At 65.0% G+C, this 55,986-nt stretch carries 50 protein-coding genes, 1 tRNA gene and 1 riboswitch (1 of these 52 only partly in view); of the genes, 27 read left to right on the top strand and 24 right to left on the bottom strand.

Going from position 1 to position 55,986, the window contains the following annotated elements; genetic code table 11:
- A protein-coding gene (locus LQV39_RS19865; RefSeq protein WP_230028039.1) for a chloride channel protein crosses the window boundary here: on the bottom strand, positions 1-1,129 show its 5' portion. Its footprint begins 632 nt before the window's first position; the window shows 1,129 of its 1,761 coding nt (coding positions 1-1,129); its start codon is at positions 1,127-1,129; its stop codon lies off the left edge, out of view.
- A 19-nt stretch (positions 1,130-1,148) separates the two neighbouring features.
- A complete protein-coding gene (locus LQV39_RS19860; RefSeq protein ID WP_230028379.1) occupies positions 1,149-1,493 on the bottom strand; it encodes a MarR family winged helix-turn-helix transcriptional regulator in 345 nt (114 codons plus the stop codon).
- 207 nt (positions 1,494-1,700) lie between these two features.
- Between LQV39_RS19860 and LQV39_RS19855 the strand changes: the two genes are divergently transcribed.
- The 4 genes from LQV39_RS19855 (at position 1,701) to LQV39_RS19840 (ending at position 4,540) form a co-directional block, all read left to right on the top strand.
- Positions 1,701-2,801 carry an HPP family protein gene (locus LQV39_RS19855; RefSeq protein ID WP_230028033.1) on the top strand — a complete coding sequence of 367 codons (1,101 nt, stop codon included), beginning with the start codon at positions 1,701-1,703 and terminating at the stop codon, positions 2,799-2,801.
- 136 nt (positions 2,802-2,937) lie between these two features.
- Complete coding sequence (locus LQV39_RS19850; RefSeq protein WP_230028027.1) at positions 2,938-3,621, top strand: RNA polymerase sigma factor; 684 nt, start codon at positions 2,938-2,940, stop codon at positions 3,619-3,621.
- A gap of 53 nt (positions 3,622-3,674) precedes the next feature.
- Complete coding sequence (locus tag LQV39_RS19845) at positions 3,675-4,190, top strand: DUF4142 domain-containing protein (protein WP_374199448.1); 516 nt, start codon at positions 3,675-3,677, stop codon at positions 4,188-4,190.
- Positions 4,187-4,540 carry a cupredoxin family copper-binding protein gene (locus tag LQV39_RS19840; protein ID WP_230028018.1) on the top strand — a complete coding sequence of 118 codons (354 nt, stop codon included), beginning with the start codon at positions 4,187-4,189 and terminating at the stop codon, positions 4,538-4,540. Before LQV39_RS19845 ends, LQV39_RS19840 begins: the two co-directional genes overlap by 4 nt.
- Here LQV39_RS19840 and LQV39_RS19835 read toward each other — a convergent pair.
- Positions 4,509-5,198 carry a UPF0149 family protein gene (locus tag LQV39_RS19835; protein WP_230028014.1) on the bottom strand — a complete coding sequence of 230 codons (690 nt, stop codon included), beginning with the start codon at positions 5,196-5,198 and terminating at the stop codon, positions 4,509-4,511. The two genes, LQV39_RS19840 and LQV39_RS19835, sit on opposite strands and share 32 nt — an antisense overlap.
- A gap of 141 nt (positions 5,199-5,339) precedes the next feature.
- A complete protein-coding gene (locus LQV39_RS19830) occupies positions 5,340-6,380 on the bottom strand; it encodes an alpha/beta hydrolase (protein WP_230028009.1) in 1,041 nt (346 codons plus the stop codon).
- A 223-nt stretch (positions 6,381-6,603) separates the two neighbouring features.
- Between LQV39_RS19830 and LQV39_RS19825 the strand changes: the two genes are divergently transcribed.
- From LQV39_RS19825 to LQV39_RS19815, 3 genes are all read left to right on the top strand, one after another.
- Positions 6,604-7,596, top strand: coding sequence for a serine/threonine protein kinase (locus LQV39_RS19825; protein ID WP_230028004.1), 993 nt, complete (start codon positions 6,604-6,606; stop codon positions 7,594-7,596).
- Positions 7,597-7,695: 99 nt separating this feature from the next.
- On the top strand, positions 7,696-10,047 hold the full coding sequence (locus tag LQV39_RS19820) for a hypothetical protein (protein WP_230027998.1): 2,352 nt from the start codon (positions 7,696-7,698) through the stop codon (positions 10,045-10,047).
- Between the two features lie 82 nt (positions 10,048-10,129).
- Positions 10,130-10,594 carry a GyrI-like domain-containing protein gene (locus tag LQV39_RS19815; protein WP_230027996.1) on the top strand — a complete coding sequence of 155 codons (465 nt, stop codon included), beginning with the start codon at positions 10,130-10,132 and terminating at the stop codon, positions 10,592-10,594.
- A gap of 9 nt (positions 10,595-10,603) precedes the next feature.
- On the opposite strand, the gene LQV39_RS19810 is transcribed toward LQV39_RS19815, so the two are convergent.
- The 4 genes from LQV39_RS19810 to LQV39_RS19795 all read right to left on the bottom strand — a co-directional run bounded on the left by LQV39_RS19810 (position 10,604) and on the right by LQV39_RS19795 (position 13,764).
- Entirely contained in the window at positions 10,604-11,578 is a 975-nt protein-coding gene (locus tag LQV39_RS19810) for a PHB depolymerase family esterase (protein ID WP_230027991.1), read from the bottom strand.
- A gap of 56 nt (positions 11,579-11,634) precedes the next feature.
- Positions 11,635-12,042: a hypothetical protein gene (locus LQV39_RS19805; protein ID WP_230027985.1), complete on the bottom strand. Its 408-nt coding sequence runs from the start codon at positions 12,040-12,042 to the stop codon at positions 11,635-11,637.
- 86 nt (positions 12,043-12,128) lie between these two features.
- On the bottom strand, positions 12,129-12,704 hold the full coding sequence (locus LQV39_RS19800; RefSeq protein ID WP_230027983.1) for a TerD family protein: 576 nt from the start codon (positions 12,702-12,704) through the stop codon (positions 12,129-12,131).
- Between the two features lie 19 nt (positions 12,705-12,723).
- Positions 12,724-13,764: a DUF475 domain-containing protein gene (locus tag LQV39_RS19795; RefSeq protein ID WP_230027979.1), complete on the bottom strand. Its 1,041-nt coding sequence runs from the start codon at positions 13,762-13,764 to the stop codon at positions 12,724-12,726.
- A 136-nt stretch (positions 13,765-13,900) separates the two neighbouring features.
- Here LQV39_RS19795 and LQV39_RS19790 point away from each other — a divergent pair, with 136 nt between their 5' ends.
- The 3 genes from LQV39_RS19790 (at position 13,901) to LQV39_RS19780 (ending at position 19,013) form a co-directional block, all read left to right on the top strand.
- The gene (locus LQV39_RS19790; protein ID WP_230027973.1) at positions 13,901-14,320 is read left to right on the top strand and encodes a divergent PAP2 family protein; all 420 of its coding nucleotides are present in this window, start codon (positions 13,901-13,903) and stop codon (positions 14,318-14,320) included.
- Between the two features lie 287 nt (positions 14,321-14,607).
- On the top strand, positions 14,608-15,795 hold the full coding sequence (locus LQV39_RS19785) for an efflux RND transporter periplasmic adaptor subunit (RefSeq protein WP_230027967.1): 1,188 nt from the start codon (positions 14,608-14,610) through the stop codon (positions 15,793-15,795).
- 11 nt (positions 15,796-15,806) lie between these two features.
- The gene (locus tag LQV39_RS19780; protein WP_230027960.1) at positions 15,807-19,013 is read left to right on the top strand and encodes an efflux RND transporter permease subunit; all 3,207 of its coding nucleotides are present in this window, start codon (positions 15,807-15,809) and stop codon (positions 19,011-19,013) included.
- Positions 19,014-19,180: 167 nt separating this feature from the next.
- Here the strand turns inward: LQV39_RS19780 and LQV39_RS19775 are convergent, their stop codons facing one another.
- From LQV39_RS19775 to LQV39_RS19765, 3 genes are all read right to left on the bottom strand, one after another.
- The gene (locus LQV39_RS19775) at positions 19,181-19,591 is read right to left on the bottom strand and encodes a hypothetical protein (protein WP_230027956.1); all 411 of its coding nucleotides are present in this window, start codon (positions 19,589-19,591) and stop codon (positions 19,181-19,183) included.
- 232 nt (positions 19,592-19,823) lie between these two features.
- Entirely contained in the window at positions 19,824-20,804 is a 981-nt protein-coding gene (locus tag LQV39_RS19770) for an NAD(P)H-hydrate dehydratase (RefSeq protein WP_230027954.1), read from the bottom strand.
- Positions 20,805-20,814: 10 nt separating this feature from the next.
- Positions 20,815-21,579: a histidine phosphatase family protein gene (locus LQV39_RS19765; RefSeq protein WP_230027948.1), complete on the bottom strand. Its 765-nt coding sequence runs from the start codon at positions 21,577-21,579 to the stop codon at positions 20,815-20,817.
- 209 nt (positions 21,580-21,788) lie between these two features.
- Between LQV39_RS19765 and LQV39_RS19760 the strand changes: the two genes are divergently transcribed.
- The gene (locus LQV39_RS19760; RefSeq protein ID WP_230027942.1) at positions 21,789-22,934 is read left to right on the top strand and encodes a DUF3466 family protein; all 1,146 of its coding nucleotides are present in this window, start codon (positions 21,789-21,791) and stop codon (positions 22,932-22,934) included.
- On the opposite strand, the gene LQV39_RS19755 is transcribed toward LQV39_RS19760, so the two are convergent.
- The gene (locus LQV39_RS19755) at positions 22,903-24,303 is read right to left on the bottom strand and encodes an L-cystine transporter (protein WP_230027937.1); all 1,401 of its coding nucleotides are present in this window, start codon (positions 24,301-24,303) and stop codon (positions 22,903-22,905) included. The two genes, LQV39_RS19760 and LQV39_RS19755, sit on opposite strands and share 32 nt — an antisense overlap.
- Positions 24,304-24,472: 169 nt before the next feature.
- On the opposite strand from LQV39_RS19755, the gene LQV39_RS19750 reads away from it, so the two are divergent.
- Together LQV39_RS19750 and pbpC are read left to right on the top strand one after the other, a co-directional pair.
- The gene (locus tag LQV39_RS19750) at positions 24,473-30,241 is read left to right on the top strand and encodes an alpha-2-macroglobulin (protein WP_230027931.1); all 5,769 of its coding nucleotides are present in this window, start codon (positions 24,473-24,475) and stop codon (positions 30,239-30,241) included.
- A complete protein-coding gene (pbpC, locus tag LQV39_RS19745; RefSeq protein ID WP_230027930.1) occupies positions 30,238-32,433 on the top strand; it encodes a penicillin-binding protein 1C in 2,196 nt (731 codons plus the stop codon). Before LQV39_RS19750 ends, pbpC begins: the two co-directional genes overlap by 4 nt.
- Here the strand turns inward: pbpC and LQV39_RS19740 are convergent.
- Positions 32,340-33,353, bottom strand: a complete 1,014-nt coding sequence (locus tag LQV39_RS19740) for a 5'-nucleotidase (RefSeq protein WP_230027925.1) — start codon at positions 33,351-33,353, stop codon at positions 32,340-32,342. The two genes, pbpC and LQV39_RS19740, sit on opposite strands and share 94 nt — an antisense overlap.
- 244 nt (positions 33,354-33,597) lie before the next feature.
- Here LQV39_RS19740 and LQV39_RS19735 point away from each other — a divergent pair, with 244 nt between their 5' ends.
- The 5 genes from LQV39_RS19735 to LQV39_RS19715 all read left to right on the top strand — a co-directional run bounded on the left by LQV39_RS19735 (position 33,598) and on the right by LQV39_RS19715 (position 40,244).
- Complete coding sequence (locus LQV39_RS19735; RefSeq protein WP_230027919.1) at positions 33,598-34,107, top strand: lytic transglycosylase domain-containing protein; 510 nt, start codon at positions 33,598-33,600, stop codon at positions 34,105-34,107.
- Positions 34,108-34,204: 97 nt separating this feature from the next.
- Positions 34,205-37,015, top strand: a complete 2,811-nt coding sequence (locus LQV39_RS19730; protein ID WP_230027913.1) for a type VI secretion system Vgr family protein — start codon at positions 34,205-34,207, stop codon at positions 37,013-37,015.
- 1 nt (position 37,016) lies between these two features.
- Positions 37,017-37,904 (top strand): DUF4123 domain-containing protein, encoded by an 888-nt coding sequence (locus LQV39_RS19725; protein ID WP_230027907.1) that lies wholly within the window; start codon positions 37,017-37,019, stop codon positions 37,902-37,904.
- Positions 37,901-38,413: a hypothetical protein gene (locus LQV39_RS19720; RefSeq protein WP_230027903.1), complete on the top strand. Its 513-nt coding sequence runs from the start codon at positions 37,901-37,903 to the stop codon at positions 38,411-38,413. Before LQV39_RS19725 ends, LQV39_RS19720 begins: the two co-directional genes overlap by 4 nt.
- Positions 38,403-40,244 carry a DUF2235 domain-containing protein gene (locus tag LQV39_RS19715; RefSeq protein WP_230027902.1) on the top strand — a complete coding sequence of 614 codons (1,842 nt, stop codon included), beginning with the start codon at positions 38,403-38,405 and terminating at the stop codon, positions 40,242-40,244. Before LQV39_RS19720 ends, LQV39_RS19715 begins: the two co-directional genes overlap by 11 nt.
- A 120-nt stretch (positions 40,245-40,364) precedes the next feature.
- Here the strand turns inward: LQV39_RS19715 and LQV39_RS19710 are convergent.
- From LQV39_RS19710 to LQV39_RS19670, 9 genes are all read right to left on the bottom strand, one after another.
- Positions 40,365-40,440: transfer RNA gene (locus LQV39_RS19710), tRNA-Lys, on the bottom strand.
- Positions 40,441-40,497: 57 nt separating this feature from the next.
- A complete protein-coding gene (gene ybgF / locus LQV39_RS19705; protein ID WP_230027897.1) occupies positions 40,498-41,259 on the bottom strand; it encodes a tol-pal system protein YbgF in 762 nt (253 codons plus the stop codon).
- Positions 41,260-41,372: 113 nt separating this feature from the next.
- Complete coding sequence (gene pal, locus LQV39_RS19700; RefSeq protein WP_230027894.1) at positions 41,373-41,900, bottom strand: peptidoglycan-associated lipoprotein Pal; 528 nt, start codon at positions 41,898-41,900, stop codon at positions 41,373-41,375.
- 25 nt (positions 41,901-41,925) lie between these two features.
- The gene (gene tolB / locus LQV39_RS19695) at positions 41,926-43,200 is read right to left on the bottom strand and encodes a Tol-Pal system beta propeller repeat protein TolB (protein WP_230027888.1); all 1,275 of its coding nucleotides are present in this window, start codon (positions 43,198-43,200) and stop codon (positions 41,926-41,928) included.
- Positions 43,201-43,231: 31 nt separating this feature from the next.
- Complete coding sequence (tolA, locus tag LQV39_RS19690) at positions 43,232-44,209, bottom strand: cell envelope integrity protein TolA (RefSeq protein ID WP_230027883.1); 978 nt, start codon at positions 44,207-44,209, stop codon at positions 43,232-43,234.
- Positions 44,209-44,637: a biopolymer transporter ExbD gene (locus LQV39_RS19685; protein ID WP_230027877.1), complete on the bottom strand. Its 429-nt coding sequence runs from the start codon at positions 44,635-44,637 to the stop codon at positions 44,209-44,211. The genes tolA and LQV39_RS19685 overlap by 1 nt, the downstream gene beginning before the upstream one ends.
- 19 nt (positions 44,638-44,656) lie before the next feature.
- Positions 44,657-45,340, bottom strand: coding sequence for a protein TolQ (gene tolQ, locus LQV39_RS19680; protein WP_230027871.1), 684 nt, complete (start codon positions 45,338-45,340; stop codon positions 44,657-44,659).
- A 21-nt stretch (positions 45,341-45,361) separates the two neighbouring features.
- A complete protein-coding gene (gene ybgC / locus LQV39_RS19675; protein ID WP_230027866.1) occupies positions 45,362-45,766 on the bottom strand; it encodes a tol-pal system-associated acyl-CoA thioesterase in 405 nt (134 codons plus the stop codon).
- Positions 45,767-45,929: 163 nt separating this feature from the next.
- Positions 45,930-46,676, bottom strand: coding sequence for an SDR family oxidoreductase (locus LQV39_RS19670; protein WP_230027865.1), 747 nt, complete (start codon positions 46,674-46,676; stop codon positions 45,930-45,932).
- A 104-nt stretch (positions 46,677-46,780) separates the two neighbouring features.
- Positions 46,781-46,878, top strand: a riboswitch (ZMP/ZTP riboswitch).
- 99 nt (positions 46,879-46,977) lie between these two features.
- On the opposite strand from LQV39_RS19670, the gene glyA reads away from it, so the two are divergent.
- The 9 genes from glyA to LQV39_RS19625 all read left to right on the top strand — a co-directional run bounded on the left by glyA (position 46,978) and on the right by LQV39_RS19625 (position 53,866).
- Positions 46,978-48,225: a serine hydroxymethyltransferase gene (gene glyA, locus LQV39_RS19665; RefSeq protein ID WP_230027863.1), complete on the top strand. Its 1,248-nt coding sequence runs from the start codon at positions 46,978-46,980 to the stop codon at positions 48,223-48,225.
- A 30-nt stretch (positions 48,226-48,255) separates the two neighbouring features.
- Positions 48,256-48,726, top strand: a complete 471-nt coding sequence (gene nrdR / locus LQV39_RS19660; protein WP_230027862.1) for a transcriptional regulator NrdR — start codon at positions 48,256-48,258, stop codon at positions 48,724-48,726.
- 95 nt (positions 48,727-48,821) lie between these two features.
- Positions 48,822-49,382, top strand: coding sequence for a type IV pilus modification protein PilV (gene pilV, locus LQV39_RS19655; RefSeq protein ID WP_230027851.1), 561 nt, complete (start codon positions 48,822-48,824; stop codon positions 49,380-49,382).
- Entirely contained in the window at positions 49,379-50,302 is a 924-nt protein-coding gene (locus LQV39_RS19650) for a PilW family protein (RefSeq protein WP_230027846.1), read from the top strand. Before pilV ends, LQV39_RS19650 begins: the two co-directional genes overlap by 4 nt.
- A complete protein-coding gene (locus tag LQV39_RS19645) occupies positions 50,299-51,045 on the top strand; it encodes a pilus assembly protein (protein WP_230027840.1) in 747 nt (248 codons plus the stop codon). Before LQV39_RS19650 ends, LQV39_RS19645 begins: the two co-directional genes overlap by 4 nt.
- A 3-nt stretch (positions 51,046-51,048) precedes the next feature.
- The gene (locus LQV39_RS19640; RefSeq protein WP_230027835.1) at positions 51,049-51,540 is read left to right on the top strand and encodes a type IV pilin protein; all 492 of its coding nucleotides are present in this window, start codon (positions 51,049-51,051) and stop codon (positions 51,538-51,540) included.
- Positions 51,537-52,106, top strand: coding sequence for a GspH/FimT family pseudopilin (locus tag LQV39_RS19635; RefSeq protein WP_230027832.1), 570 nt, complete (start codon positions 51,537-51,539; stop codon positions 52,104-52,106). Before LQV39_RS19640 ends, LQV39_RS19635 begins: the two co-directional genes overlap by 4 nt.
- A gap of 45 nt (positions 52,107-52,151) precedes the next feature.
- Positions 52,152-53,228 carry a bifunctional diaminohydroxyphosphoribosylaminopyrimidine deaminase/5-amino-6-(5-phosphoribosylamino)uracil reductase RibD gene (ribD, locus tag LQV39_RS19630; protein ID WP_374199451.1) on the top strand — a complete coding sequence of 359 codons (1,077 nt, stop codon included), beginning with the start codon at positions 52,152-52,154 and terminating at the stop codon, positions 53,226-53,228.
- Positions 53,229-53,230: 2 nt separating this feature from the next.
- Positions 53,231-53,866, top strand: coding sequence for a riboflavin synthase (locus tag LQV39_RS19625; protein WP_230027828.1), 636 nt, complete (start codon positions 53,231-53,233; stop codon positions 53,864-53,866).
- Between the two features lie 262 nt (positions 53,867-54,128).
- Here the strand turns inward: LQV39_RS19625 and LQV39_RS19620 are convergent, their stop codons facing one another.
- Positions 54,129-54,725, bottom strand: a complete 597-nt coding sequence (locus tag LQV39_RS19620; RefSeq protein ID WP_230027827.1) for a hypothetical protein — start codon at positions 54,723-54,725, stop codon at positions 54,129-54,131.
- A 4-nt stretch (positions 54,726-54,729) separates the two neighbouring features.
- A complete protein-coding gene (locus LQV39_RS19615; RefSeq protein WP_230027826.1) occupies positions 54,730-55,308 on the bottom strand; it encodes a ComF family protein in 579 nt (192 codons plus the stop codon).
- Between the last annotated feature and the right edge of the window lie 678 nt (positions 55,309-55,986).

The raw sequence follows: 55,986 nt of genomic DNA, 5'->3' as shown, positions 1-55,986 counted from the left end.
CGCCCAGGGTTGCGGCCATGAACACCAGCGGCCACAGGGCCGGCTCGGCGCCGGGCAGGAAAGGAGCAAGCAGGGAGCCGAGGCCGGCGCCCAGCATCAGCAGCGGCGCCAGCACCCCGCCCGAGGTGCCGGAGGCCAGCGCGATCAGCCAGATCACGAACTTCACGGCCAGCAGGGCCAGCACCGCGCTCATCGCCAGGTGGTTATGCAGCAGGTCGCCGATCACGTCGTAGCCCACGCCCAGCGCGCGCGGCTGGAAATAGCCGCCGATGCCGACCGCCAGCGCGCCCAGCGCCGGCCACCACATCCAGTGGATCGGCAGTTTGTGGAACCAGTCTTCGGCGCGGTAGAGCATGGTCGACATGGTCCACGACAGCGCGCCGCACAGCACGCCGGCCACGACGCAGGACAGCAGGGCGATCGGCGCCACCGGCAGGGTCTGCAGCGGGAACAGCGGTCCCGCTTCCATCGCCAGCGGGCGCAGGAAACCGGCCACCGCGCAGGCCACGGCCACCGGCAGCAGGCTGCGCGGACGCAGTTCGAACAGCAGCAGCTCGACCGCCATCAGCACCGCCGCCACCGGGGTGCCGAACACCGCCGTCATGCCGGAGACGGCGCCGGCCACCAGCAGCGACTTGCGCTCGCCGCCGGTCAGGTGGAAGTGCTGGGCGATCAGCGAGCCGATCGCGCCGCCGGTCATGATGATCGGGCCTTCGGCGCCGAAGGGGCCGCCGCTGCCGATCGCGATGCCGGAGGCCAGCGGCTTCAGCACCGCGACCTTGGGCGACATCGCGCTGTTCTTGAACATGATCGCCTCGATCGCTTCCGGGATGCCGTGGCCGCGGATCTGCTCGGTGCCGTAGCGGGCGATCAGGCCGATGATGATGCCGCCGATCACGGGCACGGCGATCACCCAGGCGCCCAGCGTGTGGTTGGCGGGCGAGAGGTCGGCGATCGAGAAGCGCTGGTAGAAGAACAGGTCGGTGAAGAAGCGGATCAGGAGCAGCAGCACGTGGGCGGCCAGCACGGCAAGGCCGCCGATGACGGCGGCGATCGCAGCGATGAGCAGCAGCCGCAGGTCGCCGGAAAAGTCGCGGCGTTCGGGTAAATGGTGATGGGGTACGGACATTTTGGGTTTCGTGACTCAGTCAGGGCAGGTTGGGAATCGTGAATACGCCTTGCAGGGCGCGCAGTTCGGCGCGGTGGACTTCGGCCAGGCGCGTGAGGATGTCTTCGCCGGCAGGCAGCAGGTGCACTTCGACGCGGCGCCGGTCATCCAGGTTGGCGCGGCGCTCGACCAGGCCGGCTTCCTCGCAGCGTGTCACCAGCGCGACCACGCCGTGCTGCTTGGCCTGCAGGCGCTCGGCCAGCTCGCCGATGGTCGCCCACTCGCGGCCCTGGAAGCCCTTGATGTGCAGGAGCAGCAGGTATTGCAGGGGCGTGATGCCTTCCGCCTGCACGGCGTTTTCCGAGAAGTGCTCGTAGCGGCGCATCTGGTAGCGGAATTCGGAGAGGGCGGCGAAATCGGACTTGGCTAGGGGCTTCACAAAAGAGGGCACTGAGGCGGGTCGTGGCAGAGAGAAGCCGAATAATATATCATATCGTGATGTATTTTTTGAAGAAGTCTCATCTTGGATCACGCATTGAACTGGTTGCGCGCCTTCGTCCCGCAACGTAATACCGTCCCGCGTCACGAAAGAATGCGTTCCGTGGCAGGCGCCTTGATCGGCCTGCTCCTCACCGCCGGTCTCAGCATGCACTTGCTCGGCACGGCGACCCTGCCGCTGGCCCTGGTGGCGCCGATGGGCGCCTCGGCCGTGCTGCTGTTCTGCGTGCCGGCCAGCCCGCTGGCCCAGCCCTGGTCGGTCATCGGCGGCAATACCATCTCGGCCCTGGTCGGCATCGCCTGCGCCAAGGCGATCGGCAATCCGCTGCTGGCGGCGCCGCTGGCCGGTTCCCTGGCGATCCTGGTGATGTTCCTGCTGCGCTGCCTGCACCCGCCCAGCGGCGCGGTGGCGCTGACGACGGTGCTGGGCGGCCCGGCCGTGCACGCCGCCGGCTTCGGTTTCGCCTTCGTGCCGGTGTGCCTGAACTCGGCCCTGATCGTGCTGGTGGCGCTGGTCTTCAATAACCTGACCGGGCGCCGCTATCCGCACACCCAGCAGTCGATGCTGAAGAACGTGCACGCCACCCGCGACCCGGTGCCGACCGCGCGCATCGGCTTCACCAAGGAAGACCTGGACGCGGCGCTGGCGCGCTACGGCCAGGTGCTGGACATCAGCCGCGACGACCTGGAAGAGATCCTGCTGGAGACCGAAGCCCAGGCCTACGGGCGCCGCTTCGGGGTCATCACCTGCGGCGCCATCATGTCGAAGGATGCGGTGACGGTGCGTCCCGGCATGCCGCTGGCGGAAGCCTGGACCCTGCTGCGCCGCCACGCCCTGCACGCGCTGCCGGTGCTGGACAAGGCCGGCCATGTGGTCGGCGTGGTCGGCCAGAACGATTTCCTGCACCACCTGGGCCTGGACGACTACCAGACCCTGGGCGAACGCCTGCGCGGCGTGGTCGGCCACCTGTTCGGCCTGCGCGGCGACAGGCCTGCAAAAGTGGTCGACATCATGCACCGCCACGTCCAGACCGTGGCCGCCGACGACCCGATCGCGGAACTGGTGCCCCTGATGAGCAACCGCGGCCTGCACCACATCCCGGTGGTGGACGCCCGCGGCATCTTCGCCGGCGTGGTCAGCCACTCGGACCTGCTGGCGGCGCTGTTCGAGGGCAAACTGATGGAACCTGCGTAACATCAAACCGGGGTCAGACCCCGAATTTTGGCAATATCTCGAAAAATATTTCCAAAAATCGGGGTCTGACCCCGAATTTTGGAAACGTCCGGCGGGCAAGGTGCATCTAATTGGCTCGAACAATGAGGAGACCACCATGCAGGCTGCACTTGAGAACGAAACGGACGCCGCCCTCCGCCAGCGCGTGGTGGACGGCGAGCAGGCGGCTTTTGCCGATTTGATGCGGCGCTATAACCGCCGGCTCTACCGCGTGGCGCGCAGCATTTTGCGCGACGATGCCGAGGCCGAAGATGCGCTGCAGGAGGCTTATATCCAGGCCTACCGCGCCTTGCCGGGCTTTCGCGGCGAGTCCTCGCTGGCCACCTGGCTGACCCGTATCGTGATGAATGCCGCCCTGATGCGGCGCCGCAGCGCCGGCCGCATGGCCGAGGTCATCGAACTCGGCGCCGAGCCGCTGCTGGACGGCCTGGCGGCGATGCGCGAACCCGGACATGGCGATGCCGCGGACCAGCCGGAGCAGGCCTTCCAGCGCACCCAGGCGCGCGGCCTGATCGAAGCGAAGATCGACGGCCTGCCGGAAGTCTTTCGCACCGTGTTCATCCTGCGCGCCGTCGAGGAGCTCAGCGTCGAGGAAACCGCCAAGGTGCTGGGCATCCCCGACGCCACGGTGCGCAGCCGCTACTTCCGCGCGCGCGGCATGCTGCGCGAGGCGCTGGCGCGCGAGCTCGATGTCGCGCTCGAAGATGCTTTCGGCTTCGACGGCGAGCGTTGCAGCCGGATCGTCGCGAAAGTGATGGAGAGGCTCCGGGAACGCGAATAGGGTTTGCTGCATCGAATGGCACGCTTCACCTCTCAAACCGAATGGAGACTGCCATGAACAAGACCAAGATCCTGCTCGCCCTGCTGGCCGCGGCAAGCCTGAGCACCGCCCACGCCGCCAATCCCAACGATGCGCAGATCGCCGCCATCGTCGTCGCTGCCAACACGGTCGACATCGACGCCGGCAAGCTGGCCGAATCGAAGACCAAGAACAAGGAGGTGCGCGCCTTCGCCCAGCGCATGGTGACCGACCACTCGGCCGTCAACCAGCAGGCGGTGGCGCTGGTGACGAAGCTGCACGTGACGCCGGAAGAAAACGACACCAGCAAATCGCTGACCCAGGGCGGCGTGGCGGCCCGCGACAAGCTGAAAGGACTGTCCGGCGCCGCCTTCGACAAGGCCTACGTCGACAACGAGGTGAGCTACCACCAGGCCGTGCTGGATGCGATCGACAAGACCCTGATCCCGAGCGCCTCCAACGCCGAGCTGAAAGCCTTGCTGACGAAGGTAAGGCCGGCGATCGCGGCCCACCTCGAGCACGCGAAGCACATGCAGGCGCAGATGAAATGAGACTGCTGGCGCTAGGCGTATGCCTGATCGCCGCCGCGCAAAACGCCGGCGCGGCCGATCACCGCGTGATCATCCAGGACATGGCCTTCTCGCCGAAGGTGCTCATGGTAAAACCGGGCGACACCATCACCTGGGTGAACAAGGACATGTTCGTCCACAACGTCACCGCGGCCGCGGCGGGCATCAAGTCGGGCGAGCTGAAACCGGGACAGAGCTGGCGCCAGGTGCTGCGCCAGGGGGAGAGTTTCGACTACCTCTGCACCCTGCACCCGGTAATGATGGGCAGGGTGGAGGTCAAGGAAGATACCAAGGCAGAAATCAGGCCTGCTCGGCGCCGCAGCACTTCTTGAACTTCTTGCCGCTGCCGCAGGGGCAGTCGTCGTTGCGGCCGACCTTCGGCTGCTCGTGGCGCACGGTTTCGACCGCGGCCTTGCGGCGCGGCAGCCAGAAACGGTGGATGGCGGGCAGATTGGCTTCGATGTCCAGCGCCAGCTTGTGGGCCAGGCGCGGGTCCTCGACTTCAGGCAGCTCGCTTTCCTCGATCTCGTCGGCGCCCAGCAGGTAGATCGGGCGCATCATGGCGCCGGCTTCGGAGTCCCAGATTTCGTCCCAGGAGCCGGGACGCAGGTCCATGCCTTCCCAGAAGCCCCAGCACCAGGCTTCGGCGTCGATCAGGCTCTCGCCGTCGACTTCATGCTCGACGTAGAGCGGCTCGAATTCCTTGGGCGCGACCTCGAAGGTGATCAGCACTTCGTTCATGAAGCGCATGATCAGGTTGACGATGCGCTGCTCTTCCTTCGGGTTTTTCCACTTGGGCGCGGCGCCTTCTTCGCCCCAGACGCGCGGCAGCCACTCGGCCGGCATGATGGATTCCGGGCCGATCGCGATCGCAGTCAGGTAGCCGTGCAGGGTATCCATCGTCATCGCGCCTTCCGGGCTGCGTTCGGACAGCAGGAAGTTGTCGAGATCGTCGAATTCTTTGTCGCTGAGGGGCTGTTCGAGTTGCATGGTGGTTCAGGTGTTCCGTTCATTGAAGGCGCCAGTGTAACGCCTGCGCCCCCGATCCGGCATAAAAAAGCGCGCAGGCGGCCGGTCAGGGCCATCTGCGCGCAAACGGAAAACCTGTGAGTGTCGCTGCGTGCTTTTCTATCAATGCCCGGCGTCGAAGGCCTTCTTCAGGGCGTCGGCCGCATACTGCTCGGCATCCTTGGCCTTCGGCACCACCGCGCCCATGCCGAAGAATTCATGGGTCACGCCGCTGTATTCCTTGTAGTCGACTTTCACGCCGTCCTTCTTGAGCTTGTCGGCATAGGCCTTGCCTTCGCTGAGCAGCGGGTCGATCTCGGCGGCGACGATGGTGGCCGGCGGCAGGCCTTTCAGGGAAGACGCCTTCATCGGCAGCGCATACGGGCTCGAAGGATCGCCGCCGTAGTGCTTGAAGAACCAGGCCATCATCGCCTTGTTGAGCGGCTTGGCATTCGCGTTGCGCTGGTAGGAGGCGTTGTTCATGTCGTTGTCGACCACCGGATAGACCAGCAGCTGGTGCACCGGCATCTGCGCCTTTTTATCGCGCGCCATCATCGACACCACGGTGGCCAGGTTGCCGCCCGCCGATTCGCCGCCGACCGCCACGCGCGCCGGGTCGCCGTTGAATTCCTTCGCATGCCGAGTGGTCCAGATGTAGGCCGCGTAGGCGTCGTTCGGCGCGGTCGGGAACTTGTGCTCCGGCGCGCGGCGGTAGTCGACCGAGACCATGATCGCCTTGGCCATTTTCGCCAGCGCGCGGGGCGAGGCCTCGTAGACCTTGGTGTCGGCGATGACGAAGCCGCCGCCGTGGTAGTAGACCATCACCGGGAAGGGGCCCTTGCCCTCGGGCGTGAAGATGTGGACCGGCACGCTGCCGCCCTCGACCGGCACCGTCATGTCCTTGACCGTCACGCCCGGTTCCGGCGCCGTGCTCTTCTTCTCGTCCGCCAGCACCTTCCTGACCGCGTCGGCCGGCGTCGGCTGCTTGCGCGCTTCTTCGGGGCTCAGGGTCTCGATCGGCTTGCCGTTCAGCGATTCGAGGGCGTCCAGCACCTTCTGCATGTGGGCTTCGGCCTTGGGCGGCTGGGCGGCGTCCTGGGCCATGGCGGCGTTGCAGGCGAGGGCGGCGGCGAGCGCGGTCAGGGTGAGGGTGGTCCTGGTCATTGTTTTTCTCCGTATAAGTTGAGGCCTCAATGACACCCGGCGCCAGGCGATTTCTCGGTACGTCCACGCACATTGCGACCATAATCCTTGTCAAAATCGGCAAATTCATTTTCATATCGATTCCGTAGCGAAAAAATATGGCCTTTTGAAACAGGCTCATGCATAAATTCAGCAAAGTTGGACGGAGGGTGCGCCCGCCTGCCGCCGGCCTTACAATGGCGGCATGGAAGATCAAACGGCAACACATCCTTTTTCACGTCTCGATCCGCTGATGGTGCTGGACGCGGTCGACAGCGTGGGCCTGCGCGGCGACGGCCGCCTGCTGGCCCTGAACAGCTACGAAAACCGGGTCTACCGGGTCGGCCGCGAAGAGGGCCAGCCGGTGGTGGTCAAGTTCTACCGCCCCGCGCGCTGGAGCGACGCCGCCATCCTCGAGGAACACGCCTTTACCGAAGAGCTGGCGCGGGCCGAGGTGCCGGTGGTGCCGGCCGAGGTGCTGGACGGGCGCACGCTGCACGCATTCGGCGGCTTTCGCTTTGCTGTCTTCCCCAGCCGCGGCGGGCGCGCGCCCGAGCTGTCCGACCCGAAAGTGCTGGAGTGGACCGGGCGCTTCATAGGCCGCATCCACGCGGTCGGCGCTTTGCAGGCTTTCGAACAGCGTCCTGCGCTGAACCTCGATACCTTCGGCCGCGCGCCGCGCGCCTGGCTGCTGGGCCACGGGTTCATCCCGCACGAACTGCTGACCGCCTATGCCAGCGTGCTCGACCAGGCGCTGGATGGCGTCGCCCGCTGTTTCGACCGCGCCGGCGATGTGCCGCTGCTGCGCCTGCACGGCGATTGCCACGCGGGCAACGTGCTGTGGACTGGCGACGGCCCGCACTTCGTCGACTTCGACGACAGCCGCATGGGCCCGGCCGTGCAGGACCTGTGGATGCTGCTCTCGGGCGAGCGCCAGGAAATGGTGCGCCAGATGGGCGACGTGCTGGCCGGATACGAGGACTTCTGCGAATTCGACCCGCGCCAGCTCCATCTGGTCGAAGCATTAAGGACGCTGCGCCTGATCCACTATTCGGCCTGGCTGGCGATGCGCTGGGACGACCCGGCTTTTCCGGCGGCATTCCCCTGGTTCAATACCCAGCGTTACTGGCAGGACCGTATCCTGGAGCTCAGGGAACAAGTGGCCTTAATGGATGAGCCGCCCCTGTGGCCGGTTTGATCTCCTGAATTGGCAGGCAATCGCCGCTGTGTTCGGCGTGACAGGTTTTTCAGCTGTGACGCATAATCACGCTAAGCCCTAGTCCGCCCTCGAAAAGCCATGACCGACCATCCCGACCACAACGACGACGCCGATTTCACCATCGACCTGATGCCCGCCTCCCACGAGCACGCGGCGCCGGGCGTGGAGCCGCAGCGCGAGCACCTCGAGCAGCGTGCAATCAAGGAAGGCATCGCCCGGGTCGAGGCCGAGGCCAAGGCGGCGGTGGCGGCCGAGAACCGGGCCCATGCCGAGGCGCGCGCCCGCAGCCTGGCCGAGGAACGCGCGGCGATCGACGCCGAAGCCGCGGCCGCCGCGCTGGCGAATGCCCAGGCGTCGGAGGAGGCGATCGAGGCCAACCGCGACCGCATCGATACCCTGCGCGCCGCCGCCAGGGCCGCGGCCGAGCGCCTGGAAGCGATGCGCCAGGAAACCGCCGAGCTGCGCGCACGCGTGGAAGCCGACACCCACATCCGCCTGGCCGCCGAGTCGCGCGCGCGCGCCCAGGAAGAGGCGCGCCGCCGTGCCGAAGAGCAGGCCAGAGCCGATGCCCAACTGGCGGAACACGCCGCACGCCAGGCCGATGAGCTGGCGCAGCACTCCGAGCAGGCGCGCCTGCAGGCAGCCGAGCGGGTCGCCGCCGTGCACGCGGCGCGCGAGGAAGTCAGCCACAGCGCCAGCGCCGACGCAAGAGTTGCGATCCTGGCCCGCGAACGCGAGCGCGCCGAGAAGGCCGCGCGACTGACCGCCGAAAAGCTGGCCGAAGCCGAAGCCGAGGCGCTCGAACTGGCGCTGCAGCGCGAGCGCGCCGACCAGGTCGCGCTGGCCTCCAGCTTTGCGCGTGCCGCCGCCGAAGCCAGGGCACTGGAAGAGGCGCGGGCGCTGGCCCACATCGAGCAGGAACGCGAAGCGATCGCCCTGGCCCAGGCCGAGTACGAACGCACCGCCGCGCAATCGCTGCGCATGCGCCTGCAGACCGAGAAGGAATTGCGCGACGCCGCCGTCCACCGCGAGCGCGGGGAAGCGCGGGCCGCGGACGCGCTCGAGGCGCGGCGTGAAGCCGAAGCCCGGATCCTGGCCGCCACCGAAGCCCGCATCGAAGCCGACCGCAAGCTGCGCGAAGTGGCGCTGGCCCGCGCCCAGGCCGAGGAAGAGGAAGCCGCCCAGGCCCAGGCCCGCCTGGACGCGGAGCGCCTCGCCGCCGAGCAGGCGCGCCTGCGCCTGAATGCCGACCGCCAGGCGGCGGAAGCGGCGGCACTGGAAGCCGAGCAGCAGCAGCGCGAACGGGTATTGGCCGAAGAACGCGCGGCCCAGTCGGCCGCCGCGGCCCAGGCGAAAGCCGCCGAGAACGCCGCCGAGCAGGCGCGCCTCGCCCATGAGGCAGAACAGGCGGAACTGCAGCGCGAAGCCGCGCGTCTGGCCGAGCGCCGTGCCCAGGAAGCCGAAGCGCTGGCCGCCGCCGAGCGCGAGCGCATGCACGTGGAGCGCGAAGCGCTTGCCGCGCTGGAGCAGCGCCAGGAGGCCGAGCGCGCACTGGCCGCCGCCGCCGAGGCCAGGATCGCCGCCGAGCAGGAACAGGAAGCGCTGCTGCGCGCCCAGGCCGGACACGAACAGCGCAGCCTGGCCGCGCAGCAGGCGGCGGTCGAGGCCCAGCGCCAGGCCGTCATGGATGCGGCGCGCCAGGTCGAGCATGAGCAGGCGATCGCCGCCGCGCAGCAGCACGAGGCTCTTGATGCCGCCCAGCGCGCCGAAGCCGCCGCCGCGCAAGCCGCCGCACTGGCGCGCGCGCAGGCGGAACGCGCCGAACACGAAGCCCGCCGGCAGGCGCTGGCCGAAGAATTGCTGGCGGCCGAGCAGGCGGGCGCCGACGCCGCCCGCGAAGCCCTGCTTCTGCTCGAGCAGAAGCTGTCGGCCCAGCGCCAGCAGGCCGCGCTCGATGCCCGCGCCAGCGAGGCCGCCGCGGCGCGCATCGCCTCCGAGCACGCGGCCGTCGCCGCCGCCGAAGCGCGTGCCAAGGCCGAGGAAGAACGCGCCGAGCTGGCGAAGATGCGCGAACTGGCCGAGCAGGCCGCGGCCCAGACGGCCGTCGACAAGCGCGAAGCCCAGCGCGCGCTGCTGGAACACGCCCAGCAGGCCGCCGACATGCAACGCAAGTCCTTGCAGGCCACCCAGGAAATGATGGAAGCCAAGCGCCGCCTGGTGGAACTGGAAGCCGGCCGCCAGGAAGAGCAGGTGGCGGAACTGGGCGCGCTGCGCGAACAGGTCGACGCCCTGCAGGCCGAGGCCAAGCAGCGCGCCGAATCGGCCGACCTGGCGCGCGAAGTACTGGGACGCTTCTCGCAGCTGCCTTCGGCGCAGCAGGCGGCGGCGCGGCTGGCCGAAGCGGTGGCCAGGCAGCGCGGCGAAAGCTGAGCACCCTGTAGGATCTTCCAGTTGGGGCGCCCGCGCGGCGCGCCTAGAATGCGTTCATCGCATTCATGAGGAGCAGTCGGAAATGAAGGTCGCCATCGTCACGCTGCCGCCGGTGCGCATCGCCACCATGCGCAAGACCGGGCCCTACGGACCGGAGATCGGCCGCTTCTGGATGGAGACTTTCCGCCCCTGGCTGCGGGAACAGGGCCTGTTGGGCGAAGCCACCTATGGCATCGGCCACGACGACCCGTCCGTCACGCTGGCGCAGGACTGCCGCTACGATGCGGGCGTCGAGGTGGGTGCGGATTTCAGGGCGCCGGCCGGCGTCTTCGTGACCCTGCTGCCGGGCGGCGTCCATGCGGTGGCCGCTTTCTCGGGCCAGGCCTGGGAAGTGCCGGGGGCCTGGCAATGGCTGCTGCAGGCATGGCTGCCGGCCAGCGGCCAGTCCGCCGACTTCACGCGGCCCTGCACCGAATACTATCCCCGCAACTGGCGCGCCGAGGCCGACGGCAGCTTCGCCTGCGAATTGCGCTTGCCGCTGGCGTAAGCAAACGACTTAGCGCACGCCCGTCGTCCGCTTGTCCTTGAAGAAGTTCCAGGCCTCTTCGGCCGTGTCGACGTCGTGGTTCATGTTGCCGACCAGCTTGCGCAGGATCCACGGCAGTTCCTCGGCCTTGGAGGCGTGCGTGTGGCCGCCGCCGTCGATGCGCATGAACTCGACCTGCACACGGGCCGGGTCGCTGCCCCAGACATAGCGCGTGGCCGAGGTCGGGTCCGAGGATTGCAGGTGCGGCAGGCGGAAGCGCATCGGCGCTTCCGGCAGGCCGGCGGCGCGGCGCCATACGGCCACCGATTCGTCGGCGCTGACGCCGCTGCCGCGGTCGCGCAGCAGCCAGTGCCCGACCTTGCCGCCGTAATAGGGCGCGATCTCGTCGGCGGTGCCGTGCGAGACGAACACGGAGATCGGATACACCGGCGCCTTGCAGCGGCTCTGCATCGGCATCAGCGCGCTCTGCACGCCGATCGCTGCCAGCTTCGGCCCCAGTTCGATGCCCAGCCGGTAGACCATGCCGCCGCCGTTCGAGCTGCCGAACACGTAGATGCGCTCCGGATCGGCGCCCAGTTCGCTGACGGCGGTGTCGATCAGGGCGGCGAGGAAGCCGACGTCGTCGCTGGTGGCATTGCTGGCGGCGTCCGCACGGCAATCGTTCCAGGCCTGCTTGCCGTCGGCGCCCTTGATGCCGTCGGGCGCGATCAGCATCACGCGCTCGCGTTCGGCGAGGCGGATCCAGTCCTGGGATTTGTACAAGCCGAAGGATTCGAGGCCGACCATGAAGGCGGCCGAGGCGCCATGGCCATGCAGCAGGATCACGGTGGGACGGTTGCTGCGCGCCAGCCGGTCCGGTTCCACCACGAGGTAGTGGCGCCGGCCTTCGGGACGCAGCAGCGTGTAGTCGACGATGGTAGAGGCCTGGGCGGCGCTCATCGCACCGCACATCGCCAGCAGTAATCCCGCAGCCCGCCCTCTCATGGCATCACCTGATATGAAAAAGTATCGATAACCCGGCTATTGATTCTTTTTGCGTATCAAGTGCCCGGATTCGGCGCGACCGGGTTGTTGCCGCCGACCACGGCTTTCTCGACGAAATAGCTGGTCTCGCCAAAGCAGCTGGTCGGCAGGCCGATGTGCTGGGCGTAGCTGAGCTGTACGCGCTGGCCCATGGCGGCCTGCAGCTGCTTTACGACGGCTTCGTCACGGACAGTGAAGGCGAAGCGCTCGGGAATCGCGCCCGGCATGCTCGACAGCAGGATCTCGCCTTCCCAGGTCTTGCACAGCCAGCCCTTGCGCGACAGCTTCTGCAGGTAGCCGGCGCGTTCGCCCTCGGAATACGACCAGTGCAGCACGAGCGCCGTGTACAGCGCGAACAGCACGATCGCGGCGACGATGACGGAGGCAATCAGGACACTGGCGCGGCGTGGAATAGTCGAAGGCATGGGGTAGGGGCGTGAGTGAAGTCGCGCCCATTCTGCCGATGCGCGCGCGGATTGTCAAAACCTCATGAACGGCAGCGGTTCGCCGACTATACGTTGACGCCGAATGAGCGCGCCAGCGGACCCAGGCCGCCGTTGTAGCCCTGGCCGACGGCGCGGAACTTCCATTCGCTGCCGTAGCGGTAGAGTTCGCCGAAGATCATCGCCGTCTCGGTCGAGCTGTCCTCGGACAGGTCGTAGCGCGCGATCTCGCGCTCACCGTCCGCATTCAGGCAGCGGATGAAGGCGCGCGCCACCTGGCCGAAGTTCTGGCGGCGCTGGTCGGCTTCGTGGATGGTGACGGCGAAGGCAATCTTCTCGACGTCGGCCGGCACCCGCGACAGTTCGACCAGCAGGCGCTCGTCGTCGCCTTCGCCCTGGCCGGTGCGGTTGTCGCCGGTGTGCTTGAGCGAGCCGTCGCTCGACTGCAGGTTGTTGTAGAAGATGAAGTCGGCATCGCCGCGCACCTTGCCGTCGCCGCGCAGCATGAAGGCGCTGCCGTCGAGGTCGAAGGTGGCGCCGTCGCTGGCGCGTGGGTCCCAGCCCAGGCCGATGATGACCTTTTTCAGGCTCGGGTCTTCCTTGGACAGATTGACGTTGCCGCCTTTTTGCAGACTGATCGCCATGATGTTCCTTTCTTTTTGATTAGGTGCTGGTTTCGAGCTGTTCGCGGCGCTTGTGGCGCACCGAGGACCACAGCGACACCAGGATGAAGGCGATGCCGGACAGGCCCGTGAACCATTCCGGGATCTCGTATTCGACGCTGGCGAACATGATCAGGGCCAGGATGCCGATCGCGTAGTGGGCGCCATGCTCGAGATAGACGAACTCGTCCAGCGTGCCCTTGTGCACCAGGAACACCGTCAGCGAGCGCACGAACATCGCGCCGATGGCCAGCCCCAGCATGATGATGACGACGTCGTTGGTGATGGCGAAGGCGCCGATCACGCCGTCGAAGCTGAACGAGGCGTCCAGTATCTCGAGGTAGAGGAAGCCGCCGATGCTGCCCTGCGAGATCAGCTTGCCGACCGCCGGATCGTGTTCCTCCTCTTCGAGCAGGCCGCTGATCCAGTCCACGCCCACGTAGACGATCACGCCGACCACGCCGGCGATCAGCACCGGCAGCTTTTGCGGCTCGGGCATCAGGCTCATGCAGCCGAACACGGCGACCAGGGTCAGCAGGATCGCCAGGCCTTCGCTGCCCAACTCGCCGACCTTTTCTTCGATCCAGCCCAGCCAGTGGAGTTCCTTTTCCTCGTCGAAGAGGAAGTTGAGGAAGACCAGCAGCAGGAAGGCGCCGCCGAAAGCCGCCACCTCGGCGTGCTGGGCGGTCAGCTGGCGCGCGTACTCGTCCGGCGTGTTCACGGCCATGTGCCAGACGTCGACCAGGCCGAGCCCGGTCGCCACCGACACGATCAGCAGCGGGAACACCAGGCGCATGCCGAACACGGCCACCAGGATGCCCACCGTGAGGAAGAGCTTGCGCCAGAATTCGTTCCAGTTGCGCAGCACGGTCGCGTTGACCACCGCGTTGTCGAAGGACAGCGACACTTCAAGCACGCCGAGTACCGCCGCGATCCACAGGGCCTGTACCAGCCCGCCGGCGCCGCCGTGGCTGTAACCCCACCAGGCGGCCAGCGCCAGCAAGACCACCGTCACTGCGAAAGACAGCTTGAAATGTTGCATTGAATTCTCCTTATATTTTGCGTTGTCTTATAAACCACACTGATCGGGATAATACTTGTTTCCATGTATGGCAGGCGCATCGCTTCTGCGATAATGCTGCCCGGCATTACGTTTGTAATAACACACTGGAACTCTCATGGACTTCACTTACCTGCTGACCCCGCTGCTGACCTGGCTGGTGGTCGGCCCGATCAAATTCCTGATCAACAGTGCGCGCCAGCGCGCCTGGGCCTTCAACCTGGTCGGCAACGGCGGCTTCCCGAGCAACCACAGCGCCACCGTCACCAGCATGGCGACCCTGATCGCGCTGCGCGAGGGCATCAGCCATCCGGCCTTCGGTGTTGCAGTGACTTTGTGCTTCATCGTCATGATCGACGCCAACAGCCTGCGCCAGCACGTCGGCCGCCAGGCCGCCGCCATCAATCGCCTGTCGGAGGGCAGGGATGGCTTTCGCAAGCTGCGCGAGCGCATGGGGCATACCCTGGTCGAGATCGGCGGGGGCATCGTTACCGGTATTCTGATGGGTAACCTGGTCTACCATCTGTTCGTGAAGTAAGACTGCAATTCAACTTGGCGCAAGAGAGCCGGGGGCTCTCTTGCGCCTTCGCGGGGCGACGGTTGGGGCTCTGTCCGCACTGTCCGCACTGTCCGCCAACTGTCCGCATCCGGACGCGTTTCACCCCCGCTCAACTGCAGTTCATCGCCAAAAAACGCAGTTCATCCCTCGAAAACCACGCTCTGACTATCCTCGATTGACTGTCATGACTGGCTCACCGATACTGCGCGCTGGCTTTTTATATTCTTATATTTACAGGTAGCGAGTCCACTCGGGAGAACCACGAAATGCTGCGCAAAACCCTACTCGTCCTTGCCATTGCTTCGGCGCTTGCCGCCTGCGGCAAAAGTGACAAGGAACCCGCCAAGCCGGCCACTGCGACTGCGCAGGCTGATGCCAAGAAAGATGGCAAGCCCGTCCAGCTGCTGGTGCAGCCGGAAGACGTGCTGACGGTGCAGAGCAATGCGCTCGCTTCGGGTCCCGTGATCACCGGCTCGATCCAGCCGGAACGCAAGGCCGACCTGCGCGCCGAAGTCTCGGCCGTGGTCCTGCAGGTGCTGAAGGAGAACGGCGAGCCGGTCAAGCGCGGCGACGTGCTGGTCAAGCTCGACGAGACCTCGATCCGCGACAGCCTGATGTCGGCCGAAGCCTCGGCGCGCGCCGCCGAGCAGGCCCTCGACCAGTCGAACCGCGCCCTGGACCGCCTCAAGACCCTGCGCTCGTCCGGCATGGCCTCGGCCCAGGCCCTGGACGACGCCGAAGTGCGCCGCAATACCGCCCAGAGCGAAGTCTCGGCCGCGCGTGCGCGCCTGGTGGCCGCGCGCCAGCAGGTTGGCCGCACCGTGGTGCGCGCGCCCTTCGACGGCATCGTCTCCGACCGCAAGGTTTCGGCAGGCGACACCGCCGCCGTCGGCAAGGAGCTGCTGAAGGTCATCGATCCGACCTCGATGCGCTATGAAGGCCGCGTCTCGGCCGACAAGATCAGCACCGTCAAGGTGGGCCAGAAGGTCACCTATCACATCAACGGCTATGGCGACCGCCAGTTCACCGGCGTGGTCAAGCGCATCGACCCGGCCGCGAACGAAGTGACGCGCCAGGTCGAAGTACTGGTCGGCCTGACCGGCGAGCAGCCGCGCGTGTCCGGCCTGTACGCCGAAGGCCGCATCGACGCCGAGAGCTCCTCGGTCCTGATGGTGCCCGAGAGCGCGCTGGTGAAGTCCGGCGACCATACCTACGCCTGGAAAATCGGCGCCGGCGGCAAGTCGCTGGTCAAGGCCGACCTGGCGATCGGCGCGCGCGACCAGCGCAGCGGCGCCTACGAAGTCAAATCCGGCCTTGCCGCCGGCGACCTGGTGCTGCGCGCACCGAATTCGAGCCTGAAGGATGGCCAGGCGGTTGTCATGGCCGCACCCAAGGCCCAGGCCCAGGCCCAGTCGCTGGCCAGCGTCGGCAATCCTGGCGCCCAGGGTAAATAAGGAAATACGCCATGTTCCTTTCCAACTTTAGCGTCAAGAAGCCGATCGCCACGATCGTGCTGATCGTGATGATGATGTGCCTGGGCTTGCTCGCGCTCAAGAAGCTGCGGGTCAACGAGAGTCCCGACGTCGAGATGCCGGCGATCATGCTCATGATCCCGTATCCGGGCGCGTCGCCCGAGACGGTGGAGCGCGAAATCGTCAACCGCCTCGAGAAATCGATGCAGAGCATTCCCGGCGTGCACGAGATGAACGCCACCGCCAACGAGGGCTCGGCCCAGTTCTGGATCGAGTTCGAGTTCGACCGCAACATCATCGAAGCTTCGGACGACATCCGCAACGCGATCGCTGCGGTGCGCTACAAGCTGCCGATCGAGATGCGCGAGCCCATCCTGCGGCGCTTCGACCCCTCGGCCCAGCCCATCATGAACGTGGCGCTGTCGTCCAGCACCCAGAGCAAGGCCGAGATCTCGCGCCTGGCCGAGGACGTGCTGGCGGACCGCTTCCGCAGTATCGACGGCGTGTCCACCGTGACCGTCAACGGTTCGCTCAAGCGTGAACTGTCGGTCCTGCTGCGCGCCGACAAGCTGCGTGAATTCAATGTGTCGGTCGGCGACGTCACCAGCGCGCTGCAGCGCCAGAACACCAATGCCCCGGTCGGCAAGGTGCGCGGCGTGCTCGACGAAAAGAGCATCCGCCTGGTGGGCCGCATCGAGCATCCGGACGACTTCCAGCAGGTGGTGGTCAAGCGCAACGGCGAGCAGATCGTGCGCCTGAACCAGGTGGCCGAGATCAAGGACGGCTTCGCCGACATCGACGGCCTGTCCATCCGCAGCGGCAACGACAACGTCGGCATCCAGATCGCCCGCACCCGCGACGGCTCCACCGTGACGGTGGCGGAAAAGGTGCGCACGATGGTCGACGAGATCCAGAAAGACCTGCCGAAAGGCACCCGCATCGAAATCGTGCGCGACGGCGGCAAGAACGCACAGAACAGCCTGAACAACGTGATCGAATCGCTGGTGCTGGGCGCGGTGCTGACCATCTTCGTGGTGTACGCCTTCCTGAACTCCTGGCGTTCGACCCTGATCACCGCGCTGTCGCTGCCGACCTCGGTGCTGGCGGCCTTCATCGCGGTCTGGCTGTGCGGCTTCACGCTGAACTTCATGACCCTGCTCGGCCTGTCGCTGGCGATCGGCGTGCTGATCGACGATGCGATCGTGGTGCGCGAAAACATCGTGCGCCACATGGAAAACGGCCAGGACCGGCGCACCGCGGCGCTCGAAGGCACCGCCGAGATCGGCATGGCGGTGGCCTCGACCACCTTCTCGATCATGGCCGTGTTCATTCCGGTGGCCTTCATGCCGGGCATGTCCGGCGAATGGTTCCGTCCGTTCGCGCTGACCGTGACGGCCTCGGTGGCGGTGTCGCTGTTCATCTCCTTCACCCTCGACCCGATGCTGTCGGCCTTCTGGGGCGACCCGCCGGGCTACCACCACGCGCCGAAGAAAGGCCTGTCGAAGGCGCTGGCGAAGTTCAACGTCTGGTTCGACCACCAGGCCGACCGCTACGGCCGCGTGATCGCCTGGGCGCTGCACCACCGCAAGTCGATGGCCCTGATCGCGGTCGCCAGCTTCGTCGGCGCGATCGCCCTGCACATGAAATTCGGCGGCTCGTCCTTCCTGCCGAAATCGGACCAGCAGAACATCGCCATCGACGTGCGCACGCCGCCGTCCTCGTCGGTCGAGTATGCGCGCCTGAAGATGGAGAAAGCGGCCGAGATCGCCCGCGGCATCAAGGAAACCAAGGAAACCAACGACTACATCGGCGCCAGCGGCGGCCGCGTGTACGTCGACATCGGCAAGCGCACCGAGCGCACCCGCACCGCCGCCGAAATCGCGGCCGACCTGCGCGAGCGCCTCAAGCCCCTGGTCGGCGCCGAGTTCGTGGTCCAGGACGACCTGAACAACGGCGGCGGCAAGCCGGTGCGCGTCGAGTTCACCGGTCCGGATTCGCGCAAGCTGATGGAACTGACCACGGCCTACATGGAGAAGCTGCGCCAGGTGCCGGGCGCGGTCGACGTCGGCCTGTCGCAGCAGGATCCGAAGGACGAGCTGCAGATCGTGCTCGACCGCGGCCTGGCGAACTCGATGGGCATCTCGGTGGGCGACGCCGCCAGCGCGCTGCGCGTGGCCTTTGCCGGCATCGAAGTCGGCGACTGGGTCGACCCGACCGGCGAAACCCGCGACGTGGCCGTGCGCCTGCATCCGGACGACCGGGTGGCGACCGAGAACATCGAGCGCCTGCCGATCGCCGTCACCGGCAGCAACATGCTGGTGCCGCTGGACCAGATCGCGACGATCACCATGGGCAAGGGCCCGTCGACCATCGAGCACAAGGACGGCAAGCGCATCATCGCCGTGTCCGCCAACGTGCAGGGCCGCTCGAACGGTGAAGTCACCGCCGACGCCATGAAACTGGCCAAGAGCATGGACTTCCCGCCGGGCTATGGCCTGCAGCTGGGCGGCATGGGCCAGGACCAGCAGGAACTGTTCACCCAGATGGTGATCGCGCTGCTGTCCGGTATCGGCCTGATGTACCTGATCCTGGTGATGCAGTTCGGCTCCTTCACGGCGCCGGGCGGCGTGATGCTGTCGCTGCCGCTGTCGCTGATCGGCGTGGTCGTGGCCCTGTTGCTGAGCAACTCGACGATCAACCTGATGAGCCTGATCGGCATCATCATGCTGATGGGCCTGGTGGCGAAGAACGCGATCCTGCTGCTGGATGCGGCGCGTAGCCGTGAAGCCGAAGGCATGGACCGCGAGGAAGCGCTGATGGAAGCCGGCCGCGCCCGTCTGCGTCCGATCCTGATGACGACCTTCGCGCTGATCGCCGGCATGCTGCCGGTGGCGATGGGCCTGGGCGAGGGCGGCGAGTTCTACCGTCCGCTGGCGATCGCCATCATCGGCGGCACCATCACCTCGACCATGCTGACCCTGCTGGTCGTGCCGACCTTCTACGACAGCATCGAGATCGCGAAGGACCGCATGGGCGCCAAGTTCCGCCGCCGTGTGGTGCGCTTCACGGCGCTGCCGGCCTTCGTGATGACTTTCGTGGAAGCGATCCTGACCATCGTGATGGTGCGCTTCGTGTTCCGCCTGATCGTCAAGGCAGGCCGCTTCGCCATCGGCCGCCGCGAGGGAACTGCGGCCGCTTAGGGGTCAGAGTCCGGTGTTTCAGTTGGGGCTCTGACCCCGGTGGTCAGCCACAGTCCCAGCTGAATATGAAACTGCAAAAGGAAAGGCCTGCTCGCGCAGGCCTTTTTTTTTCGCCGTTGCAAAGGACCCGTTCCAGGCCCTTTGCGGAGGCGACGCTCAACTGCCAATCAATGGCCGGTGCCGGTGCCGGTGGCAGGCGTGGTGCCGGTGCCGGTGGTGCCGGTGCCGGTCGTGCCCGTACCAGTGGCGCCAGTGCCGGTGCCGGTGCTGTCGACCGGCGGCGTGGTGCCGGTACCGGTGGTACCGGTGCCGGTTGCGCCGGTGCCGGTATCGCCCATCGTGCCGGTTGCGCCCGTGGTGCCGGTGCCGGTGGTGCCGGTGGTGCCGGTACCGGTGGCGGTGTCACCCGCTGCGCCGGTGCTGCCGGTGCCGCTGGTGCCCGAGGTGCTGCTCGGCGCGGTGGCCGACGTGTCACCGGTGCCGGTCGTGCTGGTGGTGTCGTTTTTCTTGCAAGCCGCCAGGCTTGCCATCAGGGCTGCGGCAAACAGAATCTTCGATGCGTTGTTAAGAGCTTTCATTTGTTTTACTCCTCGTTCACGTCTACTTTTTTTGCCGCCGTCTCCAGGTGAGGCGCTGGAGGGTCGACGACGCCAGGTTAGTTCCAACAGGACCTTTCGGCCCATCAAGGAACCATCGGGGAGCCGACGCAGAACGCGGCCCCATTGTGGTGTACGAATTCGACTCCGGTAGACCTGACATGGTGCTTCCCAGTTCCCGAATTGCACACCTCTATAATTGAGAGCCGAACCATCAGCGTTCCACCCTCATTCCACCAGCGAAACTGCCGGATGGTCTAGTCGCCGCGTCGGCGGTATCGCCGGCGGCTTGTTCGAGCAGTGCGGGGACCTCGTCCGACAGTTCCCGCGCCAGGTAGCCGAGTTTGCCGAGCCGCGCCGCGAGGCGTTCGCCGGCGCGCGCATGCAGCACCACGCCCCAGCCCGCGGCCTGGGCCAGTCCGGCGCCGCGCGCCGCCAGCCCGGCGATGATGCCGGCCAGGACGTCGCCCGAGCCGGAGGTGGCCAGCCCGACGTTGCCGCCTTCGTGCTGCCAGCGTTCGCCGTCCGGGGTGGCGATCACGGTGCGCGCGCCCTTCAGCGCCACCACCGCGTTCCAGCGCTGCGCCATGTCCAGGGCCAGGCGGTCGTCGCCGGCGGAAATTTCTTCTTTCGCGATGCCGGTCAGGTGCGCCATCTCGCCCGCGTGCGGCGTCACCAGTACTGGAACGTCGAAGCGGAAGGGTGGGTTGACGCCGGCCGGCGGATGCAGGATCGCGCCCATCGCGTTGGCGTCGAGCATGATGCTGGTGTCGGTGCCGTGCAGGCGCGGCAGCAGCGCATGCACCAGGCGCGCCGTGGCTTCCTCGTCCTGCATGCCGGGGCCGATCAGGACCGCGTTGATGCGGTCGGCCAGCGGATCGAGCGCGGCCACCGCTTCGACCGTGAAGCCGCCGGCTTCGTTCTCGGCCAGGCCCAGCACGCGCGACTCGGGTATCGCCAGCGCAACCAGCTGGGCCACGCTGTTGCCGGTGGCGACCGTCAGCTTGCCGGCGCCGGCGCGCAGGGCGGCGACGGCGGCCAGGATGACGGCGCCCGGCATCTCGCGCGAGCCGCCGAGGATCAGCACGTGGCCGCGCTCTTCCTTGTCGGCATCGTTGGAGGGGATGGGCAGCGGCCAGCTGCGCAGCATGCTTGCATCGAGGTCACGCGGACGGGCGTTGGTTTGCAGCGTCATGAAGTGCGCCTCAAGCCTTCGCCGCCGCCGGCACATCCTTGCCGGTGGTGACGGGGGTGCCCGTTGCTTCGAGCGGCGCGACGAAATTGAGCAGCCGCGGCGCCAGCTTGCCGCGCTTGCCCAGCGAGGGGTCGAAGGCGTAGGAGGTGACCGAGCAGTTCGGCACGTCGCCCAGGCGGTCCTGTTCGAGGATCGTGGCTTCGTCCATGCGCTCGATCAGGTAGCGGAAGCAGTTGACGATGACCTGGTGGCCGACGATCAGCACGCGCTCGCGGCAGTATTCGCGGGTGAGCGTGTCCAGCACGCTGCGCAGGCGCAGGATGACGTCGCACCAGCTCTCGCCGCCGGGCGGGCGGAAATAGAACTTGCCGACGTGGCGGCGCTGTTCGTACAGGTCGGGAAACTGATCGGCGATGCCGCGCACGGTCAGGCGGTCGAGGATGCCGAATTCCTTTTCGCGCAGGCGCTCGTCGGCGTGCACCGCCAGCAGTTCTTCGCGGTCGAGGCGCTCCATCAGGAACCTGGCGGTCTGGACGGCGCGCACATAGGGCGAATACAGCACGACGTTCGGCCGGGTGTGCTCGGGCAGGGCGGCGAACCAGGCGCCCAGCGCCTGCGACTGCTGCATGCCGAGCTCGGACAGGGGTACGTCGACGTCGCGCTCGGCAATATCCACACGCAATCCGGCGGCAGCTTCGGCGGCATCGCGCGCAACATTGCCGGCACTTTGTCCGTGCCGGACCAGCCAGATTTCCTGAGGCCACTTTTGGTCCATCACCAACCTGTTTGTGATTTTGACATGACATGATCATAGACGGATTCGGCAAGACGTCTGCGCACGATTCCGGCTGAAAACGAAAGCGGGCAGCGAGCGAAAAAGGGCGTGTAGGAATGCGCCTCATCCGAAGCTTCGCTGAGCGGGCTCATGCCGCACGCATCGGCCCCAATCCATACTCCGCCATCCATTCACCAGGCGGAGGCCCCATGCGTCGTACCCGATTTCTACAGTCCCTGATTGCCGCCGCGGCGCTGGCGGCGCCCTTGCTGGCATCGGCCGATCCGCGCTATGCCGTCACCGTCGTCGCCGGCGCCGGCAGCCAGGCGAACGACCTGAACAACGCCGGCCAGGTGGTCGGCTGGCTGCAGGCGGGGGACGCCTACCACGGCTTCGTTTATTCCAGCGGCCTGCTGACCGACATCGGCACCCTCGGCGGGCGCGACAGCAACGCGATGGCGATCAACGACCTCGGCCAGGTGGTGGGCAATTCCAGCATCGACGCCAACGGCGGCAGCTACGGCTTCCTGTACAGCGGCGGCAGCATGAGCGCGCTTGGCGGCGGTACATATATGCAGGCCTACGGCATCAACAACGGCGGCGCCATCGTCGGCTCGATGTTCGTGAGCATGCCGGACGACGTCTACCGTCATGGCTATATGCTGTCCGGCGGCACGCTCACCGATCTCGGCACCTTGCCCTACAGCGACGGCAGCGTCGGCATCGCCATCAACAGCCATGGCGACATCGTCGGCGCCGCCGCCAGCACCATCCACGGCGCGCCCAACTATCCGGAAGATCCCTTCGTCTGGCACGAAGGCACGATGACCGGCCTGGGCAACCTGGGCGGGCCCTGGGGCGCGGCGGTGTCGATCAACGACCTCGGGCAGGTGGTGGGTTACCTGGGCGTCGATTCGCTGCCGGGCAATCCCGGCGAGCTGTATCCGAGAGCCGCATTCCTGTATGTGAACGGCGAGATGCACGTGATCGGCGAGCTGTTGCCGGGCGAGAGCAGCTTCGCCAGCGACATCAACAACCTCGGCCAGGTGGTCGGCAGCAGCCGCGGGGCCAGCTTCGATTCCTATGCCTTCCTGTTCGAAAACGGCGAAATGATCGACCTCAACACCCTGATCGATCCAGCATCGGGCTGGACCATCACGGGCGCGAACGCCATCAACGACGTGCAGCAGATCGCGGCGAACGCCTGCCGCGCGGGGGTGTGCCAGGCGGTGCGCCTGGACCTGGTGTCGGCCGTGCCCGAGCCGCCGGTGTTCGCCTTGCTGGCGGCCGGCCTGGCCCTGGGCCTGGCACGGGGGAAGGGGCTCAGGCTACCTGTTCGTCGCCGTCGAGGTTGAGGGCGGCGTCGCTGTTGAAGACGCGCATGTCGGTTTCGCCGAGCACGCGGCTGGTGAGGGTGCCGGCCGTGATGGAGCCGCTCACGTTGAGGGCGGTGCGGCCCATGTCGATCAGCGGTTCGATCGAGATCAGCAGGCCGGCCAGCGCCACCGGCAGGTTCATCGCCGACAGCACGATCAGGGCGGCGAAGGTGGCGCCGCCGCCGACCCCGGCCACGCCCACCGAGCCGATGGTGACGATGCCGATCAGCGGCAGCAGGAAAGCGCTGGTGAACGGGTCGATGCCGACGGTCGGGGCGATCATCACCGCCAGCATGGCCGGGTAGATGCCGGCGCAGCCGTTCTGGCCCATCATCGAGCCGAAGGAGGCGGCGAAGTTGGCGATGCCTTCCGGCGTGCCGAGGCGCGCGGTCTGGGTCTGCACGTTCATCGGGATGCTGCCGGCCGAGGTGCGCGAGGTGAAGGCGAAGGCCAGCACCGGGAAGATCTTTTTCACGTAGCGCACCGGATTCAGGCCGATGCCGGACACGATCAGCAGATGCACGCAGAACATCAGGATCAGCGCGCTGTACGAGGCCGCCACGAAGTTGATCAGCTTGAGGATGTCCTGCATGCTGGAGCTGTCCAGCACCTGGACGATCAGGGCGAACACGCCGATCGGCGTCAGGCGCAGCACCAGGGTCACCATGCGCATCACGATCACGTGGGCCACGTGCACGAAGCGGGCAAAGGATTCGAACACATCCGCGTGCTTGGCGGCGATGCCCGTTGCCGAGACCCCGATGAAGATCGAGAACAGCACCACGGCGATGGTCGAGGTCTTGCGCGCGCCCGTCATGTCGAGGAAGGGATTTTCCGGGATGAAGGACAGGATGGTGTTCGGCAGCGACAGCTGCTGGGCGGCCGCCAGCTTGCCTTCGAGGTAGGCGCCGCGCGCGACTTCGGCCGCGCTCGAGGTGAGGCCGACCGCGGTCAGGCCGTAGAGCTTGGCCATCAGGATGCCGATCGCGGCGGCGATCGCCGTGGTGACCATCAGGGTGCCGATCGTGAGCGCGCTGATCTTGCCCAGCGAAGAGGCGTCGCGCAGCTTGAGGATGGCCTGGATGATCGAAACCATGATCAGCGGGATGATGATCATCTGCAGCAGCTTGACGTAGCCGCTGCCGACCACGTCGAGCCAGGCATTGGTCTGGGCGATGACGGGAGAGTTGAGCCCGTAAGCCAACTGGATGCCGGCGCCGACCAGCACGCCGAGGCCGAGGCCGGTGAACACGCGCTTGGTGAAGGAAGCGTGGCGCTGCTGCATGACGAACAGCAGGGCGCAGACGGCGATGGCGATGGCCAGGTTCAGGATCAGTGGGAGGCTCATATGCGTACCGGAAATATAACTGACGCATTTTATAGTGATTCATGCATAGCGTGCATGGTCCGCCTGCTTTTGCCGACCCGATTGCTGTCCTCTTGTAAATGTTGTTGACAGTGCTATTCAATCTTGCAAGACTCGGCTGGCTTCGGACGGGAGAGACGAGATGCGTGGCATGAGCTTGCTGAAAGTGTTGGTCCTTGTATTGACGATGAGCTGCTGCACCGGCGCATTGGCGCAAAGCCCGCCGCCCGCGCGCACGGCCATCGAACTATTCACGCCCGAAGGCGCGGTCCGCGAGGTGCGCCAGGCCACCGCCCGCTTCAGCGCGGCGATGGTGCCCTTCGGCGACCTGCGCGCGCCCGCGCCGATCGAGGTCGATTGCCCGGTCCCCGGCGCCGGGCGCTGGGTCGACGAGCGCACCTGGGTCTACGACTTCGAGCGCGACCTCCCGGGCGCGGTGCGCTGCCGCTTCCAGCTGCGCAAGGACTTGCGCGACCTGGCCGGCCAGCCCATCGAGGGCAAGCGCGAATTCCTGCTGGCGACCGGCGGCCCCGCGGTGCTGCAGAGCCAGCCCTACGATGGCAGCGGCGCCATCGACGAGCGCCAGGCCTTCGTGCTGGCCTTGTCGGCGCCGGCCACGCCGGCCTCCGTCAGCGCGCATGCCTGGTGCCAGGCCGACGGCATCGCCGAAAAAATCGGAGTCCGCATCCTCGGCGGCGAAGCGCGCGAGCAGGCGCTGTTCGCCAGCCGCTGGATGCTGCAGCGGACCCTGCATGGCGACGACATGCGCGAACTCGGCAAACCCTACACGCTGGCGCATCTGCGGGCCGACGACAAGGCCGGCAAGCTGGACCGCTTCCTGGTGCTGCAATGCCAGCGCACGCTGCCCGCCGATACCAAGGTGGCGCTGGCCTGGGGCGCAGGCATTGCCGCCGCCAATGGCGCCGCCACCACCACCGACCAGATGCTCGGCTATAAGACGCGGCCCGATTTCAGCGCCAGGCTGAGCTGCGAGCGGGTCAGCGCGCGCGCCTCGTGCATTCCCTTCCTGCCGATGCGCGTGAACTTCAGCGCGCCCATCGCCGTGGCGGACGCGCGTGCGATCTATCTGGAAGAAGCGGGCGGCAAGCGCCATCCGGCCGCGCTGGGCAAGGAGGCGGACAGGACGAACACCGTCGGCACGGTCAGCCTGCCCGGGCCTTTCCCGCAACACGCGAGCCTGACCCTGCACCTGCCGGCCGGCCTGAAGGACGATGCCGGGCGTCCGCTGGTGAACGCCGCGCGTTTCCCGCTGCCGGTGCGCACCGGCGAGGCGCCGCCGCTGGTCAAGTTCGCGGCGCCCTTCGGCATCCTCGAAGCGCAGGGCGACCGCATGCTGCCGGTCACGGTGCGCAATGTCGAAGCGAAGCTGGCCGGCACCATGCGCAGCAGCGGCGCGGCGCTGCAGCTCAAGGCCGGACGCGAGAAGGACATCATCGAATGGCTGCACAAACTGTCCGGGCCCTGGGGCGGCTGGACGCCCTCGCAGCCGTCCGGCAAGCAGCTGGAAGCCTCCGTGTTCGCCGGCGCCGCTGCCAGGAAGGAGACGCTGCAGCGCTTCACCCTGCCCAAGCCGAACGGACGGCGCGCCTTCGAGGTCATCGGCATTCCGCTGCGCGAGCCCGGTTTCTATGTGGTGGAGCTGGAGAGCCCGCGCCTGGGCGCCGCGCTGAATCCGAAAGGGCGTACCGCCTGGGTGCGCAGCGCGGCCCTGGTGACCAACCTGGCGGCCCACTTCAAGCTGGGCGCGCAGTCCTCGCTGGTGTGGGTGACTTCGCTGGACAAGGGCAGGCCGGTGGCCGGCGCCCGGGTCGAAGTGCGCGATTGCGCGGCGCGGCTGCTGTGGAGCGGCGTCAGCGACGCCCAGGGCATCGCCCGCATCCGCAAGGAGCTGCCGCCCTCGCGCTGCAAGGGACAGGACAATTACTTCATCACGGCGCGCAGCGGCGATGACTTCACGTTTACCCTGTCCGACTGGCACGACGGCATCGAGAACTGGCGCTTCAACCTGCCGACCGGCGGGCGCTTCGAAGACAGCCGCATCGCCGCCACCGTGTTCGACCGCAGCCTGCTGCGCGCCGGCGAAACCGTCCATATGAAGCATTTCATGCGCCGCCAGACGATGGCCGGCTTTGCCATGGTGCAGGCCGGCGACAAGGCGCCGGACCCAGGCCAGGCATGGCGCAACCGCGCGGCGGATGGCGATGCGGGCGCCGAAAAATCCGCGCTGCCGGCCAAGGCCTTCCTGGTCCACCAGGGCAGCGGCGAGAAGACGGAGCTTGCCCTGGCCTGGGATGCGAACGGCGCCGCCCAGGGCGAGTGGAAGATCCCGCAGGATGCCAAGCTGGGCGTGTACGAGGTGCTGGTCGGCGGCCTGCTGTCCGGCTCCTTCCGCGTCGAGCAGTTCCGCGTGCCGACCATGAAGGCGGTATTGAAGGCGCCGCTCGATGCCCAGGTGGCGCCGGCCAGCGTCAGCTTCGATGCGCAGGTCGGCTATCTATCCGGCGGCCCGGCCGGCCGGGCCCCGGTCAAGCTGCGCAGCGTGGTGCAGGATACCGGCGTCCAGTTCCCCGGCTACGAAGAGTTCAGCCTCGGGCTGGGCGACGTCAAGGAAGGCGTGGTGGCGCAGGGCAGCGTGGGCGGCGATGAGGACGAGGGCGAAGGCGCCGCGCCGGAAAGCGGGGAAGAGGGTAACCAGCTGGAAGCCGCCCGTACCCAGTCCCTGAACCTGGACCGTGCCGGCGGCGCGCGCATCGCGGTCGACAGGCTGCCCGCGCTCGACAAGCCGAAAAGCCTGCTGGCCGAGCTCTCTTACCAGGATGCGAACGGCGAGACCTCGACGGTGGCGGCGCGTGTGGCGCTGTGGCCGTCCGCCTATGTGGTCGGGCTGAAGCCGGAGGGCTGGCTCTTGAAGAAGGACGCCGTGAAATTCCAGGCCCTCGTGCTGGACGTGGCCGGCAAGCCGGTGGCAGGCGTGCCGGTCGGCGTCGATTTCTTCGTGCGCCAGACCACCTCGCACCGGCGGCGCCTGGTCGGCGGCTTCTACGGCTATGAGCACAGCAGCGAGATCAAGCGCCTTGGCGAGGCTTGCAGCGGCGTCACCGATGCGCGCGGCCTGCTGCTGTGCGAGGTCAAGGCGCCGGCCGAGGGTGACCTGATCCTGCGCGCCCGCGCCAGCGACGTCCAGGGACGGGTCGCGGCGACCCAGCGCGAGGTCTGGATCGGCGGCGATCAGGAACAGTGGTTCGCGGCCGGCGACCATGACCGCATCGACCTGCTGCCGGCGCAAAAGCGCTACGAAGCCGGCGACACCGCGACCCTGCAGGTGCGCAGCCCCTTCCGCCATGCCACCGTGCTGGTGACGGTCGAGCGCGAGGGCATCCTCGACAGCTATGTGCGGCGCCTGTCCGGCCGCGAGCAGGTGGTGCGCATTCCGATCAAGGCCAGCTATGCGCCCAACGTGTTCGTGTCCGCCTTCGTCGTGCGCGGACGCGTGGCGGGCGTGCAGCCGACCGCGCTGGTCGACCTGGGCAAGCCGGCCTACAAGCTGGGGATCGCGCCGATCAAGGTCGGCTGGGCGCCGCACGAACTGAAGGTGCAGGTCAGCACGGAACGCCAAGTGTATACAGTCCGCGAGCAGGCCGCCGTGAAAATCAGGGTCGAAGGGCCGGGCGGCCGCAAGCTGCCGGCAGGGACCGAAGTGGCGCTGGCGGCGGTCGACGCCGGCCTGCTGGAGCTGATGCCCAACACCAGCTGGAACCTGCTGGAGACCATGATGCGCGAGCGGAACCTGCAGGTGCAGACCGCGACCGCGCAGATGCAGGTGATCGGCAAGCGCCACTTCGGCCGCAAGGCCTTCCCGCATGGCGGCGGCGGCGGGCGCAGCGCCACGCGCGAACTGTTCGAGACCCTGCTGCTGTGGAAGGGCAAGGTGACGCTGGACGCGAACGGCGAGGCCAGCGTGCAGGTGCCGCTCAACGACACCTTGGGCAGTTTCAGGATCGTCGCCGTGGCTGCCGGCGGCGCGGGCCTGTTCGGCACCGGCAGCGCCGACATCCGCACCACCCAGGACCTGATGCTGCTGTCCGGCCTTCCGGCCAGCGTGCGCGAGGGCGACGCTTTCCGCGCCGGCTTCACGGTCCGTAACGCCTCCCAGCGCGAACTGGCGGTGCGCCTGAGCGCCAGCATGGCCGCCGACGGCGCAAGGGGGCAGGCATTGGCGCCACTTAGCGTGACTTTGGCGCCAGGCGAGTCACGAGAGATCGGCTGGACGGTGCAGGCGCCGGTGGGCGTCAAGACCCTGCAGTGGGAAGTCGAGGGCGCAGCAGGCGAGGGCGCGCAGGACCGCATGCGCATCCGCCAGCAAGTCAGCCCCGCCGTGCCGGTGCGCACCCTGCAGGCCACGCTGATCCAGCTGGACGGCGAAAAGACCCTGCCTGTGCAGCGCCCGGGCGACGCGCTGCCGGGCCGCGGCGGCATCCAGACCACGCTCACGGCGCGCATCGGCGGCGACCTGCCCGGCGTGCGCGACTACATGCAGGCCTATCCCTACACCTGCTTCGAGCAGCGCACTTCGCGTTCGGTGGCCTTGCGCGACAAGGCGCTGTGGGAGTCCACCGTGGCGACCCTGCCGGCCCACCTCGACGCTGACGGCCTGGTCAAGTATTTCGCGACCATGGACCAGGGCAGCGATGTCCTGACCGCCTACGTGCTGTCGCTGACGAGCGAAGCGGGCTACGAAATCCCGGAAGACCTGAAGCAGCGCATGGAAGCCGGGCTCACCTCCTTCGTGCAGGGCAGGATCGCGCGTCCGCCGCTGCTGGCCAGCGGCGAACTCACGGTGCGCAAGCTGTCCGCGCTGGAGGCCTTGTCGCGCAGCGGGCAGGTGGCGCCGGCGATGCTGGAATCGATCACGGTCCAGCCGAATCTGTGGCCGACCTCCGCGGTCCTCGACTGGTACCAGATCCTGATGCGCGCCCAGGATTTACCGGAGCGCGAGCGGCAGCTCGCCCAGGCGCGCCAGGTGCTGCGTGCGCGCATGAACCTGCAGGGCACGACCATGGGCTTCTCGACCGAGCGCAGCGACGAATGGTGGTGGCTGATGGCGTCCACGGATGCGAATGCCAACCGCCTGCTGCTGGCGGCGATGGGCGACCCGTTCTGGCAGGCCGATATCGGCCGCCTGGCGCGCGGCGCGCTGGGGCGCCAGCAGCATGGGCGCTGGCAGACGACCACCGCCAACGCCTGGGGCGTGGTGGCGCTGGACGCCTTCTCGCGCAAGTACGAGGCCGAGAAGGTACAAGGCAAGGCGCAGCTGACGCTGGGCGGCGCTTCCTGGACCGGCACTGTGCCGGCTACGGTGCTGCAGGCCTGGCCGGAAGGGCAGGCGACCCTGAAGCTGCGTCAGCTGGGCAGCGGCAAGCCCTGGGCCACGGTGCGCAGCCTGGCGGCGATCCCTTTGAAGGCGCCGCTGTCCTCGGGCTACCGCATCACCCGCAGCATCACGCCGGTCGAGCAGAAGAGCAAGGGCCAGTGGTCGCGCGGCGACGTCTACCGCGTGCGTCTCGACATCGACGCCCAGGCCGACATGACCTGGGTCGTGGTCGACGATCCGATCCCGGCCGGCGCCAGCATCCTCGGCACGGGCCTCGGACGCGACAGCCAGATCGCCGCTTCGGGCGAGCGTGCGCGCGGCTGGGTGTGGCCGGCCTTCCAGGAACGCAGCCAGTCGGCTTTCCGTTCCTATTACGAGTTCGTCCCGAAGGGCAGCTTCAGCGTCGAGTACACGGTGCGCCTGAATAACGAAGGCCGCTTCAGCATGCCGGTGACGCGGGTCGAGGCGATGTACAACCCGGAGATGTTCGGCGAAGTGCCGAATGCGACTATCCTGGTGGGGCCTTGAAAACGCTGATTGCCCTGCTGTTTGCCGCGGTTCTCGCGGCGCCGGCGGTGGCCGCGGTGCCGACGCCGGCCCAGGTCAAAGCGGCCTGGCAGCCATCGGAGGCCCAGCTGCTCGACCGCCACGGCCAGCCGCTGGAGAGCGTGCGCATCGACATGGCGGCGCGGCGCCAGCCTTGGGTGGGCTTGGCCGACATGTCGCCCAGCCTGGGCCGCGCGGTGATGCAGGCCGAGGACCAGCGCTTCATGGAGCATGGCGGCATCGACCTGAAGGCGGTCGGGCAGGCGGCCTGGGACAACCTGTTCCGCGTGCGCGGCAGCCAGGCGCGCCTGCGCGGCGCCTCGACCATCACGATGCAGCTGGCCGGCCTGCTCGACCCGGCGCTGGCTTCGCGTGCGGCGGGCCGCAGCTGGCGCCAGAAGTGGGACCAGGCCCTGGCCGCGCGCGAGCTGGAGGCCGGCTGGAGCAAGCAGCAGATCCTGGAAGCCTACCTGAACCTGGCCAGCTTCCGCGGCGAGCTGCAGGGCGTGGGCGCGGCCTCGCGCGGCCTGTTCGGCAAGGCGCCGTCCAGCCTGGACCTCGGCGAATCGGCGATCCTGGCCAGCCTGCTGCGGGCGCCGGGCGCCCCCGTGCGTGAAGTCGCGCGGCGCGCCTGTGCGCTGGCGGCGGAGCTGAAGGCTGCATCGTCCTGCGCGACCATCGAATGGCAGGTCGAGGTGGCCTTGAGCCGCCAGGGCGCAGCCTTCCGGCAGCCCCCGGCCCAGGTCGCGCGCCTGCTGCTGGACGGCGGCAAAGGGCAGCGCGAGGTCCGCTCCACCATCGACGGCCAGCTGCAACGCTTCGCCGCCATGACCCTGCGCCGCCACCTGGCCGAGCTGGCCGGGCGCAATGTCGGCGATGGCGCTGTCGTCGTGCTGGACAACGACAGCGGCGAGATCCTGGCCTATGTCGCCAACACCGGCGCCGGCGAGGTCGATGGCGTAGCCGCGCTGCGCCAGGCCGGCTCGACCCTGAAACCCTTCCTGTACGAGCTGGCGATCGAGCGCGGCCTGCTGCACGCAGCCTCACTGCTGGACGATACTCCAGTCGATATCCCGACCGTCGGCGGCCTGTACGTCCCGCAGAACTACGACCGTCGCTACCACGAGGTGGCGAGCGTGCGCACCAGCCTGGCCGGCTCGCTGAACATCCCGGCGGTGCGGACCTTGATGCTGACGGGGCTGGAGCGCTTCCACGAACGCCTGCGCGAAGTCGGCCTGTCCAGCCTGACCGAGGCGGCGGACTTCTACGGCTACTCGCTGGCCCTCGGCTCGGCCGACGTCAGCCTGCTCGAACTGACCAACGCTTATCGGACGCTGGCGAATGGCGGTCTTCAAGGGAGCGTCACGCTGCGTGCGCGCGCACCGGAACGCAAGCGCCGGGTGCTCGATGAAAAGGGCGCCTTCATTGTCGGCGACATCCTGTCCGACCGCGGCGCCCGCAGCGTCACCTTCGGCCTGCGCAACGAACTGGCCACCAGCTTCTGGAGCGCGGTGAAGACCGGCACCAGCAAGGACATGCGCGACAACTGGTGCGTGGGCTGGTCGAACCGCTACACGGTCGGGGTCTGGGTCGGCAACTTCGACGGTGGGCCGATGTGGGACGTCTCCGGCGTCTCGGGCGCGGCGCCGGTGTGGCGCGACCTGATGGACTACCTGCACCGCGACAGTCCCAGCCGCGCGCCGTCCGCGCCGCCCGGCCTGGTGCGGCAGATGGTCGCCTTCACACCGGCCGTCGAAGCGCCGCGCAGCGAGTGGTTCGTGCGCGGCAGCGAGACCGCGTCGGTGGAACTGCTGGCGCCGTCCCAGCGCCAGCCGAAGATCGTTTACCCGGCCGACTCCAGCCTGATCGCGCTCGATCCCGACATCCCGGAACGGCTGCAGCGCGTGCGCTTCCTGGCCCAGGGCGGGCGCGAGCTGATGTGGGTGCTGGACGGCGAGGAAATGGGCGAGGCCGCGGTGGAGGGCGGCTGGGCGCCGGTGCCGGGCAAGCATGAACTGCAGCTGGTGGGACAGGACGGGCGCGCGGTGGCGAGCGCCCGTTTCGAGGTGCGCGGCGGCGCTCAGGTGGTCTCGACTTTTTCGACCAGCAGCGGCGGATCGTCGGCCAAATCGACGCCGGAAATCGGCGAGAACAGCGGCGAATCCGAGCGGTAGGGCACGCGGCCGGAAGGCACGTGCTTGGCGGCCGGATCGAGGTGCAGGTCCTGGTCGTCGAAGAAGATGTGGGCGCGGAAGGCCTTCACCACCTTCGACTTCGGCACCCCGCCCAGGAAGAAGATCTCGTTCACGTAGACGCCCCAGTGGCGCAGGGTATTGATGACCCGCATCTCGGCCGGCGCGCTGCGCGCGGTGACGATGGCGATGCGCACCGGCGAGGCATCCGCGCCGAAGGGCAGCCGCTCCTGTAGCTTGGCCAGCTTGCGCAGCAGGATGGCGTAGGGGCCGTCGTTCATCGGCTCGTTCTGCTTTTCGTCCTCGACGGTGTGGAAGCGGCCCAGGCCCTCGGTCTTGTAGACCAGCTCACTCGAATCGTCGAACAGCACGGCGTCGCCATCGAACGCGATCCTGACCTGGTCTTCGAGCGGCGCGTCGCCCGAATGCGGCGGCGGCTTCAGCACGGCGGCGGCGCAGGCCTGGGCGTCGATGATGCGCTGCGCGTCCTCGACGTTCGTGGTCAAGAACAGGTCGACCGCGAAGGCATCCAGGTAATCGACCACCGACTGCCCGCCAGTAAAGGCGTGGCGCGAGATCGGCAGCCCGCGCGAGCGGATGTTGTTGAAGACCCGGACCCCGGTCTCGGGACTGTTGCGCGACATGACCACGACCTCCACCAGCGGCTTCGATTCCGATGGCGCAAAGCGGTTCAGGCCGAGCAGGGCGCGCACCAGCGGCATGCCGGTGCCGTCGCGCAGCGGTTCGTTCTCGCGCTCCAGCATGTAGGCCCGGTACTCATCGAGGGCGTTCTGCGGGTTCTTCGCGTACTTGGCTTTGTAGACGGCATCCGCTTCGGCCAGGTCGAACAGGGCGGTGGCGGAAATACCGACGACGAGGGTGTCTGTGAGGTCGAGGGGCATGGCGGCTGTGTGGTTGAGTAAAGCGCTGATCGGATATTACCCGACAGGAAGGTCGGAAGCGGCTTGGCTCCATAAGAATATTCCAAGGAGAAACGAATGGAGGAGAATTCAGGGCTCTTTTGAGGGCGAGCAATGGACGAAGGGGTCTTGCTTTTTACCCATATCGCATGCCTTTGCGTCTACTCAAGCGTGCCCGGCGCCGGCGGCGCGACCATGACACTGCCGGGTTTGCAAGGAGCCGAACATGGACACGCGAAACGAGCAGGTGGCGCGCCTGCGGGCGATCCGCAAGCTGGTCGAGGAGAACAACCAGTCCTGCCTCAGCACCGAGCTGATCGTCTGCCAGATCTATATGGAGTCCCGTTTCGACAGCTGCGCACAGGCCGAGGGCAGCAGCGCGCGCGGCCTGATGCAGTTGCTGAAGGTGGCGAACCGCGAGCTGTGCCGCCTCGACAATCTGCGCAAGCACTGGGATGCGCGCCGGCCCGAAGCGGTGCTGTACCGGGACGCGGATGTCTTCCACGACAGCCCGGCCTTCGTCGACGAGGCGACGAATATCCGGCTCGGCACGCGCTATCTGCAGGCGCTGATCGACAAGGCCAGGCGGGAGGGGAGCGCGGACCCGGTCGCCGAAGCCTACAAGGATTATCGCGGCGTGAGGAATGGGGTCTATTACCAGAAGATCCGGGCGGCGGCGGAGAAGCTGAAACGCGACCCGGACAGCATCGAGGCTTTGAGGCTGCTCGAATCCTGAGCTGTCGCAAGAAATTGCTTGTTCCCTAATGTATCTTGGCAAGCTTGTCAGGACTGTCCTGACAACGCCGCGCAGACGATAGGGAGCATCATCGGCCATGATCCACGCCCTGACGGAACAGCTCAGCACCGCACTCGCGGCGTTTTCCAGCACCACCCGGCTGGTCGAGCTGACGATAGCGGACGCGGACAACAGCTTGCTGGTCGAAGCCTTCGCGGCCCGGGATGCGGTCGACGAGGTCGGTGCGCGCGACGTGATCGCGCTGTCTACGAATGCCTACGTCGATCCCGCAACCCTGCTGGGCCAGCCTGCCAGCCTCGCGCTCAGCCTGGCCGACGGCAGCCGCGCCAGCTTTTCTGGTGAAATCAGCGAGGCCGCCATGCTGGGCAGCGACGGCGGTTTCGCCCGCTACCGCATCCGCATCTCACCCTGGCTGTGGCGCCTGGGCCAGGTGCGCAACAGCCGCGTGTGGCAGGACAAGTCCGTCATCGACATTGTCGACGCCGTGTTCGAAGCCTGGCTGCCGCTCGCGCGCTGGCGCTGGAGCGATGACGTCCGGCCCTTCATGGCGGAGACCCTGCCGCGCAGCTACTGCTGCCAGTACCGCGAATCCGACCTCGATTTCGTGCGCCGGCTGCTGGCCGGGGAGGGCCTGAGCTGGCGCTTCGAGCAGACGGAAGACGGCCCGGTGCTGGTCCTGTTCGCCGACAGTACCCAGCCCTGCGCGGCGCCGGAGGACGCCAGCAGCGCGCGCAACGGCGGCACCCGCTTTCACGGCGTCAGCGCGGTCGAAGCCAGCGATACGGTGCAGGCATTGCGGGCGCACCGCAGTCTGCACGCCTCGCTGCTCACGGTGCTGAGCGGCGATTACAAGGCCAAACGGAGCATTGCCGAGAGCGCGCCGTCCTATCTGCGCTACGGACGCGGCCTGCCGGAGATCGAAGCCTACGAAGTGCCGGGACAGTATGCCTGGGCCAGCCGTGCGCTGGCCCGGCGAGACGCCGACTTGCGCATGCAGGCGCGGGAAGCGCGTGGGCAGCTGTGGCAAGGCCGTTCGACGGTCCGCACGCTGTGCGCGGGGACCTCGATGATAGTCACCGGCACGCCGCTGGGCACGCTCGGCGACGCGGCGGCGTTCACGGTGCTGCGCGTGACCAGCGTCGGCGTGAACAACCTGCCGCCCCCCGCGACCCATGCGCTGGCGGAGCTGTTCGGACCCATCCCCGAGCTGCTGGATGAACTCACGCGCGCGCAGGTGTCTGCCGACATGGCGCCGGTGATCGAGCGGGCCCTGAAGTCCGGTTACGCGAACGCCTTCGACGCGGTGCCGGCCGATGTGCCCTGGCGCCCGGCGCTGCTGCTCGAGGACGAAGAGACGGTCCGAAAGCCGAGCGCCTTCGGCGCGCAGAGCGCGATCGTGGTCGGCGCCGACGGCAGCGACACCCCGAACGGCGCCGACGAGTTGTATTGCGACCGGCTCGGCCGCGTCCGCATCCGCTTCCATTGGCAGGAGAGTGGCGACGCCACCTGCTGGGTGCGCGTTGCCCAGCGCCTGGCGGGCGGCGGCATGGGCACCCAGTTCCTGCCGCGTATCGGGCAGGAAGTGCTGGTGCAGTTCATCGAGAACGACATCGACCGCCCGCTCATCGTCGGGGCGCTGTACAACGGGCGCGGCGAGGGCGGCGTGGCGCCGACGCCCGGCGGTGTCGTGTCCTCATCGAGCGATCTGTCGTGCTTCGCTTTCGCACAGGACCGCAGGGCGTCCGGACAGGGCAATCTGGCCGGCGGCCACAGCCCGGTATGGCATGGCGCCTCCGTCGACAGCGCCGGCCATCGCAATGCGGCGGCGCAGTGGGGCATCCGCAGCAAGGAGTTTGGCGGCTATGGCTATAACCAGCTGCTATTCGACGACACGGACGGGCAGGGACGGGTGCAGCTGAGGTGTACGTCCGCTGCTTCCGAGCTGAGTCTGGGGCACCTGATCCATGCCGCGGACAATTATCGCGGCAGCTTTCGCGGGCTGGGGGCGGAGCTGCGTACCGATGATTACGGCGCGGTTCGCGCTGGGGGCGGCCTGCTCGTGTCCAGCTATGGGGTAGGGCATAGCGCGTCGGCGCGGGATCCGGCTGGGGAGAATGCTGCGGGTGTCGGCTTGTTGCAGCAGGCGGTGGCGCTGGCCGGTAGTTTCAATATGGCGGCGGTGACGCATCGGACCGTTGGTTTGGCTGCGCATCTTGGTTCGATGATGGCCAATGCCAGTGTGTTGGACGAGAAGGCGGGGCCGCTGGCAGCTATGTCGGAATCCGCGTCCGGGCAGGCGGATATTGCTGGCGCTGCCGGCAAGCTGCCTTATCCGCGCGATCCGGTCATCGCCATCTCGGCCAAGGACGGTTTTGGGGCAAATGCCGGGCAGAGTCTGCAACTGGCCAATGGCGAGACTGTCTCGGTGATGAGCGGGCAGGACAGCCAGTTCGTCACCGGCGGGGCGATGCGTGTGCATAGCGGTCAGGCGATCGGGGTGTTGGGTGGGGCGGTCAAGGCTGGGGAGAGTGGAGTTGGCTTGCAGATGATCGCTGCCCGGGAGGCGATCGATGTTCAGGCGCAGGGTGATGAACTCACGGTGCAGGCGCGGGATGCGGTCGATGTGATCAGCGCGAATGCGCATATTGACTGGGCTGCGGCCAGGCGGATCAGTTTATCGACGGCGGGTGGGGCGAATATCACGATTGAGGGTGGGGGTATTACGGTGCAGTGTCCGGGGAAAATCACAATAAATGCTGGAAAGAAGAATTTTAGCGCATCGGCGCAAATGAACTATAAATTGCCGATCTTTCCGCAGTCTGTCTGTGTCGAGTGTCTTGCAAAACGCGCCTTGCAGCGCTCGGCATTTATCAATAAAGGTGCCTAACATGACGCACCACCCTGCTTCAGAACTAGCTCAATTTGAGATGATGGTTGAACATAATCCATCCTTAAAATGGTACGCGGTTGCAGACGCTGCGCAACATAAGTTGCTTCCTGGTGTAGTTGTTCACGCGGGATGTAAAGTTGGTTGCTTATTTGGTGCGTCGCAAGGAAGTCAAATTTCACGATATACACCGCATTTGGTCGAAATGAAATCGCCGTCGAAAGACTCTATTGAGTGGAAATGGATATTGCGGAATGCGCAGTCGCATCCATGTGTTTTAGTGATTGCGACAGAGGTGAATTTTGAGACATTATTTTGCCACTTGATACGATGCACCGAAGTCGCATTGCCATGCGGCGAATTAATGTTTTTTGCCTTCTGGGACCCGGCTATTTTGGGTGCATTGGTTGGGCAGAGCGATGATCTCTCATTACATGTTAAAGGTCCGATATTGTCGGTTGAGCAGAGGGGCGCACTTATGCGTCACATGGCACAACTTTGGTATTGGGGTAGGAATGGGGATATACACGTGATCAAAGGCGAAAAGCTCGATACGTTTCGAACTGCCCTTCCTTTAAGGCTTGATCAGAGACAGGTAGATGAACTCGTTGAAGCAAGTGTTCCAGATCACATTTTATATTATCTCGAGCTCAACCAGCCTTTGCTGGTCGATAAGATCCCGCCGGCGGACCGGTATGAATTGGTTTCTAGATCCCTCCAAAGGGCTCGAGAGATTGGACTAATCGGGGTCGGCGATATGTTGAATTTCGTTTGCCTAGAAATCATTTACAAAGAACGAATGCAACAGGACAGCCAGATCTTAGATATCTTAGATAGGATAAAAAATGGGATAGTTGATTTTCGTGAGGCTATCAAAGAATTTCCATGAACATGAATGTACGTGCTGAGAGGTCGCTAAGCGATCAGGAGACCATCTTTGTTCGACGACGCGTATTCGTTGGTGCAGTGTTATCTTTTCTTTTGCCAGGATGCGAGGCGAAACCGATGCGTGTTTATCTGAATGTGTCTCTTTTCAATTATCTGGAGCGTCCAATTTTTGATGTTTCTATGAATGGAGCGGATTTTATGGGAGCGTCAGCACATGGATTTTACGGCGCGAACGGCGTAATAGCGATGCAGCCGGTCACTCTAGGTCCTCAAGTTGTGAACTGGAGGCTCGACGGTCCGGAAGGGATGGCAGGAAATGGCGAAAACGTTATCGCAAAGAATCACCCAATTTTGGATAATGTACCGCCGGGTATGAAATGGCTGGGACTTCATATCTACCCTGACGAGACTGTCGAAATAAGGCTTAGCAAAGGCAATCCTGACGACCTGCAGACGGAAAAGGGACTGGCTCTTATCGAAGCTTGGGAGAAGCAGCAGCATGAGCGCTGAACTTGTCAAATGCGCAGTAGCAGCAAACCGCGATGTGCCAGACTGCCCGCCGAGCCCATTTCAGGATTGTCGGGATGAAGTCCATATCTCGGTGTTTTTCGACGGTACAGGCAATAACAAGGATGCCGACGTACAAGAGAAAAAGTGGAGCAATGTCGCACGACTGTTTGAGTCGGCATATCGTGCAGCTCAGCTGAGTAAAGCCGGCAAAGTTCACGCGATCTACATAAGTGGAGTTGGAACTAAATTCAACGGCGATGCAGCCGGCTGGTTGGGAAGCGCCAATATCTGGGTGGAGGACAATATAGGTGGCGGCGGAGCCGGTTACGGCGGCGATCGCCGTATGGAACTTGGATCAGATTTGGTGAATGATTACTTGCGTTCGGTGATGATTTCGAATGCCAAGAGGTTAGACAGCACTCTTGCAAAGTATGCGTCGGATAATGGAGATAAAAGCTTTAATGATTTAAATTTTGTTTTGTCTAAATACAGGCTTATCAGGTCGATCAATATTTCTGTTTTCGGATTTTCTCGCGGAGCAGCGTTAGCGCGCGCGTTCGTAAATCGAATCCTCGCGAAGTGCACTGAGCGGGACGGAGCTCTTGCTTACAGCGGATATCCGCTGCGAGTGAGTTTCATGGGACTATTCGACACGGTCGCGTCGTTTGGTGTCCCTTCGCAAAACGCACGCACGCCTTTCACGGAGCGTGAACTTATTGTCTCGCCAATGGTTGAGAGATGTGTGCATTTTGTTGCGGCTCATGAATTGCGCTTTTCATTTCCAGTTGATCTCATCCGTAAGGATGGAAAGCTGGCAGGGAACTGGATTGAAAAGGTCTTTCCCGGGGTGCATTCCGACGTCGGAGGTGGATACGCCCCAATGGAGCAGGGGATTGATAGTAACTATGCTCGCATTCCGTTGCGCGAAATGTTGAAGGAGGCGTTATTTGCCGGAGTAAGGGTGATTGGTTACGAAGATTTGAAGCGGCGCCAGGCCCAGTTTTTCCGGGAGCGTTTTGAATGTCTGGAAGAGACGGAAGCGGCATACAGTCGTTATATGGCTGCATGTTCTGCCGTCGGTGGCACTGTTGAGCAGCAGATCAGGGCGCATATGAAAATGTACTATAGTGCCAATGGCACCATGTATCGAAAAAAAATCGAATCCGCCCGAGACCGTAGCTTGAAGACGAGTAGGATGAAATCCCTCCTTGGGCCGAGAGGGATGGCCGCAGAGGTGGCGGCGTGCCGCAACGTGTCAAAAAATATAAAACTCGTTCGTTTTGGCGGAACATCGAGTAAGTCATTCGCTCAATATGTGAACATTCGAGATTGGCAACTTGCAGCGTGGGATTTGACATCACCCGGCGGGGTCACGGAATTTGTTTCTCATTATATTCATGACTCGAAAGTAGATTTTCTTCTCAATGCGGAGCCCTTTAGTTATTTCAGTGCTCGCGGGGTTGGCGAGTCGAGCATAAGTGTTTGGCAGGAAAGCGGGAACTGGCTGCGAGCGAAGGGGCGAGCAATAGGTAATACAGTCGCGGCGGGACTGGAAAGCGGTGAGAAGAAACTGCGAGAAATTGGTGACGCGACAAGCAAGGCGGCGTCGGAAGCCGCGGACACGGTTCAGCAAAAAGTTGGCCAAGCGGCTGATTTCGCAAGCTCCAAGGCAAAGGAGTCTGCACAAGCAACATCCAGAGCTTACACCGCTGTTGTCGATGCCGCGCATCATACGATAGCTACCGGAAAGCAGACGATGGATGAGCTTGAAGATAACGGCGAAAGAATTTACGAAAGTGGAACGAACTGGATACGGCAGAAATTCGAGTGAATTTCGCTCCTATCCGTATTCCTACTATCGCGCTCGGAATTGCGTAAAGTCGCAGCTAGCCAAAAACAAAAAAGGCGTCACGAAAAAATCGCAACGCCTTCTATGCTTACAGCTAAATTCTGGTAGGCCGTGCTGGGCTCGAACCAGCGACCAACGGATTAAAAGTCCGCTGCTCTACCAACTGAGCTAACGACCCGAAAGAAGCAAGATTATAGGGGCTATCTGCCGGGCTGTCAAATGCTCATGAACGCCGTCACTTCAAGCTTGCCAAGCGGTCCTTGGCGGTAGCGGCGGCCGAGGTGTCCGGGTACTTCGACACCAGCTGCTGCAGGATCTTCTTGGCCTTCTTGCTGTCCTTCAGCTCGATGTAGTTGCTGGCGATGTTGAGCATCGCGTCCGGCACTTTGGGGCTGTTGCCGTAGTTGGAGACGACGGCTTCCTGCGCGGCGATCGCGTTCTTGTAATCGCGCTGGGCGTAATAGGTGTTGCCGAGCCAGTACTGGGCATTGGCGGCGTAGGCGGAGTCCGGGTAGCGGCGGACAAAATCCTGCAGCGCGTTGGCGGCGGACTTGTAATCGCCGGTTTTGAACAGGTCCATCGCGGTGTCGTAGGCCTGCTTCTCCGACGGCTTGACTTCGACGGTCTGGCCGTCGACGACTTCCTGGCGCGGCTCGAGCTTGCGGATGCGGGCGTCGAGGTCGGTGTACAGGTCTTTCTGGGTCTTCTGCGAGCCTGCGATCTGGTTCGCCAGCACTTCGAGCTGGCCGCGCAGGCGGGCGATTTCCTGCATCGTCTGCTCGTGCTGGTTCAGGATCTCGATGGTCGCGGTCTTGTCGGACTTGGTGTCGAGGCGGGCGTTGACGTCGCGGGACAGCGCGTCCACCTTGGCGCGCAGGTCGAGGATGGCGCGGCGCGCTTCATCGTCGTCGAGGATGCCGGCGCTCGCATGCAGGGGCAGCCAGGCGGCAAAGGCGAGGGCAAGGGCCGCAAGGCGGGACTGGGACGTTTTGATCATTTCTGACTCTTCCTAAGCAATACGGGGCGGGATGCAGTCTGCACTGCATCCCGCCCCGCTGTCAATCAGCCGGGAGTGCCGAGCTGTTTGAGACAGCGTCGACAGCGTTCCGATTATTGATAGACGATGTCGGCGCGGCGGTTTTCAGCCCAGGCGGCTTCGTTGCTGCCGGTTGCTTTCGGCTTTTCTTCGCCCAGCGAGACGGCTTCCATCTGGTTGTCCGACACGCCCAGGGCGGCCATCGACTTGCGCACGGCTTCGGCGCGCTTCTGGCCCAGGGCCAGGTTGTACTCGGTGCCGCCGCGCTCGTCGGTGTTACCCTGGATCAGGACTTTACGCTGCTTGTTCTTGGTCAGGTAAGCCGAGTGGTTCTCGACGACCGGCTTGCCGTCGTCACGGACGACGTAGCTGTCGTAGTCGAAGTAGACGCTGCGGTTGGCCAGAACGCCTTTCGGGTCGTTCAGCGGATCCACGGTGCCGGTCTCGACCGGACGGACGTCACGGCTGGTGTCGGCCGGCGGCGCGGTGTTGGCGACCGGGGCTTTTTCGACCACCGGTGGTTCTTGCAGTTTGGTCGACGAGCAAGCCGACAGCAGGGCTGCGGCCGAAGCGATGAAGGCTACGGTTTTAATGTTGCGCATGGGTTTTCTCCTGGTCAAAAAATATTTACTTCATAAAGGGGCCCCAGCTGGGCTCCTTGATGTTTCCCGCCTGCGTCGAAAGACGCTGCTTTACCCGACCATCGACGGATACCACAGCCAGCGAGGCACGCCCGCCGCCCTTATTGGCATACATGATGTATTTTCCGTTTGGCGAAAAACTCGGTTCGGTGGCCCCTTCGGCCAGGCGCTGTTCCTGGCCGCTGGCCAGGTCCATCGCGTAAAGGCAGTACACCCCATCGCGTTGCGAAATCCACGCCAGCGTCTTGCCGTCCGGGGAAATGCGAGGGGAAATATTTTCACGACCATTGAAGGTGACGCGGGTGGGCTGGCCACCGTTCACGCTCATCTTGTAAATCTGTGCGCCACCGCTGCGGTTGCTCACGAAATAAATGCTCTGACCGTCGCCCGAGAACTGGGCTTCGGTATCGATGTCGGCGCCGTTCGTCAGGCGGCGCAGGCCGCTGCCGTCGACATTCACGATGAAGATCTGGGTATTGCCGGTCTTCGACAGGGACAGCGCCAGCTTGGTGCCGTCCGGCGACCAGACCGGGGCCGAGTTGTTGCCCTTTTCGTTGGACAGGATCTGGCGCTGGCCGGTCACCAGGTTCTGCACGTAGACGATCGGCTTCTGCTTTTCCAGCGACACATAGGCGACCTTGGTGCCGTCCGGCGACCAGGACGGCGAGAAGATCGACTCGCGGCCGTAGGCGGCGACCTGTTCGTTTTCGCCGTCGGCGTCGGCCACCACCAGCTCGTAGCTATGGTTGCCCCTGCCGGGGTTGACCTTCACGTAGGAGATGCGGGTCGAGAAGATGCCGCGTACGCCGGTCAGCTTTTCATAGATGTCGTCGGCGATGCGGTGGGCTTCCAGGCGCGTGTTGCGCGCGCTGACCGCGTCCGACAGTTGCGAGAGCTGGGCCTGCTTGACCGTGTCCATCAGCTTGTAGCGGACCTGGAAGCGGCCGTCGGGCATGCGGCTGACCGAGCCCACCACCAGGGCGTCGGCGCCGCTGGCCTTGAAAGCGCCGAGGTCGACGCTGGCGGAGTCGGAGATGGCCTGGCGCGCATCGATCACCTTGAACACGCCGCTGCGCTCGAGGTCGGCGCGGATGATGCTTGAAATCTGGTCCGGCGCCACCGATTCGTCGGCAAAGGCCGCCACCGCGACCGGGATCTGGGTGCCGCTCACGCCGGCGATTTCGACGCGCACCTGGGCGTGTGCAGCCACGCCCATCAGCAGGGTGGCCGAAAACAGCAGGGAATGTAGTTTCTTCTTCATAATGTCTCAGCTAAGTTTGGGTTCGAGCCGATCAGTTCAGGTCTTTCAGTTTGAAGCTGACTGGAAGCGATCGCTCTACCGTACCATCTTTCTTCTTTGGTAGTGGTGACGATTTGTTAATACCTCGTTCCACGGCGTCGTCGAAGGCTGGAATGCCGCTGCTCTTGGTTTTGCGTACCGAAAGAATCTCACCAGTCGGCAATTGCTCCACCTGGAAAACGACTTCCGGATTACCCGGCATATCCGTGCTGCCCGGGTAGGTCGTATTGCCCTTGATCTTCGCTGCGATGCTGGCGATATAACCCTTGTCGATACGCGGCGCGGTCGACTTCGCAGCCGTGCCGCTGCTGCCCGGATTGCCGGCGCCGGAGGTCAGGCGCTTCATTTCCTCGTCGCGCAACTTCTGCAGCTTGGCGGCTTCCGCTTTCTCGGCCCTTGCCTTGGCGATTTTCTCGGCCTTTTCCTTTTCCGCCTTTTCCTTTTTCTTCTGGGCTTCTTCTTTCTTCGCCAGTTCCTGCTCTTTCTTTTTCTCGTCTTCGCGCGCTTTCTTCTCGGCCAGCGCCTTTTCCTTCTTCTCTTCCTCGCGCTTCTGCTTGGCCAGTTCCTGCTCGCGTTCGACCCGCTCTTCTTCCTTGCGTTTCAGTTCTTCCTTGCGCTTCTTTTCGCGTTCCAGGGCGATATCCGGCTGCTTCGGCGGCGCCGGCTCGGCGACGGGCGGCGGCTCGGTCACGCGCGGCGTCGGCGGCGGCGTTTCCGGCTGCGGTTCCGGCTCAGGTTCAGCTTGAGGCTGCGGCGCGGGCGGGGCGGCTTGCTGCACGCTGGTGTCCCACACTTCGGCTTCGACCGCGATCGGCTGGTTGTTGGTCCAGTTAATGCCGATCACCAGGAAAGCCAGCAGCAGGGCGTGCACGCCCACCGCCAGTCCGATCGAGGACATGCGGTTCGGTTCCGGCGGCACCTGGTAGGGCGAGCCGGCGGCGGCGCTGCTGTTGTGCTTCGTTGCCGACATTATTTGGTAGCCAGTCCGACGCGGTTGATGCCCATCTTCTTGGCTTCCGAAATCATCTGGATCACATCGTCATACTTGCTTTCGCGGTCGCCCGAGATCATCACCGGATAGTCGGGATGCTCGGCGTGCATCGCGCGCAGGCGCTCGATCACGGCAGTGCGGCTGGACATGTCCTCGGGCGCGCTGCTGTTCTTGCCGTTGATGCCGATCTGCAGCTGGGCATTGCTCTTCACCGAGATGTTGATGTAGTCGTCCGGCGGCTGGGTCGAGCGCTCGGCGCTGGGCAGCTTGATCTCGCTGGGGTTCTGCGCCGGCGGTACCGCCATGAAGATGATGAGCAGCACCAGCATCACGTCGATGTAGGGCACGACGTTGATTTCGGACTTCAGCTTGCGGCGTCCGTTGCGCAGGTTGCTGTTGAATGCCATGTTCTTACCTCGTTCCCGTTCAGCGCGACTGGCGCTGCAGGATGTTCGAGAATTCCTCGACGAAGCTTTCGAAGCGGATCGCGAGGCGGTCGATATCGTGGGTAAAGCGGTTGTAGGCGACCACGGCCGGGATCGCGGCGAACAGGCCGATCGCGGTGGCGATCAGCGCTTCGGCGATGCCGGGGGCGACCACGGCCAGGGTGGCCTGCTGCACGTTGGCCAGGCCGCGGAAGGCGTTCATGATGCCCCACACGGTGCCGAGCAGGCCGATGTACGGGGACACCGAGCCGACCGAGGCCAGGAAGTTCAGGTGGGTATCGAGGTGATCGAGCTCGCGGTGGAAGGCGGCGCGCATCGCGCGGCGGGCGCCATCCAGCACGGCGCCGACGTCGAGGGCGTCGCGGGCGGCCTGCTTGCCCTTGATGAATTCGCCCATGCCGGCTTCGAAGATGCGGGCCAGGGGGCCGCTCTGGTCGCGCTGGGTGCTGGCGCTCTGGTGCAGGGTGTGCAGGTTGCCGCCGGCCCAGAAGCTGCGTTCGAATTGCTCGGTCAGGCGGCGGGCGGCGCGGATCGCGAACACCTTACGGAAAATATAAGTCCAGCTGATCACGGAAATCGCGAACAGCAGCAACATGATCAGCTTGACGAGGAAGTGCGCGTGAAGGATCAGTTCAACGAAAGAGAGGTCTTGGACTGCGTTCATCAGTATATTTGTTCAAATGTGTCAGTCGGTCCGCATTTTAGCAGCGGTACTTGCTGGAAGGGAACGGGGGTGCATGGTTTGCGCATCGACGCAGCACACTTTCACGTTCGCGCTCGACAGCAGGGTTTCGCCGCGCCAGGCTTGCTGGACAAACTGGACCGAGACGCGGCCAAGCTTCTCCACGCTCAGTGTCAGGGTCACTTCATCGTCCAGGCGGGCGGGCGCCAGGTAATCGATGGCCGCGCTGCGCACTACGAAGATCGCGCTTTCCTCGTCGCGCAGCGTTTGCTGATCAAGGCCCAGCGAACGCAGCCATTCGGTGCGCGCGCGTTCAAAGAACTTCAGGTAATTGGCGTAGTACACGATACCGCCGGCGTCCGTATCTTCGTAGTAGACCCGTACCGTCCAGGTGAAAACTGAAGGCATTTCAGCTGCCATAAATGAAAATGGGAAACATTTTACGCGATTTTCGGAAGGCTTATGTACGTTGGCGTACATAAGCCTCGAATGTTTCGCGGCATGAGTAAACGATAAACATGCATACTCAGCCAACAACTGTAACACTTTCTAACAAGCTTCGTCGCCGGGCTTAGGTGCGCTTGATGTTGAACGGCGCGAAGCCCTGGCAGGTCGGCATCATTTCGATCAGGTTGATGTTGATGTGCGGGGGCAGGGTGGCGATCCAGTAGGCGGTCTCGGCGATGTCTTCGGCGGTCAGCGGCTGGGTGCCTTCGTAGACCTTGGCCGCCGCGGCGTCGTCGCCCTTCAGGCGGACGTTCGAGAACTCGGTGCCGCCGCACAGGCCGGGCGCGAGGTTGGTGGCGCGCACGCCGGTGCCGACCAGGTCGGCGCGCAGGTTCAGCGTGAACTGCTCGACGAAGGCCTTGGTGGCGCCGTACACATTGCCGCCCGGGTAGGGGTAGTGGCCGGCGACCGAGCCCAGGTTGATGACCAGGCCGCTTCCGCGCTCGACCATCGAAGGCAGCACGGCGTGGGTCATGGTGACCAGGCCCTTGACGTTGGTATCGATCATCGTGTTCCAGTCCTCCAGCGGGACTTCGTGCGCCGGCTTGGTGTTCAGCGCCAGGCCTGCGTTGTTGATCAGGACGTCGATCTGGCGCCAGGACTGCGGCAGCATCGACAGCGCTTCCTCGATCGAGGCCTTGTCGGTGACGTCCATCGCGACCGGCAGCGCGGATTCGCCCAGCTCGCGCGCCAGCGATTCCAGGCGTTCCTTGCGCCTTGCGGCCAGCACCACCTGGTGGCCGTTCTTGACGAAGGTGCGCGCCATCGCGGCGCCGAAGCCGGCCGATGCGCCGGTAATGAATACGATCATGATGGGATCCCGGATGATGGATGGTGAAGATTGAACTGCAAGATTGTAGCCGAAATGATCATTGCTTACCCCATGTGTCATCCCTTACAATCGGCAATTCCATTTACGTCTCACGTAACTGGCGAAAACCGCCGCCGGCGGCGAAGGTGGATATCCACCGGGGAGCGTGAGACGTCGTATGCCGTTCGCCTGGGCAGCCTCCGACTGGTACGGTTCGTATCGCGGCTGCCCGTGTCCACGGCTCCCGCCTTCGTCCTGCGCTGCCGGTTGCCTGGTTCTCTTATCGATTGGAGTTTTTTTCATGTTTGCAAAAGATCACACGCTCGCCAACGTCGACCCGGAACTGTGGGATGCCATTCAGAAGGAAAACACCCGCCAGCAAGACCACATCGAGCTGATCGCGTCCGAGAACTACACCTCGCCGGCAGTGATGCAGGCGCAGGGCTCCCAGCTGACCAACAAGTACGCCGAAGGCTACCCTGGCAAGCGCTACTACGGCGGTTGCGAATACGTCGACGTCGCCGAGCAGCTGGCAATCGACCGCGTCAAGCAACTGTTCGGCGCCGAAGCCGCCAACGTGCAGCCGAACTCGGGCTCGCAGGCCAACCAGGGCGTGTTCTTCGCCATGCTGAAGCCGGGCGACACCATCATGGGCATGTCGCTGGCCGAAGGCGGCCACCTGACCCACGGCATGGCGCTGAACATGTCGGGTAAATGGTTCAACGTCATCTCCTACGGCCTGACCGAGCAGGAAGACATCGACTACGAGCAGATGGAACGCCTGGCGCGCGAGCACAAGCCGAAGCTGATCATCGCCGGCGCCTCCGCCTTCTCGCTGCGCATCGACTTCGAGCGCTTCGCGAAAATTGCCAAGGAAATCGGCGCTTACTTCATGGTCGACATGGCCCACTACGCCGGCCTGATCGCCGCGGGCGAGTACCCGAACCCGGTGCCGTTCGCCGACTTCGTCACCTCGACCACCCACAAATCCCTGCGCGGCCCGCGCGGCGGCATCATCCTGATGAAAGCCGAGTTCGAAAAGCAGATCAACTCGGCGATCTTCCCTGGCATCCAGGGCGGTCCGCTGATGCACGTGATCGCCGGCAAGGCCGTCGCCTTCAAGGAAGCGCTGTCGCCGGAATTCAAGGCATACCAGCAGCAGGTCGTGAAGAACGCCAAGGCCCTGGCCGAAGCGCTGATCGCGCGCGGCCTGCGCATCGTCTCGGGCCGCACCGAGTCGCACGTGATGCTGGTCGACCTGCGTTCGAAGGGCCTGACCGGCAAGGAAGCGGAAGCGATCCTGGGCCAGGCGCACATGACCTGCAACAAGAACGGCATTCCGAACGACCCGCAGAAGCCTTTCGTGACCTCCGGCATCCGCCTCGGCAGCCCGGCCTTCACCACCCGCGGTTTCAAGGAAGAAGATGCGACCAAGGTGGGCAACCTGATCGCCGACGTGCTGGACAACCCGCACGACGCGGCGACCATCGAGCGCGTCAAGGCCGAAGTGAAGCAACTGACCGACAAGTACCCGGTCTACGCTTCGTAATCTCTCGATAGCACAGCGGCTCCGGCAACGATGAAGTGCCCTTTCTGTCAGCATGAAGACACCCAGGTCCTCGATACCCGCGTATCCGAGGAGGGCGATTCCATCCGCCGCCGGCGCCGCTGCGCCCAATGCGACAAACGTTTTACTACCTACGAGCGCGTCGAGCTCTCGATGCCGATCATCGTCAAGAAGAGCGGCAGCCGCACCGAATTCGAAGCCTCCAAACTGCGCGGCAGCCTGATGCTGGCCCTGCGCAAGCGTCCCGTCGCCGCCGGCGCGATCGACGCCGCCATTGCCTCGATCGAGGAAAAGCTGCTCACCAGCGGCCGCCGCGAAGTCGACAGCGTCTATGTCGGCGAACTCGTGATGCAGGAACTCAAGCGTCTCGACAAGATCGCTTATATCCGTTTCGCCTCCGTCTACAAGAACTTCGAAGACCTGGCCGAGTTCCAGGAAGCGATTGCGGAAGTCGGTCCCGGCGCCAAAACCAATCCTGGCTGAAGAAGTTCCATCTTTACGCTTGAGCGTCCGCCACGGCTGACCTGAGTCCGCCTGCTACCTTCTGGTCTCCCTGAACCGAGACCTGGAGGTGTGGCATGCGCGGCCGCTCACATGCTGGCGCTTTCCCCGGCGGCTTTACGCTGGTGGAAGTGCTGGTGGCTCTGTTCGTCGTCGCCCTTGGCGTCGCCGGGGCCGCGGCCGTGCAGGCGGTGGCCGTGCGCGCCGCGGGCGAGGCAGGGCGCCTGGCCGACGGCATGCGGCTGGCCTCTTCGCTGGCCGAGCGCATGCGTGCGAATCCTGCCGCGATGGCGCTGCCGGATGCCGACAATCCCTATCTCCAGTTCGATGCCGAAGCCGGCGCGCCGCCGGCTGCTTCTACCTCCTGCTATGGCGCGTCCGGCTGCGGTCCGGTCGAGCTGGCGAACGTCGACCTGATCGAGACCGCGGCCCAGCTAGGCAGCCGCTTTCCCGGAGGGCACATCCGCGTCTGCCGCGACGCCCAGGAGCCGGATGCGAGCGGCCTGCTGGCCTGGGACTGCAGCGGTGGGCCCGGCGCACCCGTCGCCATCAAGCTGGGCTGGCGCGACCGGCAGGCGGCGCCGGATGCCGCATCTGCGCCGGCCGTGTTCCTGATGCTCGGGGCGGGCGCGCCATGAGACTGCGTTTGCAGCAATCCGGCCTGACCCTGGTCGAGATGATGGTGGCCATGGCCATCGGCCTGGCGGTCGTGCTGGCCGCCGCGCGGCTGCTGGGCCTGGCCAATGGCGCCTACGCGGCGCAGATGGAAGCCGCAGCCCTCGACGATGCCGGCCGCTACGCCCTCGACATCGTCGGCCGCGCGGTGCGCCAGGCCGCCCATGCCGATCCGCTGCTGCTCGACCTGTCGGCGCCCGTCGACGTCCTGCCGGCCCGCCTGACGGGGCTGGATGCGCGCTCGCTCGGCAGCACCAGCGCCGGCATCGACATCCCCCTGGCCGCCGTGGCGAACGGCAGCGACGTGCTGGCCGTGCGCTTTCCCGGCGCCGGCGGCGGCGCAAACGGCGACGGCAGCGTGGTGAACTGCGCCGGCTTTTCCGTCGGCTCGGGCCAGGAAGGCTGGAGCATCTTCTACGTCGCGAACAACGGCGACGGCGAGCCCGAACTGCGCTGCAAGTACCGCGGCGCCGCCAACTGGAGCGCGGACGCGGTGGTAGCGGGCGTGGACAGCTTCCAGGTCCTGTACGGCCTCGATACCGACACCCCGCGCGACGGCGCCGCCAACCGCTACCTGAACGCCGAGGCGATCCGGACGCTGGACGCGGCCTATGCCGGCCTGCCGGCGCCGGAGCTGAACCGCCATACGTGGTGGAAGCGGGTGGTCAGCGTGCGTATCGGGCTGCTGCTGCACGGCACGCGCGCGACCCGGCCTGCGCGTGGCAATGGCGAGTTCCAGCTGTTCGGCCCGCTGCATGCGGCCGGCGGTGCGGAGGGCGACCACGGGACCGTGGTGCGCGAGGATGCGCTGCCGGACAGCCTGCAGCGGCGCGAGCGCAGGCTGTTCACGATGACGGTGGCTTTGCCGGCGGGGGCCTTATGAGCGCGCTCCGGCATTGCTGCGGCCTGCGGCTACGGCGTCAAAAAGGCGCGGCCCTGGTCTGCGCGCTGATGCTGATGATGGCGGCCATGCTGATCGGCGTGTCCGTGTGCAGCACCGTTTTCGCCTCGATTGCGTCGGCAGGGGCCGAGCGCGAGCGCAGCATTGCACACGAGGCCGCCGAAGCCGCTTTGCACGATGCCGAACGGGACATCGCCGCGGCACCGGGCATGGTTTCTCCCGCGCGGTCCACGCAGTTTACGGAAGCTGGCGCCGCCAGCTTCGTCGACGGCTGCGGCGGCGCCGGCTCGGCGCGCGGGCTATGCCTGGCGACCTCGCCGCCGGCATGGCAGCTACAGGACCTGGCCGACGCCGATAACCCCGCGCTGGTGCCCTATGGCCATTACACCGGCGCGAACCTGGCGACGGGCCGCGGCCTGCTGCCGGCCCGTCCGCCGGCCTACCTCATCGAGAAGATCGCGCCGCCGGGCGCCGGCGCCTCGCTCGGCAGCTTTTACAGGATCACGGCGATCGGCTTCGGTAGCCGGGAGGCGACACGCGTCGTGCTGCAATCGGTGGTGCGCAAGCCGCCGCCTGCGCCCGCGAGCGGAGCGGGGCCGCCGGGCCCTGGCGGCTCGGCAGGCGCCGGTAGCCCGAGTACGCCACCGGCCCAGCTCCCGGCCGGCCGCATCGGCTGGCGCGAAATCGCCAACTGGCCGCAGTTGCACGCCCAGGCGCTGGAGTAGGCAATGCCACCATACGAACGCGAACACGAACGAAGAAGCGAGGAAGGCATGAACATGAAGCGCGGCTTTACCCTGATCGAAATGCTGGTCGTACTGGCGATCCTGTCCATCCTGGCCGCGGTCGCCATTCCGAGCTACACCAGCCACGTCACGCGCACCAAGCGCACCGAGGGACAGATCGCCCTGATCGACGCGATGCAGCAGCAGGAGCGCTACCACCTGCAGCACAACACCTATGTCGCATTTTCCGCGGACGGCGGCGACGCCGCGCCGGCGGGCTTTCCCTGGTGGTCGGGCGTGAGCGCCGCCGTCAGCCGCTACGAACTGGAGGCGCACGCCTGCCCGGGCCGCGACATCGCCGATTGCGTGGAGGTGCGCGCCATCCCCGGCACGGCGAAGGTCGACGGGCGCTTTCGCGACCAGGACTGCGGCGCGCTGACCCTCAACAGCCTGGGCGTGCACGGCTCGGAGCGGGCGGGCCGCTGCTGGCCATGAAGCGCGCGCGTGTCAAGCAGCCGCGGGCCGGCTTCACGCTGATCGAACTTCTCGCGGTGCTGGCAATTGCCGCCATCCTGCTTGCCGCCGGCGCGCCCGACCTGCGCCAGTTCATCCGCAACCAGCAGCTGAAAGCCGCCGCAGCCGATCTGTTCGCGGCCATCGGCCAGGCGCGTGCGCAGGCGCTGGCGCGCGGGGAGCTCGTGACCGTACTGCCGAAGGGCACGGGCGGCGCCGACTGGCGCCAGGGCTGGACCGTCTTCCTCGACCGCGACGGCGACCGCCAGCCCGGCCCCGGCGACACCATCCTGGCCGAGCACGGCCCGCTGGCGCAGGGGATGGCGGTCGGCTTTTCCTTCACGACCCCGGCGCCGCCTTTCTATATCGCCTACAATGGCGCCGGGCGCAGCTGCCGCGACAGCAACCCGGCGGCGGCGCGCTATGGCACGCTGTCGCTGTTCCACGGCAGCGGCATCCGCCGTATTAAAATCAATATGCTGGGCCGGGCCCGCAGCTGCGATCCGGCGCGCGACGCGTCCTGCGACGGTCCCGCCGCGCCGCCATGAACTTGAGCGAATGAAAAAGTGCTGATACTGAGCGATACCGAAGGCATGGCCCTGGCCCTGGAATGGGCGGCCAGGGGCATGTACATCACGGCGCCGAACCCGCGCATCGGCTGCGTGATCGTGCGCGACGGCGAAGTGATCGGCGCCGGCCATACCCAGCCGGCCGGCCAGGCGCATGCCGAGGTCCAGGCCCTGCGCGACGCCCAGGCGCGCGGCAAGGATGTCCGCGGCGCCACCGCCTACGTGACGCTGGAGCCCTGCAGCCATTACGGCCGCACGCCGCCCTGTTCGAACGCGCTGATCCAGGCGGGCCTGGGCCGCGTGGTGGCGTCGATGATGGATCCGAATCCGCTGGTGGCCGGGCGCGGGCTGGCCCAGCTGGAAGCGGCCGGCATTGCGGTCGCCTCCGGCCTGATGGCGGATGAGGCCTGTGAACTGAATATCGGCTTCTTCAACCGCATGCGTTTCAGGAAGCCCTGGGTGCGTCTGAAGACGGCCGCCAGCCTGGACGGCGCCACGGCGCTGGACAGCGGCGAGAGCCAGTGGATCACCAGCCCCGAAGCGCGCGCCGACGGCCACGCCTGGCGTGCCCGCGCACAGGCGATCCTGACCGGCATCGGCACCGTCAAGGCCGACGATCCGCAACTCACGGTACGCGGGATCGACACTCCGATGCAGCCGCGCCGTGTGATCGTCGACAGCCGCCTCGAGATCGATACCGGCTCCCGCATCCTGCAGGGTGAGCCGTGCTGGATCGTGGCGGCGCAGTCCAACACGGAAAAGGAAGCGGCCTTGCGTACGGCCGGCCACGAGGTGATCATGCTGCCGAACAGCGCCGGCAAGGTCGACCTGCCGGACCTGATGCTGGAACTGGGACGCCGCGAAATCAACGAGCTGCATGTCGAGGCGGGCGGCAAGCTGAACGCCTCGCTGGTGCGCGAAGGCTGTGTCGACGAGCTGCTGGTCTACCTGGCGCCCAGCCTGATCGGGCCGGGGCAGGGCATGTTCGCGCTGCCGCCGCTGGCGCAATTGCAGGACAAGCTGGCGCTGCGCTTCCACGGCGTGCAGCAGGTCGGCCCCGACCTGCGCATCCTGGCGCGCTTTAATCAATCGAAAGGATAAGGATGTTTACTGGAATCGTCGCTGCCGTCGGCAGCATCCAATCGGTCAAGCCGCTCGAAGGCGGTTCGTTCGCGGGCGTGCGCCTGCAGATCGAGGCCGGCGGGCTGGGCCTGGACGACGTCGCGCTGGGCGACTCGATCGCCATCAACGGCGCCTGCATGACCGTGGTCGAGAAGACCGGGACCGCCTTCGCGGTGGACGTCTCGCGCGAAAGCCTGAACCGCACCGCGGGCCTGGACCAGCCGGGCGAAGTGAACCTGGAAAAGGCGCTGACCCTGGCCGAGCGCCTGGGCGGCCACCTGGTATCGGGCCACGTCGATGGCCTGGGCATCGTGCACAGCTTCGAGCCGGTCGGCGAATCCTATAAGCTGGTGATCGATGCGCCCGTGGAGCTGGGCAAGTACCTGGCCTATAAAGGCTCGATCGTGGTGAACGGCGTCTCGCTGACCGTGAACAGCGTCGAGGACCTGGAGGCGAATGGCGCGAAGGTCTGCCGCTTCTCGATCAACCTGATCCCGCACACGATCGCCGTCACCACCCTCAAGCACCTGCATGCGGGCGCGAAGGTGAACCTGGAGATCGACCTGATCGCACGTTACGTGGAGCGGATGCTGTCAGCGTCCAATGCTGTCAAGTGATTCATAAAAAGCTATAAATTTTAAAAGCGTATATTTTAGTCGGACAGCTTTGGACATGTTGATCCAATGAAAGCTTGACGGAATTGGACGATAGCTTGTCGTACACGGGAGACTATGAGCCGGCTGACGAGTATGTTAGGTCGTCATTTTGCCGTGCAAACGGGGATTCGTTGCGCGAATGCATGTACTCACTTTACGAGATCGCGATAGCTCGTGCCGTGTTGAACTGCAAGCCCTTGTAATGTAGTGCAGAACGCTATTTTTAGTCGTGTTCTGCAGCTTTGGCCTGTGCACGTTCATCCAGTAACGCCATTTGGATTTCGCGCGAGTGCAGCGCTTCCAACTTCTCGATTAGACCAATCTTAGTATCTGCCTTTAACCGCGCCGGTTGAGACATCAATGAGAGTAGGTTTTCCAAATCTTGCGCCTGCTTGACTGCGTGAAAAGCTTTCTCTTTATTAACAAAGACCCAACTGTATTTCTTCCGATGCAGAAGTTCAATGACGTTGCTAAGCGTGCCGGTACTTTTGGCGTCCCAAATCATGAACCCGGTGTCAGCCGCTTCGGCCAAGGCTATATCTTTGGCCGTAAAAAAAGCGCGGGAGCCCGGCTTGTGATACGTAGTTACCGGGTGAACCGGCCAATTCCCGACGTTATTGCGGGGTGTCTCGCCGGTACAGAACACCGTGACACGCTCATATTCCTCGTCCAACAGAAAGCGTTGGATTGACGTATCGACGCCATCGGCATCGCCTACGACAACATCATGCTTCATGTGCATGATGTTCATGAGCCGCTCTTGCACCATGAAGTCCAAGTTTTTGATGGTGATAGAGCCCGCAATAAAAACGGTAGCCATTCTGTTACCTCCACGTCAACGTCGCTACATATACATTCCCTATTTTCTCATACGTTCGCAGTACGTCACAGGCCGCATCTATTGAGGCACCGCTGTGGTAAAGGTCATCGATGAGCAGGGCGTCCCACTTGCCGTTGTTCGTAATGGCACGGTTAAGGCTAATAGCGCCGACCAGTGCCTGATCTTTCTCTTCACGAGTATTCAGGTTTTTCAGTTTCGCACCGCCTGTTGCCTTACTCAACAGTTCGAAAACAGGTTTACCTGTAAGAGCGCCCAATTCCTTAGCTACTAAAGTCACAGGTTGTACTTGGCGTTGATTGCTCGCCGGCATCGGCACAATTAATCCAAACTTGGGCAGGGACGGCAAGATGTAGTCAACGACGGCCTGTGCCAACTCCTTAGCGCGCCCATGGTCATCGCGGTATTTGAGCTGGAATACGGCTTCCCCCGCATCCGTGCGGACTGTGTCGAACTGCATGTGACCATACTCGTTTTCTCCAATGGGCGTGCTGTATTTGGAGTGCTTGTCGAGCGCGTACCCACTGTGAAAACGACCTTGAAGTTGACGAAGATTTACCTGCATATGCCCTCCCTAGTTATTGAACGAGCAACGGAGATGGGGTGCAGTCGGATGTGTTCAAGAGGTGTTAACGAAAAATAATGAGTGCTATGAATACCGGATATGTTTTGCGCATAAATATCCTATTTGGATAAATCTGCGCTTACTTTTAAGATTTTTTAAGACATGCAGTGCGATGATTTCGCCGCCGGGTGCTACTTGCGCGACGGCAATTCGGCCATCAGTCATCGGTGCTCTCAATAGAGATCGTTGCCCGTATCGCTGCTGCCTCAAGATCTAGTCGTCAACCGTTTGGTGCGATCGAGATGCGCTCTCGTAGTCGGAAGGAATTGCCGTATCCAATAGGAAATTGTTATACAATCAATAGTACATTTGGCAAGGAAAAGCTATGGGCAGCATACCTTTCAAAGACTATGACTTTTGGACAATCACGCAGGAAAGCTTCGTCGCATATACGTACCGAAAGGCCCGCCACTTAGGCTTTACGTTCGTGGGAGCTCCCGCATGAGCGAGACGGTGCCTCAACTTGTTAAGCATGCCGCTGCCGGACCGTATTGAACCGCCCCGGGTTTTGTAGAGGCTCCATTGTTTGAGAAAATGGAGTCATGAAGAAGCAACCGAAGTATTCCCCCGAAGTCATCGAGCGCGCCGTGCGCATGGTCAGCGAAGCTGCCAGCGAGT

Origin of the sequence: Massilia sp. Bi118 (assembly GCF_918697865.1) — a bacterium.
GTDB lineage: Bacteria > Pseudomonadota > Gammaproteobacteria > Burkholderiales > Burkholderiaceae_D > Telluria.
This window is presented reverse-complemented; position numbering and strand designations above follow the sequence as displayed.

What these genes read in the sequence shown, in the direction of transcription:
- LQV39_RS19750 (WP_230027931.1), top strand. Translation starts at nt 24,473, where the DNA reads ATGAGCTTGCTGAAAGTGTTGGTCCTTGTATTGACGATGAGCTGCTGC.
- pilV (WP_230027851.1), top strand. Translation starts at nt 48,822, where the DNA reads ATGCGCGGCCGCTCACATGCTGGCGCTTTCCCCGGCGGCTTTACGCTG.
- LQV39_RS19780 (WP_230027960.1), top strand. Translation starts at nt 15,807, where the DNA reads ATGTTCCTTTCCAACTTTAGCGTCAAGAAGCCGATCGCCACGATCGTG.
- nrdR (WP_230027862.1), top strand. Translation starts at nt 48,256, where the DNA reads ATGAAGTGCCCTTTCTGTCAGCATGAAGACACCCAGGTCCTCGATACC.
- LQV39_RS19740 (WP_230027925.1), bottom strand. Translation starts at nt 33,353, where the DNA reads ATGCCCCTCGACCTCACAGACACCCTCGTCGTCGGTATTTCCGCCACC.
- LQV39_RS19835 (WP_230028014.1), bottom strand. Translation starts at nt 5,198, where the DNA reads ATGCAACTCGAACAGCCCCTCAGCGACAAAGAATTCGACGATCTCGAC.
- LQV39_RS19645 (WP_230027840.1), top strand. Translation starts at nt 50,299, where the DNA reads ATGAGCGCGCTCCGGCATTGCTGCGGCCTGCGGCTACGGCGTCAAAAA.
- LQV39_RS19785 (WP_230027967.1), top strand. Translation starts at nt 14,608, where the DNA reads ATGCTGCGCAAAACCCTACTCGTCCTTGCCATTGCTTCGGCGCTTGCC.
- LQV39_RS19810 (WP_230027991.1), bottom strand. Translation starts at nt 11,578, where the DNA reads ATGAGAGGGCGGGCTGCGGGATTACTGCTGGCGATGTGCGGTGCGATG.
- LQV39_RS19615 (WP_230027826.1), bottom strand. Translation starts at nt 55,308, where the DNA reads ATGCAGGTAAATCTTCGTCAACTTCAAGGTCGTTTTCACAGTGGGTAC.
- LQV39_RS19765 (WP_230027948.1), bottom strand. Translation starts at nt 21,579, where the DNA reads ATGGACCAAAAGTGGCCTCAGGAAATCTGGCTGGTCCGGCACGGACAA.
- LQV39_RS19830 (WP_230028009.1), bottom strand. Translation starts at nt 6,380, where the DNA reads ATGACCAGGACCACCCTCACCCTGACCGCGCTCGCCGCCGCCCTCGCC.
- LQV39_RS19640 (WP_230027835.1), top strand. Translation starts at nt 51,049, where the DNA reads ATGCCACCATACGAACGCGAACACGAACGAAGAAGCGAGGAAGGCATG.
- tolQ (WP_230027871.1), bottom strand. Translation starts at nt 45,340, where the DNA reads ATGAACGCAGTCCAAGACCTCTCTTTCGTTGAACTGATCCTTCACGCG.
- LQV39_RS19625 (WP_230027828.1), top strand. Translation starts at nt 53,231, where the DNA reads ATGTTTACTGGAATCGTCGCTGCCGTCGGCAGCATCCAATCGGTCAAG.
- LQV39_RS19735 (WP_230027919.1), top strand. Translation starts at nt 33,598, where the DNA reads ATGGACACGCGAAACGAGCAGGTGGCGCGCCTGCGGGCGATCCGCAAG.
- LQV39_RS19860 (WP_230028379.1), bottom strand. Translation starts at nt 1,493, where the DNA reads ATGCGCCGCTACGAGCACTTCTCGGAAAACGCCGTGCAGGCGGAAGGC.
- LQV39_RS19805 (WP_230027985.1), bottom strand. Translation starts at nt 12,042, where the DNA reads ATGCCTTCGACTATTCCACGCCGCGCCAGTGTCCTGATTGCCTCCGTC.
- LQV39_RS19720 (WP_230027903.1), top strand. Translation starts at nt 37,901, where the DNA reads ATGAACATGAATGTACGTGCTGAGAGGTCGCTAAGCGATCAGGAGACC.
- LQV39_RS19855 (WP_230028033.1), top strand. Translation starts at nt 1,701, where the DNA reads ATGCGTTCCGTGGCAGGCGCCTTGATCGGCCTGCTCCTCACCGCCGGT.
- LQV39_RS19795 (WP_230027979.1), bottom strand. Translation starts at nt 13,764, where the DNA reads ATGCAACATTTCAAGCTGTCTTTCGCAGTGACGGTGGTCTTGCTGGCG.
- LQV39_RS19840 (WP_230028018.1), top strand. Translation starts at nt 4,187, where the DNA reads ATGAGACTGCTGGCGCTAGGCGTATGCCTGATCGCCGCCGCGCAAAAC.
- tolB (WP_230027888.1), bottom strand. Translation starts at nt 43,200, where the DNA reads ATGAAGAAGAAACTACATTCCCTGCTGTTTTCGGCCACCCTGCTGATG.
- LQV39_RS19760 (WP_230027942.1), top strand. Translation starts at nt 21,789, where the DNA reads ATGCGTCGTACCCGATTTCTACAGTCCCTGATTGCCGCCGCGGCGCTG.
- LQV39_RS19685 (WP_230027877.1), bottom strand. Translation starts at nt 44,637, where the DNA reads ATGGCATTCAACAGCAACCTGCGCAACGGACGCCGCAAGCTGAAGTCC.
- ribD (WP_374199451.1), top strand. Translation starts at nt 52,152, where the DNA reads ATGGCCCTGGCCCTGGAATGGGCGGCCAGGGGCATGTACATCACGGCG.
- LQV39_RS19730 (WP_230027913.1), top strand. Translation starts at nt 34,205, where the DNA reads ATGATCCACGCCCTGACGGAACAGCTCAGCACCGCACTCGCGGCGTTT.
- LQV39_RS19725 (WP_230027907.1), top strand. Translation starts at nt 37,017, where the DNA reads ATGACGCACCACCCTGCTTCAGAACTAGCTCAATTTGAGATGATGGTT.
- LQV39_RS19815 (WP_230027996.1), top strand. Translation starts at nt 10,130, where the DNA reads ATGAAGGTCGCCATCGTCACGCTGCCGCCGGTGCGCATCGCCACCATG.
- LQV39_RS19650 (WP_230027846.1), top strand. Translation starts at nt 49,379, where the DNA reads ATGAGACTGCGTTTGCAGCAATCCGGCCTGACCCTGGTCGAGATGATG.
- LQV39_RS19620 (WP_230027827.1), bottom strand. Translation starts at nt 54,725, where the DNA reads ATGGCTACCGTTTTTATTGCGGGCTCTATCACCATCAAAAACTTGGAC.
- LQV39_RS19770 (WP_230027954.1), bottom strand. Translation starts at nt 20,804, where the DNA reads ATGACGCTGCAAACCAACGCCCGTCCGCGTGACCTCGATGCAAGCATG.
- LQV39_RS19715 (WP_230027902.1), top strand. Translation starts at nt 38,403, where the DNA reads ATGAGCGCTGAACTTGTCAAATGCGCAGTAGCAGCAAACCGCGATGTG.
- LQV39_RS19755 (WP_230027937.1), bottom strand. Translation starts at nt 24,303, where the DNA reads ATGAGCCTCCCACTGATCCTGAACCTGGCCATCGCCATCGCCGTCTGC.
- ybgC (WP_230027866.1), bottom strand. Translation starts at nt 45,766, where the DNA reads ATGCCTTCAGTTTTCACCTGGACGGTACGGGTCTACTACGAAGATACG.
- ybgF (WP_230027897.1), bottom strand. Translation starts at nt 41,259, where the DNA reads ATGATCAAAACGTCCCAGTCCCGCCTTGCGGCCCTTGCCCTCGCCTTT.
- LQV39_RS19845 (WP_374199448.1), top strand. Translation starts at nt 3,675, where the DNA reads ATGAACAAGACCAAGATCCTGCTCGCCCTGCTGGCCGCGGCAAGCCTG.
- tolA (WP_230027883.1), bottom strand. Translation starts at nt 44,209, where the DNA reads ATGTCGGCAACGAAGCACAACAGCAGCGCCGCCGCCGGCTCGCCCTAC.
- glyA (WP_230027863.1), top strand. Translation starts at nt 46,978, where the DNA reads ATGTTTGCAAAAGATCACACGCTCGCCAACGTCGACCCGGAACTGTGG.
- LQV39_RS19670 (WP_230027865.1), bottom strand. Translation starts at nt 46,676, where the DNA reads ATGATCGTATTCATTACCGGCGCATCGGCCGGCTTCGGCGCCGCGATG.
- LQV39_RS19800 (WP_230027983.1), bottom strand. Translation starts at nt 12,704, where the DNA reads ATGGCGATCAGTCTGCAAAAAGGCGGCAACGTCAATCTGTCCAAGGAA.
- LQV39_RS19635 (WP_230027832.1), top strand. Translation starts at nt 51,537, where the DNA reads ATGAAGCGCGCGCGTGTCAAGCAGCCGCGGGCCGGCTTCACGCTGATC.
- LQV39_RS19825 (WP_230028004.1), top strand. Translation starts at nt 6,604, where the DNA reads ATGGAAGATCAAACGGCAACACATCCTTTTTCACGTCTCGATCCGCTG.
- LQV39_RS19820 (WP_230027998.1), top strand. Translation starts at nt 7,696, where the DNA reads ATGACCGACCATCCCGACCACAACGACGACGCCGATTTCACCATCGAC.
- LQV39_RS19850 (WP_230028027.1), top strand. Translation starts at nt 2,938, where the DNA reads ATGCAGGCTGCACTTGAGAACGAAACGGACGCCGCCCTCCGCCAGCGC.
- LQV39_RS19790 (WP_230027973.1), top strand. Translation starts at nt 13,901, where the DNA reads ATGGACTTCACTTACCTGCTGACCCCGCTGCTGACCTGGCTGGTGGTC.
- LQV39_RS19775 (WP_230027956.1), bottom strand. Translation starts at nt 19,591, where the DNA reads ATGAAAGCTCTTAACAACGCATCGAAGATTCTGTTTGCCGCAGCCCTG.
- pal (WP_230027894.1), bottom strand. Translation starts at nt 41,900, where the DNA reads ATGCGCAACATTAAAACCGTAGCCTTCATCGCTTCGGCCGCAGCCCTG.